Source organism: Streptomyces sp. NPDC005492 (genome assembly GCF_040605995.1).
Classification (GTDB): Bacteria; Actinomycetota; Actinomycetes; order Streptomycetales; family Streptomycetaceae; genus Streptomyces.
On record NZ_JBEXDX010000002.1, the window covers coordinates 279,637 to 337,307 of the forward strand.

49 protein-coding genes, 1 tRNA gene and 1 pseudogene (2 of these 51 only partly in view) are annotated in these 57,671 nt (G+C 68.8%); 34 read left to right on the top strand and 17 right to left on the bottom strand.

What is annotated here, in order from left to right:
- Positions 1-401, top strand: the 3' portion of a protein-coding gene (locus tag ABZT04_RS04100; RefSeq protein WP_356052677.1) for an SgcJ/EcaC family oxidoreductase. 100 nt of this gene lie to the left of the window's left edge; 401 of the gene's 501 nt are visible here — the last part of the coding sequence; its start codon lies off the left edge, out of view; it ends in the stop codon at positions 399-401.
- Here the strand turns inward: ABZT04_RS04100 and ABZT04_RS04105 are convergent.
- Positions 367-1,656, bottom strand: a complete 1,290-nt coding sequence (locus tag ABZT04_RS04105) for a HAMP domain-containing sensor histidine kinase (protein ID WP_356052679.1) — start codon at positions 1,654-1,656, stop codon at positions 367-369. The two genes, ABZT04_RS04100 and ABZT04_RS04105, sit on opposite strands and share 35 nt — an antisense overlap.
- Positions 1,653-2,345 (bottom strand): response regulator transcription factor, encoded by a 693-nt coding sequence (locus ABZT04_RS04110; protein ID WP_356052681.1) that lies wholly within the window; start codon positions 2,343-2,345, stop codon positions 1,653-1,655. Before ABZT04_RS04110 ends, ABZT04_RS04105 begins: the two co-directional genes overlap by 4 nt.
- A 186-nt stretch (positions 2,346-2,531) precedes the next feature.
- On the opposite strand from ABZT04_RS04110, the gene ABZT04_RS04115 reads away from it, so the two are divergent.
- The 4 genes from ABZT04_RS04115 to ABZT04_RS04130 all read left to right on the top strand — a co-directional run bounded on the left by ABZT04_RS04115 (position 2,532) and on the right by ABZT04_RS04130 (position 7,123).
- On the top strand, positions 2,532-3,803 hold the full coding sequence (locus ABZT04_RS04115) for an aspartate kinase (RefSeq protein WP_356052683.1): 1,272 nt from the start codon (positions 2,532-2,534) through the stop codon (positions 3,801-3,803).
- Positions 3,803-4,870, top strand: coding sequence for an aspartate-semialdehyde dehydrogenase (locus tag ABZT04_RS04120; protein ID WP_356052686.1), 1,068 nt, complete (start codon positions 3,803-3,805; stop codon positions 4,868-4,870). The genes ABZT04_RS04115 and ABZT04_RS04120 overlap by 1 nt, the downstream gene beginning before the upstream one ends.
- Before the next feature lie 400 nt (positions 4,871-5,270).
- The gene (locus ABZT04_RS04125; protein WP_356052688.1) at positions 5,271-5,924 is read left to right on the top strand and encodes a SigE family RNA polymerase sigma factor; all 654 of its coding nucleotides are present in this window, start codon (positions 5,271-5,273) and stop codon (positions 5,922-5,924) included.
- Positions 5,921-7,123 carry a DUF4232 domain-containing protein gene (locus tag ABZT04_RS04130; protein ID WP_356052690.1) on the top strand — a complete coding sequence of 401 codons (1,203 nt, stop codon included), beginning with the start codon at positions 5,921-5,923 and terminating at the stop codon, positions 7,121-7,123. Before ABZT04_RS04125 ends, ABZT04_RS04130 begins: the two co-directional genes overlap by 4 nt.
- A gap of 34 nt (positions 7,124-7,157) precedes the next feature.
- On the opposite strand, the gene ABZT04_RS04135 is transcribed toward ABZT04_RS04130, so the two are convergent.
- Positions 7,158-7,952 carry an SURF1 family protein gene (locus ABZT04_RS04135; protein WP_356052692.1) on the bottom strand — a complete coding sequence of 265 codons (795 nt, stop codon included), beginning with the start codon at positions 7,950-7,952 and terminating at the stop codon, positions 7,158-7,160.
- Positions 7,953-8,099: 147 nt separating this feature from the next.
- On the opposite strand from ABZT04_RS04135, the gene ABZT04_RS04140 reads away from it, so the two are divergent.
- On the top strand, positions 8,100-9,899 hold the full coding sequence (locus ABZT04_RS04140) for a prolyl oligopeptidase family serine peptidase (RefSeq protein WP_356052694.1): 1,800 nt from the start codon (positions 8,100-8,102) through the stop codon (positions 9,897-9,899).
- Positions 9,900-10,009: 110 nt separating this feature from the next.
- On the opposite strand, the gene ABZT04_RS04145 is transcribed toward ABZT04_RS04140, so the two are convergent.
- Positions 10,010-11,899 carry an NAD-binding protein gene (locus ABZT04_RS04145; protein ID WP_356053064.1) on the bottom strand — a complete coding sequence of 630 codons (1,890 nt, stop codon included), beginning with the start codon at positions 11,897-11,899 and terminating at the stop codon, positions 10,010-10,012.
- Positions 11,900-12,078: 179 nt separating this feature from the next.
- On the opposite strand from ABZT04_RS04145, the gene ABZT04_RS04150 reads away from it, so the two are divergent.
- From ABZT04_RS04150 to ABZT04_RS04175, 6 genes are all read left to right on the top strand, one after another.
- Positions 12,079-13,140, top strand: coding sequence for a permease (locus ABZT04_RS04150; RefSeq protein WP_356052696.1), 1,062 nt, complete (start codon positions 12,079-12,081; stop codon positions 13,138-13,140).
- Complete coding sequence (locus ABZT04_RS04155; protein WP_356052698.1) at positions 13,137-13,889, top strand: TIGR03943 family protein; 753 nt, start codon at positions 13,137-13,139, stop codon at positions 13,887-13,889. The genes ABZT04_RS04150 and ABZT04_RS04155 overlap by 4 nt, the downstream gene beginning before the upstream one ends.
- Before the next feature lie 209 nt (positions 13,890-14,098).
- A complete protein-coding gene (locus ABZT04_RS04160) occupies positions 14,099-14,842 on the top strand; it encodes a hypothetical protein (protein WP_356052701.1) in 744 nt (247 codons plus the stop codon).
- 133 nt (positions 14,843-14,975) lie between these two features.
- Positions 14,976-15,320 carry a MerR family transcriptional regulator gene (locus ABZT04_RS04165; RefSeq protein WP_356052703.1) on the top strand — a complete coding sequence of 115 codons (345 nt, stop codon included), beginning with the start codon at positions 14,976-14,978 and terminating at the stop codon, positions 15,318-15,320.
- Positions 15,321-15,522: 202 nt separating this feature from the next.
- Positions 15,523-15,726, top strand: coding sequence for a cold-shock protein (locus tag ABZT04_RS04170; RefSeq protein ID WP_019063123.1), 204 nt, complete (start codon positions 15,523-15,525; stop codon positions 15,724-15,726).
- Between the two features lie 169 nt (positions 15,727-15,895).
- A complete protein-coding gene (locus ABZT04_RS04175; RefSeq protein ID WP_356052705.1) occupies positions 15,896-16,225 on the top strand; it encodes an SCO5918 family protein in 330 nt (109 codons plus the stop codon).
- 93 nt (positions 16,226-16,318) lie between these two features.
- Here the strand turns inward: ABZT04_RS04175 and ABZT04_RS04180 are convergent, their stop codons facing one another.
- Positions 16,319-17,377: a helix-turn-helix domain-containing protein gene (locus ABZT04_RS04180; RefSeq protein ID WP_356052707.1), complete on the bottom strand. Its 1,059-nt coding sequence runs from the start codon at positions 17,375-17,377 to the stop codon at positions 16,319-16,321.
- A 242-nt stretch (positions 17,378-17,619) separates the two neighbouring features.
- Here ABZT04_RS04180 and ABZT04_RS04185 point away from each other — a divergent pair, with 242 nt between their 5' ends.
- From ABZT04_RS04185 to ABZT04_RS04195, 3 genes are all read left to right on the top strand, one after another.
- A complete protein-coding gene (locus ABZT04_RS04185) occupies positions 17,620-18,264 on the top strand; it encodes a hypothetical protein (protein ID WP_356052709.1) in 645 nt (214 codons plus the stop codon).
- Positions 18,265-18,387: 123 nt separating this feature from the next.
- Positions 18,388-20,535 carry a flotillin family protein gene (locus tag ABZT04_RS04190; protein ID WP_356052711.1) on the top strand — a complete coding sequence of 716 codons (2,148 nt, stop codon included), beginning with the start codon at positions 18,388-18,390 and terminating at the stop codon, positions 20,533-20,535.
- Between the two features lie 95 nt (positions 20,536-20,630).
- Complete coding sequence (locus tag ABZT04_RS04195; RefSeq protein WP_356052713.1) at positions 20,631-25,454, top strand: DNA repair ATPase; 4,824 nt, start codon at positions 20,631-20,633, stop codon at positions 25,452-25,454.
- Here the strand turns inward: ABZT04_RS04195 and ABZT04_RS04200 are convergent.
- The gene (locus ABZT04_RS04200) at positions 25,445-25,792 is read right to left on the bottom strand and encodes a hypothetical protein (RefSeq protein ID WP_356052715.1); all 348 of its coding nucleotides are present in this window, start codon (positions 25,790-25,792) and stop codon (positions 25,445-25,447) included. The two genes, ABZT04_RS04195 and ABZT04_RS04200, sit on opposite strands and share 10 nt — an antisense overlap.
- A gap of 126 nt (positions 25,793-25,918) precedes the next feature.
- Positions 25,919-27,247, bottom strand: coding sequence for a helix-turn-helix transcriptional regulator (locus ABZT04_RS04205; protein WP_356052717.1), 1,329 nt, complete (start codon positions 27,245-27,247; stop codon positions 25,919-25,921).
- A 201-nt stretch (positions 27,248-27,448) separates the two neighbouring features.
- Here ABZT04_RS04205 and ABZT04_RS04210 point away from each other — a divergent pair, with 201 nt between their 5' ends.
- On the top strand, positions 27,449-28,261 hold the full coding sequence (locus ABZT04_RS04210) for a DUF4232 domain-containing protein (protein ID WP_356052719.1): 813 nt from the start codon (positions 27,449-27,451) through the stop codon (positions 28,259-28,261).
- 675 nt (positions 28,262-28,936) lie between these two features.
- Here ABZT04_RS04210 and ABZT04_RS04215 read toward each other — a convergent pair.
- Both ABZT04_RS04215 and ABZT04_RS04220 read right to left on the bottom strand, forming a co-directional pair.
- Positions 28,937-29,275, bottom strand: a complete 339-nt coding sequence (locus tag ABZT04_RS04215) for a hypothetical protein (protein WP_356052721.1) — start codon at positions 29,273-29,275, stop codon at positions 28,937-28,939.
- Complete coding sequence (locus ABZT04_RS04220; RefSeq protein ID WP_356052723.1) at positions 29,268-30,872, bottom strand: choice-of-anchor P family protein; 1,605 nt, start codon at positions 30,870-30,872, stop codon at positions 29,268-29,270. Before ABZT04_RS04220 ends, ABZT04_RS04215 begins: the two co-directional genes overlap by 8 nt.
- Positions 30,873-31,321: 449 nt before the next feature.
- On the opposite strand from ABZT04_RS04220, the gene ABZT04_RS04225 reads away from it, so the two are divergent.
- Together ABZT04_RS04225 and ABZT04_RS04230 are read left to right on the top strand one after the other, a co-directional pair.
- Positions 31,322-33,421, top strand: coding sequence for a UvrD-helicase domain-containing protein (locus ABZT04_RS04225; RefSeq protein ID WP_356052726.1), 2,100 nt, complete (start codon positions 31,322-31,324; stop codon positions 33,419-33,421).
- Between the two features lie 352 nt (positions 33,422-33,773).
- Positions 33,774-37,079 carry a type ISP restriction/modification enzyme gene (locus ABZT04_RS04230; protein ID WP_356052728.1) on the top strand — a complete coding sequence of 1,102 codons (3,306 nt, stop codon included), beginning with the start codon at positions 33,774-33,776 and terminating at the stop codon, positions 37,077-37,079.
- A gap of 114 nt (positions 37,080-37,193) precedes the next feature.
- Here ABZT04_RS04230 and ABZT04_RS04235 read toward each other — a convergent pair whose 3' ends face one another.
- Positions 37,194-37,790, bottom strand: coding sequence for a hypothetical protein (locus tag ABZT04_RS04235; RefSeq protein WP_356052730.1), 597 nt, complete (start codon positions 37,788-37,790; stop codon positions 37,194-37,196).
- A 94-nt stretch (positions 37,791-37,884) separates the two neighbouring features.
- Here ABZT04_RS04235 and ABZT04_RS04240 point away from each other — a divergent pair, with 94 nt between their 5' ends.
- Positions 37,885-39,138 (top strand): IS701 family transposase, encoded by a 1,254-nt coding sequence (locus tag ABZT04_RS04240; protein ID WP_356052732.1) that lies wholly within the window; start codon positions 37,885-37,887, stop codon positions 39,136-39,138.
- Between the two features lie 476 nt (positions 39,139-39,614).
- Here the strand turns inward: ABZT04_RS04240 and ABZT04_RS04245 are convergent, their stop codons facing one another.
- Positions 39,615-39,743: a hypothetical protein gene (locus ABZT04_RS04245; protein ID WP_356052734.1), complete on the bottom strand. Its 129-nt coding sequence runs from the start codon at positions 39,741-39,743 to the stop codon at positions 39,615-39,617.
- A gap of 613 nt (positions 39,744-40,356) precedes the next feature.
- Between ABZT04_RS04245 and ABZT04_RS04250 the strand changes: the two genes are divergently transcribed.
- Positions 40,357-41,100 (top strand): hypothetical protein, encoded by a 744-nt coding sequence (locus tag ABZT04_RS04250; protein ID WP_356052736.1) that lies wholly within the window; start codon positions 40,357-40,359, stop codon positions 41,098-41,100.
- A 15-nt stretch (positions 41,101-41,115) separates the two neighbouring features.
- Here the strand turns inward: ABZT04_RS04250 and ABZT04_RS04255 are convergent, their stop codons facing one another.
- Together ABZT04_RS04255 and ABZT04_RS04260 are read right to left on the bottom strand one after the other, a co-directional pair.
- On the bottom strand, positions 41,116-42,363 hold the full coding sequence (locus ABZT04_RS04255) for an XRE family transcriptional regulator (RefSeq protein ID WP_356052738.1): 1,248 nt from the start codon (positions 42,361-42,363) through the stop codon (positions 41,116-41,118).
- Positions 42,364-42,521: 158 nt separating this feature from the next.
- Positions 42,522-42,857 (bottom strand): winged helix-turn-helix domain-containing protein, encoded by a 336-nt coding sequence (locus ABZT04_RS04260; protein WP_356052741.1) that lies wholly within the window; start codon positions 42,855-42,857, stop codon positions 42,522-42,524.
- 603 nt (positions 42,858-43,460) lie between these two features.
- Here ABZT04_RS04260 and ABZT04_RS04265 point away from each other — a divergent pair.
- The 13 genes and pseudogenes from ABZT04_RS04265 to ABZT04_RS04325 all read left to right on the top strand — a co-directional run bounded on the left by ABZT04_RS04265 (position 43,461) and on the right by ABZT04_RS04325 (position 54,192).
- Positions 43,461-43,754 carry a hypothetical protein gene (locus ABZT04_RS04265; protein WP_356052743.1) on the top strand — a complete coding sequence of 98 codons (294 nt, stop codon included), beginning with the start codon at positions 43,461-43,463 and terminating at the stop codon, positions 43,752-43,754.
- Positions 43,751-44,350: a hypothetical protein gene (locus ABZT04_RS04270; protein ID WP_356052747.1), complete on the top strand. Its 600-nt coding sequence runs from the start codon at positions 43,751-43,753 to the stop codon at positions 44,348-44,350. The genes ABZT04_RS04265 and ABZT04_RS04270 overlap by 4 nt, the downstream gene beginning before the upstream one ends.
- The gene (locus ABZT04_RS04275; RefSeq protein ID WP_356052749.1) at positions 44,347-45,000 is read left to right on the top strand and encodes a GGDEF domain-containing protein; all 654 of its coding nucleotides are present in this window, start codon (positions 44,347-44,349) and stop codon (positions 44,998-45,000) included. The genes ABZT04_RS04270 and ABZT04_RS04275 overlap by 4 nt, the downstream gene beginning before the upstream one ends.
- Positions 44,997-45,962, top strand: a complete 966-nt coding sequence (locus ABZT04_RS04280; protein ID WP_356052751.1) for a DUF2637 domain-containing protein — start codon at positions 44,997-44,999, stop codon at positions 45,960-45,962. Before ABZT04_RS04275 ends, ABZT04_RS04280 begins: the two co-directional genes overlap by 4 nt.
- Positions 45,962-46,342, top strand: coding sequence for an RRQRL motif-containing zinc-binding protein (locus tag ABZT04_RS04285; protein WP_356052753.1), 381 nt, complete (start codon positions 45,962-45,964; stop codon positions 46,340-46,342). Before ABZT04_RS04280 ends, ABZT04_RS04285 begins: the two co-directional genes overlap by 1 nt.
- Before the next feature lie 254 nt (positions 46,343-46,596).
- A pseudogene (locus tag ABZT04_RS04290) lies at positions 46,597-48,814 on the top strand (cell division protein FtsK).
- 140 nt (positions 48,815-48,954) lie between these two features.
- On the top strand, positions 48,955-49,230 hold the full coding sequence (locus ABZT04_RS04295; protein WP_356052755.1) for a hypothetical protein: 276 nt from the start codon (positions 48,955-48,957) through the stop codon (positions 49,228-49,230).
- Positions 49,227-49,421, top strand: a complete 195-nt coding sequence (locus ABZT04_RS04300; protein WP_356052757.1) for a hypothetical protein — start codon at positions 49,227-49,229, stop codon at positions 49,419-49,421. Before ABZT04_RS04295 ends, ABZT04_RS04300 begins: the two co-directional genes overlap by 4 nt.
- Positions 49,422-49,435: 14 nt before the next feature.
- The gene (locus ABZT04_RS04305; protein WP_356052759.1) at positions 49,436-49,915 is read left to right on the top strand and encodes a hypothetical protein; all 480 of its coding nucleotides are present in this window, start codon (positions 49,436-49,438) and stop codon (positions 49,913-49,915) included.
- A gap of 160 nt (positions 49,916-50,075) precedes the next feature.
- Positions 50,076-50,966, top strand: a complete 891-nt coding sequence (locus tag ABZT04_RS04310) for a bifunctional DNA primase/polymerase (protein WP_356052761.1) — start codon at positions 50,076-50,078, stop codon at positions 50,964-50,966.
- A gap of 346 nt (positions 50,967-51,312) precedes the next feature.
- On the top strand, positions 51,313-52,479 hold the full coding sequence (locus ABZT04_RS04315; RefSeq protein ID WP_329254932.1) for a DUF3631 domain-containing protein: 1,167 nt from the start codon (positions 51,313-51,315) through the stop codon (positions 52,477-52,479).
- Positions 52,480-52,703: 224 nt separating this feature from the next.
- Complete coding sequence (locus tag ABZT04_RS04320; protein WP_356052764.1) at positions 52,704-52,913, top strand: helix-turn-helix domain-containing protein; 210 nt, start codon at positions 52,704-52,706, stop codon at positions 52,911-52,913.
- Positions 52,914-52,986: 73 nt separating this feature from the next.
- A complete protein-coding gene (locus ABZT04_RS04325) occupies positions 52,987-54,192 on the top strand; it encodes a site-specific integrase (protein ID WP_356052767.1) in 1,206 nt (401 codons plus the stop codon).
- A gap of 84 nt (positions 54,193-54,276) precedes the next feature.
- Here the strand turns inward: ABZT04_RS04325 and ABZT04_RS04330 are convergent.
- The 3 genes from ABZT04_RS04330 to ABZT04_RS04340 form a co-directional block, all read right to left on the bottom strand.
- Positions 54,277-54,350: transfer RNA gene (locus ABZT04_RS04330), tRNA-Pro, on the bottom strand.
- 54 nt (positions 54,351-54,404) lie between these two features.
- Positions 54,405-55,184, bottom strand: a complete 780-nt coding sequence (locus tag ABZT04_RS04335; RefSeq protein ID WP_356052770.1) for a Pr6Pr family membrane protein — start codon at positions 55,182-55,184, stop codon at positions 54,405-54,407.
- A gap of 88 nt (positions 55,185-55,272) precedes the next feature.
- Positions 55,273-56,199, bottom strand: a complete 927-nt coding sequence (locus tag ABZT04_RS04340) for a metallophosphoesterase (RefSeq protein WP_356052772.1) — start codon at positions 56,197-56,199, stop codon at positions 55,273-55,275.
- A 94-nt stretch (positions 56,200-56,293) separates the two neighbouring features.
- Here ABZT04_RS04340 and ABZT04_RS04345 point away from each other — a divergent pair, with 94 nt between their 5' ends.
- Positions 56,294-56,761 (top strand): GatB/YqeY domain-containing protein, encoded by a 468-nt coding sequence (locus ABZT04_RS04345; protein WP_356052774.1) that lies wholly within the window; start codon positions 56,294-56,296, stop codon positions 56,759-56,761.
- A 110-nt stretch (positions 56,762-56,871) separates the two neighbouring features.
- Here the strand turns inward: ABZT04_RS04345 and ABZT04_RS04350 are convergent, their stop codons facing one another.
- Positions 56,872-57,671, bottom strand: partial view of a transglycosylase domain-containing protein gene (locus ABZT04_RS04350; protein WP_356052776.1) — the final stretch only. It continues 1,474 nt past the right edge of the window; 800 of the gene's 2,274 nt are visible here — the last part of the coding sequence; its start codon lies off the right edge, out of view — the gene reads right to left on this strand; it ends in the stop codon at positions 56,872-56,874.

Genomic DNA, 57,671 nt, shown 5'->3' on the forward strand with positions numbered 1-57,671 from the left:
GGGGCGACCACAAGCCGAGCAAGAAGCAGATCGCCGCTCTCTTCGACGGCTGGAACGCCGCGTTGAGGACCGGTGACCCGGACAAGGTCGCGAAGCGGTACGCGTCCGACGCCGTGCTGCTGCCCACCGTGTCCAACAGGATCCGGACCGACCACGCCGGGATCGTCGACTACTTCGAGCACTTCCTGGCCAACAAGCCGGTCGGCAAGAAGGTGGAGACGATCGTCAATGTGCTGGACAGCAACTCCGCGATAGACACCGGGATTTACGAGTTCACCCTCACCGACCCGGACACCGGCGCGAAGCGTGTCGTCGAGGCCCGGTACACGTACGAGTACGAGAAGCGCGGCGGCACGTGGCTGATCGTCAACCACCACTCCTCTGCGATGCCCGAAGGCTGATCGACACCGACAGACCGCCGCCGGGCGCGTCCCGCAGGGTCACCGTCCCGCCGTCGTCCGTCACCAACTGGCGTACGACGGCCAGGCCCAGGCCCGAACCGGTGCGCCCGGTGAGGCCCTGGCCGCGCCAGAAGCGGTCGAAGGCGCGGGACTTGTCCGCGTCGGACATGCCGGGGCCCTCGTCCACCACCGACAACTCCGTCTCGTCGCCCCGTGATCGAGCCCGGACCGTGATCGTCGCACCGTCCGGCGACACCTCCAGGGCGTTGGAGAGCACGTTGTCCAGGACCTGTTCGAGATGACCGGGACTGGCCAGCACCAGCGGCCGGCCGTCGGCGACTTCCCCGCTGAGCGCGATGTGGACTCCGCGCTCGTCGGCGGCCGGTCTCCACACCGAGAGGCGTTCGTCCACGATCTCCTTCAGCGGCAGCGGTTCCGCCGCCGTGACCTTCGCCTCGGCCCGCGCGAGCACCAGCAGGCCGTTGACGAGGCGGCTCATCCGGACCACTTCCGCGGTCGCCTGTTCCACGTCCTCCCGTACGAACTCGTCGTCCGTGCCGTCCGCGATGTTGTCCAGCGACAGCCGCAACGCCGTGAGCGGGGTGCGGAGTTGGTGCGAGGCGTCGGCCACGAAGATGCGCTGCGAGGCGATCAGGGTGTCCAGGCGTTCGCCCGCCTGGTTCAGGGTCCGCGCCAGTGTCTGTGTCTCGTGCGGGCCCGTCACCGGGGTCCGTGCCGTCAGGTCGCCGTCGCTGAACCTGCTCGCCATGTCGTTGAGTTGGCGCAGGGGGCGGGTCAGACGGCGGGCCACCAGCGCGCCCAGGACGGCCGCCACCGCCAGCACCGTGAGCGCGAGGATCGCCCGGAAACCCCAGATGCGCCACAGGCGTCGGGTCAGGTCCGAGGTCGGGTACGTGATGCGTACGGCGCCGACGGTCCGGCCGTCGCGCTTCGCCGGCTCCGTCACCTCCAGCGCCCCGTCGCCCCAGTGCGTCGCGGTCTTCGACCGCGCGGCGGGCAGCACCTCGGCGGTGCCGGGGGTCTCCTGCGCGTACGCCACCACCATGCGGTCCAGCGCGGCGCGCGAGGCGGCGTCACCGCTCAGCAGCAGGGCCATCGTCCTGGCCTCGCGCCGCACGGACTGCTCGGTGTCGCCCCGCAGTTGGGAGGTGAGGGTGAACGCGACCGGCACGGTGAACGCCGCCAGCGCCACTGCCACCAGCAGGACGTAGCTGACGATGAGCTGCCGGATCATGACGGCGACGATCCGGCCGAGGTCCCCGGTACCTCCAGGCGGAAGCCCACGCCCCGCACCGCCTCGATCGTGATCGCGCCCGCCAACTTCCGTCGTAGCGCGGCCACATGGACGTCGAGCGTCTTCGTCGGGCCGAACCAGTTCGCGTCCCAGACCGCCTCCATGATCTGCTCGCGCGACATCAGCGCGCCCGGCTCCTCGGTGAGGAACGACAGCAGGTCGTACTCCTTGGGGGCCAGGGGCACCTCCTCGCCGTCGAGGCGGACCCGGGCTGCCTTGCGGTCGATGGTGAGGCGGGGGCCGTAGCGGTCGGGGCCGGACTCGGACGACGTACGGGGCTGTGCGCGGCGCATCACCGCCCTTATCCGGGCGATGACCTCCCGCACCCCGAACGGTTTCGAGACGTAGTCGTCGGCGCCCAGCTCCAGGCCGACCACCCGGTCCGTCTCGTCGCTGCGCGCGCTGATCACGATGATCGGTACGTCGCCGCGGACGCGCAGCGCCTTGCACACGTCGAGGCCGTCGGTGTCGGGCAGGCCGAGGTCGAGGAGGACGACGTCGTAGGGGCCGGTGTGGCTCAGTGCCGCGCCACCCGTGGTGACCCACTCCACCTCGAAGCCGTAGCGCAGCAGTCCGCGTCGTAGCGACTCGGCCACCGGTTCATCGTCTTCCACCAGAAGTACGCGCACACGGCGACCTTAGTGCTTGAAACTTAATTCACAGGGGGCCCTTGTGACGCTCGGCACTTTTCCCGCACCCCCCGAGTGGGCATGCGCTGACCTGGGCGTCCGAATCTCACCATGCGATACCGCGGAAGCGAATTTCGGGCGCTCGTTAAACTGAGCCGACACACCAGGACTGAGCGAGGAGCGCACGTGGGCCTTGTCGTGCAGAAGTACGGAGGCTCCTCCGTAGCCGATGCCGAGGGCATCAAGCGCGTCGCCAAGCGAATCGTCGAAGCGAAGAAGAACGGCCACCAAGTGGTCGTCGTCGTTTCCGCGATGGGCGACACGACGGACGAGCTGATCGATCTCGCCGAGCAGGTATCTCCGATGCCCGCCGGGCGTGAGTTCGACATGCTGCTGACCGCCGGAGAGCGGATCTCCATGGCGCTGCTGGCCATGGCGATCAAAAACCTGGGCCACGAGGCCCAGTCGTTCACCGGCAGCCAGGCAGGCGTCATCACCGACTCGGTCCACAACAAAGCCCGGATCATCGATGTCACGCCGGGCCGGATCCGTGACTCGGTGGACGAGGGCAACATCGCCATCGTCGCCGGGTTCCAGGGCGTCAGTCAGGACAAGAAGGACATCACCACGCTGGGGCGCGGTGGCAGTGACACCACCGCCGTCGCGCTGGCCGCGGCCCTCGACGCCGAGGTGTGCGAGATCTACACCGACGTCGACGGGGTTTTCACCGCCGACCCGCGGGTGGTGAGCAAGGCGAAGAAGATCGACTGGATCGTCTTCGAGGACATGCTGGAGCTCGCCGCCTCCGGCTCCAAGGTGCTGCTCCACCGCTGTGTGGAGTACGCCCGCCGATACAACATCCCGATCCATGTGCGGTCCAGCTTCAGCGGACTTCAGGGCACATGGGTCAGCAGTGAGCCGATTGGGGACCAGAAGGTGGAGCAGGCCATCATCTCCGGTGTCGCGCACGACACCTCCGAGGCCAAGATCACGGTCGTCGGCGTGCCCGACAAGCCGGGCGAGGCCGCGGTGATCTTCCGGACGATCTCCGACGCCCAGGTCAACATCGACATGATCGTGCAGAACGTGTCGGCGGCAGCCACCGGCCTCACGGACATCTCCTTCACCCTCCCCAAGGCGGAGGGCCGCAAGGCGATCGACGCCCTGGAGAAGAACAAGGACGGCATCGGCTTCGAGTCGCTGCGCTACGACGACCAGATCGGCAAGATCTCCCTGGTCGGCGCGGGCATGAAGACGAACCCCGGCGTCACCGCCGACTTCTTCACCGCCCTGTCCGACGCGGGCGTGAACATCGAGCTGATCTCCACCTCCGAGATCCGTATCTCGGTCGTCACCCGCGCCGACGACGTCAACGAGGCCGTCCGCGCCGTGCACACGGCGTTCGGCCTCGACTCCGACAGCGACGAGGCCGTCGTCTACGGAGGCACCGGCCGCTGATGGCCACAACCGGAGCGACCGTGCGTCCGACGCTCGCCGTGGTGGGCGCGACCGGGGCCGTCGGCACGGTCATGCTCCAGATCCTGTCCCAGCACGCGGACATCTGGGGCGAGATCCGCCTGATCGCCTCTCCGCGCTCGGCCGGCCGCAAGCTGGCCGTGCGCGGGGAGCAGGTCGAGGTGGTGGCCCTGACCGAGGAGGCCTTCGACGGGGTCGACGTCGCGATGTTCGACGTACCCGACGAGGTCTCCGCGCAGTGGGCGCCGATCGCCGCCGCCAAGGGCGTGGTGGTCGTGGACAACTCGGGCGCCTTCCGGATGGACCCCGAGGTGCCCCTGGTGGTCCCCGAGGTCAACCCGCACCAGGTGCGCCGACGTCCGCGCGGGATCATCGCCAACCCGAACTGCACGACCCTGTCGATGATCGTCGCCGTGGGCGCGCTGCACGCCGAGTTCGGGCTGCGCGAGCTGGTGGTGTCGTCGTACCAGGCGGTGAGCGGGGCGGGCCGGGCCGGGGTGGACACCCTGCGCCGGCAACTGGCCCTCGTCGCCGGTACGGAGCTGGGCACCAAGCCCGGTGACGTACGGCGGGCCGTCGGCGACAACACCGGGCCGTTCCCGGAGCCGGTCGCGCTGAACGTCGTACCGTGGGCCGGTTCGCCGCGCGAAGACGGCTGGTCCTCGGAAGAGATGAAGGTGCGGGACGAGACCCGCAAGATCCTCGGGCAGCCCGCGCTGCCCATCGCGGTGACCTGCGTGCGCGTCCCGGTGGTCACCACGCACTCGCTGACCGTCCACGCCCGCTTCCAGGGCGAGGTCACCGTCGACAAGGCGCGTGAGATCCTCGCCACAGCCCCGGGGGTCGTCCTCTTCGACAATCCGGCCGCCGGGGAGTTCCCCACACCGGCCGACGTGGTGGGCACCGACCCGACCTGGGTGGGGCGGCTGCGCCGGGCGCTGGACGACCCGACCGCGCTCGAGCTCTTCGTCTGCGGGGACAACCTGCGCAAGGGAGCCGCGCTCAACACCGCGCAGATCGCCGAGCTGGTGGCGCGCGAACTGGGGTGAGTGCAGGCCGCACTTACCCTCCTCGGCCGTAAATCCGCTGGCCAGTGCCGTCCGGATTTGTAGGATCAGTGTGCGCGATGTGGCCGGATTAATGGTGGAGACCACTTGAATCCGGCCACCTCCGCGTCCGAAGATTTCACTCCCCGCTCTCCGCAACCGCGCGGCGAGCGGGGAGCGTCTTTGCGGACGCCCTTCAGGTGGGCGCGGGGATGTGGACAGGGCGTGGGGACGCCCTGGACATTCGTGACATAGGGGAAGAGCGGGTAGGCATGAGGGTGTTCGAAGCACTGTCGGTTGTGCTGCCTGACACCAGACGGGTAGGTGGACTGTCTGTTTCGTCTGACGTAAATGTGACGGCCGACGCGTACAACCCCCGAGGGGGGAAGCGTGTCCAACTGGCGTGGCTCAGGTACTCGACTTCTCTGCGGCACGCGGCACGGCCCTACGGCCTCCGCGTGGATCCCGTGCGCCCGGCGGCATGCCGGTGATCGCGCCGATGCCCGCAGCGCGGCCCACCCGCATCCCGAACCAGCGCGAAGGCGTCGACGACGCCGTCGCGGCCGGAACGACGGTCGACCACCTCACCGAGACCTATCGGGCGCACTACCGCTCGCTGCTCGGCCTGGCCGCACTCCTCCTCGACGACACCGCCTCCTGCGAGGACGTCGTCCAGGAGGCGTTCATCCGGGTCCACTCGGCGCGCAAACGCGTCCGTGACCCCGAGAAGACCCTGGCGTATCTGCGCCAGACCGTCGTCAACCTCTCCCGCTCGGCCCTGCGCCGCCGCATCCTCGGCCTCAAGCTCCTCTCGAAGCCGATGCCGGACATGGCCAGCGCCGAGGAGGGTGCCTACGACCTGTTGGAGCGCGACTCCCTCATCAAGGCGATGAAGGGGCTGCAGCGCCGCCAGCGCGAGGTCCTGGTCCTGCGGTACTTCGCGGACATGACCGAGGCGCAGGTCGCCGAGTCGCTCGGCATATCGCTGGGCTCGGTGAAGGCGTACGGCTCCCGCGGCATCGCCGCCCTCCGGATCGCGATGGAGGCATCGGCATGAGCGACAACGTCGACGAGTCGGAGACCCGGCGCGGACCGACTTGGGCGCGCAAGGAACAGCCGGAAGAATCACACGCTGGGAACGGAACTGTGAACCACGGCCCCGACGAACAGAGCCCCACCGGGCCGAGCCTCGACGGGCACATCCCTGACGGGGAGAACCCCGGGAACCCCGAGGACATCGAGAACCCCGAGAGCCCCCAGGGGTTCGACGCGGACGAGCTGGCGTTGCGGCGGCTGCTGCATCAGGCGGTCCAGGAGGTCGAGCCGCGCGACGGCGCGCTGGACCATCTGCGCAAGGCGGTGCCCGCCCGCCGGGCCCGCAAGCGCCAGGCCGTCGTCGGCATGGCGGCCGCCGCCCTCTTCTTCGGCACCGCCATCCCGGCCCTCGTGCACGTCTCGAACTCCACCGGCTCCAACCCGGACCCGTCCATCGCGGGCAACAGCTCGCAGGCGCAGGGCGGCACCAGCCAGGGCAAGAACCCGGACGGCGGTTCCAGCACCTCCGGCGGCTCCTCGGGGCAGGCCTCGCAGAACCCCGGCGGCCACAAGAACGGCGGCACGGGCAAGGCCCCGGGCGGCGGCACCGTGAGCGCCAACCCTTCGGCCAGCACCGGGACGACCGCCTCCGTCTGCACCGCCGAGCAGCTCGGCGCCAGCAGCTCGACCGTGGACGCCCCCGACACGGGCGGCACGGTCTACGGCACGTTCAGCGTCACCAACACCTCCGGCACGAGCTGCACCGTCGGCGGCGCCGGCACCGTGGGGTTCACCCCGCAGGGTGCCGCCGACAGCACCAAGATCAACGTGGCGGTGCACAGTTCCGGGGACGCGGCGTCCGGTCTGCCCGACCCGTCGACGGAGGTCTCCCAGCTAGTGCTGGCGCCGGGCGCCGCCTACCAGATCAAGTTCGCCTGGGTGCCTTCCGAGACCTGCCCCACGAGCGGCACCACCACGGGCGGCACCACCACCGGCGGTACGACGGCCAGCCCGTCGCCCAGCGAGGACACCAGCACCAGCAGCGGGTCCACGACCGGCGACACCGGTACGTCCACCCAACTGGTCCGCGAGGACGGCACACTCGACGGCAGCGTCCAGATCTCCCACACCGCGGAGGCCGGCTCGCCGACGGTCACGGCCGTCGTGTCCAACGCGTGCGCGGGCACGATCTACCGGACGGGCGTGCTGTCGGGATCGTAGGACGGTCCGGGGGACCCGGCGCCGCGGGCGACCGTCAGACGGACACCTGGGCGGCTTCCGCGCTCTCGTCCTCCGGCACCAGCCCGAGTTCCGCGTCCCGCGCGAACTCCACCTCGCGGCGCAGCAGCCGGAACCACATGAAGACGACGAAGCCCGCGAAGACGAACCACTCGCCGGTGTAGCCGAGGTTCTGGAACGCCTTCAGGTCGAGACCGGTGTTCGCGGGCGCGGTCGCCGGTACGGCCTTCATCCCCGAGTCGCCCTTGTCGAGCGTGATCCACGCGTCGTACATCTGATACGGCACGAGGTTCACCAGCGAGGCCGCGCTGATCGCCGAGGTCTGGCCGGACGGCAGCCCGCCCTGGGCGCTGACGCCGTTGTCGCCGGGGGTCTCGGACGCCTGGAGCGAGCCGGTGACGGTGATCTCGCCGGCCGGCGGCGCGGGTGCCTTCGCGGCGTCCGGTGTGCCGGGGAGCCAGCCGCGGACGACGGGCAGCGCCTTACCGCCGTCGGTGCGCAGCAGGGTCAGGACGTAGTAGCCGTTCTTTCCGTCCAACTGGCGGTCGGGGACGAGGAGTTGCTTGCCGTACCGGCCGGTCGCGGTGGCCTGCCGGCCCGAGGTGCTCTGGTCGACGGGCAGCAGTTCGGTGAGCGGGCGGGCGGCTTCCGTGCGGTCCGTCTCCACCTGCCGGGTGGCCTGGTGGCTGCTGTCCACGCGCGCCTGGAACCGGCTGAGCTGCCACGACCCCATGAAGATGCAGAAGGGGATGGCGAGCAGTACGAAGACGTTGATGCCCCACCAGCGCGATGTCAGCAGAAACCGGTACACGCTCCCACGGTACGGGGCTCCCACAAGGGCCTCGGCCCGGGGGTCCGACCGGGCCTCGGCAATGCCCGGACCGGGTCTTGGTCGAAGTTATCCACAGGCTGAGGATCCGACCAGTGCAATGTCTGTGAGGGCGGGCAGTATGGGGCCATGACTGAGAGCAACAGGTCCGAGACCACACCGGACTGGGAGAAGCGCTTCAGGGCGCCCCGAGTGTCCCTGCCCGACTGGGCGGAGGACGCACCCGACCGTTCCCTGTTCGTGTCGAACGCGACAGGGACGTACGAGCTGTATGCCTGGGACCGGGCGACGGGCGAGCAACGCCAGGTCACGGACCGGCCGAACGGCACGACGGACGGTGTGCTCTCCCCGGACGGGGAGTGGATCTGGTGGTTCGACGACAAGGACGGCGACGAGTTCGGCATCTGGCGCCGCCAGCCCTTCAAGGGCGGCCCCGACGAACCGGCCGTCCCCGGTCTCGAACCCTCCTACCCGGCCGGGCTCGCCCTCGCCCGGGACGGCCGCACGGCAGTCGTGGGCCGCTCCACGGACGAGGACGGTACGACGATCCACCTCGCCCGCACCGGCGAAGAGACCACGCTGCTCTACCGCCACCGCGAGTCGGCGGGCGTCGGCGACCTCTCGCACGACGGTTCGCTGATCGCGATCGAGCACACCGAGCACGGCGACGCCATGCACTCGGCGCTGCGCGTCCTGCGCCCGGACGGCACGGCGGTCGCCGACCTCGACGACACCAAGGGCGGCACCGAAGAACTGGGCCTCGAGGTGCTCGGCTTCGCCCCCGTCGACGGCGACACCCGCCTCCTCATCGGCCATCAGCGGCGCGGCCGTTGGGAGCCCCTGGTGTGGGACGTGGTCAAGGGCGGCGAGACGGACCTGGACCTGGACCTGCCCGGTGACGTGAGCGCCGAGTGGTATCCGGACGGCTCGGCCCTCCTCGTCGCGCACAGCTTCGAGGCCCGCAGCGAGGTGTTCCGCTACGACCTCGCCTCGGGCGCGCTGGTGAAGGTGCCGACACCGGTCGGTTCGCTGTCGGGCGTCACGGCCCGGCCGGACGGCAGCGTCGAGTACCTGTGGTCCTCGGCCGCCGAGCCGTCCACCGTGCGCTCGACGACGGGCGAGGTCGTCCTGGACCCGCCCGGCATGAAGTCGCCCGGCTCGGTGCCGGTCGAGGACGTGTGGGTGGAGGGACCGGGCGGCCGGATCCACGCGCTCGTCCAGAAGCCGGCGGGTGCCACGGGCCCCTTCCCCACCGTCTTCGACATCCACGGCGGCCCGACCTGGCACGACAGCGACTCCTTCGCGGCCGGCCCGGCGGCCTGGGTCGACCACGGATACGCGGTCGTCCGGGTCAACTACCGCGGCTCGACCGGATACGGGCGCGCCTGGACGGACGCCCTGAAGTACCGGGTCGGTCTGATCGAGCTGGAGGACATCGCGGCGGTCCGGGAGTGGGCGATCAGCTCCGGGCTCGCCGACCCCGGGAAGCTGATCCTCACCGGCGGCTCCTGGGGCGGCTATCTCACCCTCCTCGGCCTCGGCACCCAGCCCGACGCGTGGACGCTGGGCATCGCTGCGGTGCCGGTCGCCGACTACGTCACGGCGTACCACGACGAGATGGAAGTCCTGAAGGCCATGGACCGCACCCTCCTCGGCGGCACCCCCGAGGAGGTCCCGGACCGCTTCGCGGCGTCCTCCCCGCTGACCTACGTCGACGAGGTCACCTCCCCGGTCTACATCTCGGCCGGTGTCAACGACCCGCGCTGCCCGATCCGCCAGATCGACAACTACGTGAAGCGCCTGGAGAAGAGAGGCGCCGTGCACGAGGTGTACCGGTACGACGCGGGACACGGGTCACTGGTGGTGGACGAGCGGATCAAGCAGGTGAGACTCGAACTGGACTTCGCGGCACGGCACTTGGGCCTCTGAGCGCCGGTCACCTCCAGCCCGGCCGGCGTTTGAGGACGAGGCCCTTTCGGGCCGAAGCGGGGGTCTGGGGGCGCAGCCCCCAGCACCGCCCGCCTCGGCACAGGGTTCCATCAAGTCCCGGCACGATCCCGAGGCCTGCGCCCGAGCAACTCCGCCAACCCCCGCCGAGTCGCCGCGAGCACAACCCTGTCCGAGCCCCGCAGGACATATGTGTCGGGGAGGTCCCACACCAGCCCCGACCGCCGTACGTCCTCCGAGGCGTCCCGTGTCGCCGTGTCCAGCGCCAGCACCCGCCAGGACCCGGCGCGGAACGCCTCGGCGACCGTCTTCCCCTCCAGTTGGGGATGGCCGCCCACGGTCATCGCCGCGAACAGCAGCACCCGCCGCTCGACGGGGATGGCGCCCAGGATCTGCCGCCCCATCATCGCCCCGGCGAACGCGGGCGCGGCCAGATGGGAGACGCTCCGGCTCCGGGTCAGGGCGTGCGGATGGGCGGCGCGCAGGGTGCGGTACACGGCGGTCGCGAAGTCGTCGTCGTAGAGCCGTAGTACGACCCGCAGATCGGGCCGCACGGACCGCGCGTAGAGCACCGCTTCGAGGTTGGTGGTGTCGGAGCTGGTGACCGCGAGCAGGGCGTGGGAGCGGTGGATCTTGGCGGATTCCAGGACGCCCTCCTGGGTGACGTCGCCGAGGATCACCGGCACCCGCAGCCGGCGCGCGACCGCGAGCCCGCGGGCCTCGGGGTCGGCCTCGACGCACACCACGGGGATGTTGAGTTCCCGCAGCCGGGTCAGCACCCGGGTGCCGATCTTGCCGAGGCCGAGCAGCACGACATGCCCGCCGAGCCCCCGCGGCGGCTTGCGCAGCGCGGACGCCGTACGGAACGTGCCGAGCGCCTCAAGGACCGCGGCCAGCAGCACCGGCAGCATCAGCAACCCGACGAGACCGGAGAGGAGTTGGAGGATCTGCCGCCCCAAGGACGCCCCGATCGCGGGGTCGTCGATCGCGAAGAGATCGAGCAGCGTCAGATAGAAGGCCCGCAGGGGATGGATACCGGTCACCAGCCACAGCGAGACGGCGAGCGCGATCACGCACGCCACCATGCCGGCCAGCGACCAGCGCAGCCGCCGCGAGAAGAGGGAGGAGAACGGCGGTACGACACCGCCCCCGCCCCCGCGCCCGCCCGGCAGTTGGGGTCCGGCGTACGACACCTGTTCCAGGACGACGGTGCCGCGTCCGGTGGCCGAGGCGACGGCCGCCGCGTCCGGCAGCAGGCGCGGTCCCTGTTCGCCCATGCCCTCGGAGCCGTCCGCGCCGGCCGGGTCGCTGCTGGTCGCCGACAGCAGGGCGAGGGTGGCCAGTCCGGGGTCGGCGACCTGTCCGGGTCCCGGCGGCGGCCGTTCCACCGCGCGCAGCAGCAGCCCGTCGGTCTGGACGACCTTGCTGGTACCGGCGAGCGCGGTGGCGGCCAGCGCGGGCGCGGCCGTGTCGGCGTCGGAGAGCACGGTGGTGGACGCATCGAACACGGGCCCACCCTCCTCGCCGGTCGCCAACGCGGCCGCCTGGTCGAGGAGTTCCTCGATGTGCTGGCCCAGACGCCGGTTGTAGAGGCGGAGCACGAGCCGGATACGGGGATTGAGGCGGCGGGCGGTGAGGGCGGCGCGGATGTTCGTCTCGTCGTCATCGTGGACGAGGGCCAGCGCGGTCGCCCGCTCCACACCGGCCTCGACGAACACCGCCTCGGTCAGCTCGGCGGCCTCCAACACCCGCTCCCCGCGCGGGGGTTCGGGGGCGGCGGGGGTGCCGTTGCCGTTCGCCCGGGCCACCGCCGCGTTGACCCGGTCGAGCAGGGCCACCGAGGCGGCACGCGCGCGGCCGACCACCGGTGGGCGGGCGGTGGCCTCGGAGAGCGGTACGACGAGGGTGATCTGCTCGCCGTAGACACTGCGCAGTTCGGCGGCGAGCCGGTGGGCGAGCGCGTCGTCGCCGCACACCACCATGTGCGCGCGGGCGGTGCCCGGCGGGGTCTGATTCGGAACGCTGCTCGCCACGAGGGAAAAGACTGCCCCAAGGAGGCGGGTGGTTCCAGTTTTCCGCTGAACACCCGTGCCCCGGCTGCCGTATGCAGGGGGAGGGAGCAAAACTCGCGAAACCCGCGTCTGCCGGAGGTATCTCACCCGTGGCCATCACCACCGAACCAGCCGCGCCGACCACGGAGCCGCCGTCGACCGCGGAAACGCCACCGACTGTGGAAGCGCCCGCGACACCGCCCGCACCCGCCAAGGAGGGGGGCTGGCATTTCAACTCGCCGCTCGTGCTGACCATGGTGCTGCTCGTGGTCGTGCTGGCACAGGGGCCGATCCGGCAGGCGCTGTCCGCGCCGGTGATGCAGAGCTGGATGACGGTGTTCGTGGCCGTGGTCGTGCAGGCGCTGCCCTTCCTGGTGCTGGGCGTGCTGCTGTCGGCGGCCATCGCGGTGTTCGTACCACCGACGTTCTTCGCCCGCGCGCTGCCGAACAACCCGGTGCTGGCCGTGCCGGTGGCCGGGATGGCGGGCGCGATCCTGCCGGGCTGCGAGTGCGCGTCCGTGCCGGTGGCCGGTGCGCTGGTGCGGCGCGGTGTCACCCCGGCGGCGGCGATCGCGTTCCTGCTCTCCGCCCCGGCGATCAACCCGATCGTGCTGACCGCGACGGCCGTGGCGTTCCCGCGCAACCCCGAGATGGTCGTCGGCCGGTTCGTCGGCAGCCTGCTCGTGGCCTGTGTGATGGGCTGGCTGTGGCAGCGCCTCGGCCGCACCGACTGGCTGCGGCTGCCCGCCCACGAACCGCACGAGGGCGAGACCAAGGGTGCCGCGTTCTGGGGCTCGGTGCGGCACGACGTGATGCAGGCGGGCGGGTTCCTGGTGCTGGGCGCGATGTCCGCGGCGACCCTCAAGGCGGTCGCGCCGGCGAGTTGGCTGCGCACGGCGGCCGACAACCCGGTGGTGGCGATCCTCGCCCTCTCCGTGCTCGCCGTCCTGCTGTCGATCTGCTCGGAGGCGGACGCGTTCGTCGCCGCCTCGCTCACCCAGTTCTCGCTCACCGCGAAGCTCGCGTTCCTGGTGGTCGGCCCGATGATCGACCTGAAACTGTTCGCCATGCAGGCCGGCACCTTCGGCCGCGGCTTCGCGCTGCGCTTCGCACCCGCCACCTTCGCCCTCGCCATCGCGGGCGCGGTCGTCACCGGGGCGGTGCTCCTGTGAACCGGCAGGCACAGGCGGCGGTCATGTTCCTGGTCGGCGCGGCCCTCCTGCACGCGGGCCTCACCAACCTCTACCTGCGCTACGTCAAGGCCGGACTCCAGCCCCTGCTGCTGCTCTCCGGCGCGGTCCTGATCGTGGCGGCGCTGGCGACGGCCTGGTACGAGTGGCGCCGCTCACGGCTGGTCAAGGAGAAGGAGACGCAGGAGGCGCACGGAGAGGGCGAGGCTCAGGGGCATGTGCACCGCGAACCCCGTATCTCCTGGCTCCTGATCCTCCCCCTCTTCGCCCTCATCCTGGTCGCCCCACCGGCCCTCGGCTCCTACAGCGCGGTCCGCACGGGCACGGCCCTCCAGCAGCCCTACGGCCTCTCCAAGCTCCCCGACAGCAACCCGCTCACCATCGGCCTGGTCGACTACGCGAGCCGCGCGGTCTACGACCACGGGCACTCCCTCGGCGACCGCCGGCTCAAGGTCACCGGCTTCATAGCGCTGGACAAGTCGGGTGCCCCCTACCTGGTCCGCATGGCCCTCAACTGCTGTGCCGCCGACGCCCAGCCGGTCAAGATCGCGCTGACCGGCAAGATCCCACCGGTCCTCCAGCCCGACACCTGGCTGGAGGTCACCGGCACCTACAGCGCCAAGCAGACCAAGGACCCCGTCAACAACGGCCCGATCCCCTACTTCCAGGTCACCGAGGCCCGACCGGTCCCGACACCGAAGGACCCGTACGACGAGAGCTGGAACCAGTAGGGCTGAACCAGTAGGGCTGAACCAGTAGGGCTGGAACCAGTAAGGGGTGGCGGGCCCGTCGCCGCCCGCGCCTCACCGCCCGCCCCCGCCACCCGCGCGGGCGTACCGTGAAAGAACCGGGGATTTCTCGTGCGCCGGATCGCACCGGGGCCGTCCTCGGCGAATGACGACGCCGGGTGGGTGTGCGCGCCCGGGGCAGGGCTCAGCCCATGACCGTGAACGTGCCCGGTCGGCCGACGGCCGCGCGACTCGTCGAGCGCGGTGCGGCGGACCGGGAGCAGGCGTGGTCCCCGGCCGGCCGGGAGCGCGGACCCTCGCCCACGCAGGGCGACCGCGTCCGCCCGCTCAGCCGGCGCCAGATCGAGGACCGCTTCGAGGACCTGGGCGATCTGTACGAGGAGACCTGCGGCGGGGCCCGTACGGGGAACCCTTCGCGCGCTGCCTTCCTGCGGCGGCTGGCCGGTGACATCCGGCGCCCCGGCTTCGCCCTCCTGATCGCCGAGAACACCACCCTGACGGCCTGCGCCTACGGTTTCCCCGTGCGCGGCACCGACCCCTGGTGGCAGGGGTGCGACGCCGATCTCCCCCGGAGCCTGCGCGGCCTCGCGGTCACCGGCGGGCTCTTCGCGTTCTCCGGGATCGTCGTCCCGCCCCGCGTGCGCACCCACTACCAGGACCGGGACTGGAACCTCGCCCGGCGCCTCCAACGCAGGCTGCTCGCCGACCACGCGCCGGCCCTCGGCATCGCCCTGGTGCCCCGCACGGACACCGAGACACTGGCCGCCTACCGGGCCTGGGGCTGGCAGGACGTCGTACGGAAGGTCGCCACGGACCTCGAACGGTCCTCCGAACGGACCGCAGGAGAAGCCCCCGAACGGGGCTCCGTGCCAGACCCCGTAGACCTTGATCCGCAGCCGTTCGGGCCCTGCTACGTCCTGATCCTGGGACGCTGACCGCCCCAAGCCGCGTCAGGACATCTGTGCTCGCCGCGACAGAGATTCACCGGGTGCGACTAGAGTTCCCGTACGGGGAAACCCGGATCCGTGCGGTGGGCCGACCCTCAGGTGGCCCGCAGGAAAGGTGTACATGCCCGCAGAAAGCCAGCAGCCCGCGGCCGACCGGCTCGACGACGACCACTACCCGGCCTACACCATGGGCCGGGCCGCCGAGTTGATCGGTTCCACCCCCGGTTTCCTACGGTCACTGGGCGAGGCCGGGCTGATCAGACCGACGCGGTCGGACGGCGGACACCGCCGCTACTCGCGCCATCAGCTCCGTACGGCCTCCCGGGCCCGCGAACTGGTCGACCAGGGGACCCCCATCGAGGCCGCCTGCCGCATCATCAGCCTGGAGGACCGGCTGGACGAGGCGCTGCGTGTCAACGAGGAGTTGCGGTCCGGCGAGGAGCGCGAGGAGCAGCAGAAAATCTGATGCGCCCGAAACAGAAATTCACTGTTTTGTGCGGCGCTTTTCGCACACAATTTCACCGCCGCGAAAATGGGTTCCGTGCTAGGCTGACTTCAGTTGCAGTTGTGGTTGCCAATTTTGAACCGGGTTTCCGGACAGGTGATCATCACGGCGATGGAGGAGATTCGTAAAGTGCGGATCTCGTGCACTGCCTAGGAGTTAAGACATGGCCACCGGTACCGTGAAGTGGTTCAACGCGGAAAAGGGCTTCGGCTTCATCGAGCAGGACGGCGGCGGCGCTGACGTCTTCGCCCACTACTCGAACATCGCCACCCAGGGCTTCCGCGAGCTGCAGGAAGGTCAGAAGGTGACCTTCGACATCACGCAGGGCCAGAAGGGCCCGCAGGCGGAGAACATCGTTCCCGCCTAAGCACGCGAGACTGCGAAACAGGGGCCCGCACCTTGGGTGCGGGCCCCTTTTCGTATCTGCTCATTTAGTCGCCGTTCCTCGGCCACCCGCCGTTCTTCGGCCGTTCTTCCGCATTCCCCGCGGAGAAATCCTCCCCTCTCCGCCCGCTCGAACCCCTAGGTGAGGCACCATGCGCTGCGTGATCGCCCGTTACCCCTTCGATCTGACGAAGAGCGAGGTGGAGGAGATGCTCAAGGGCATCCGCCCGGAGCAGCCAGTCACCGGCCCGTGCGCCGTCATCAGCCGCAAGCTGTACCCGGTCAAGCAGGTCGGCGAGGTCATCACCAAGCAGGACCGCCGTGACTTCACCGCCTTCGAGGTGACCAGGGCCCTGACCCGGCTCGGCTTCACCTGCCACGAGACGCCGCCCGCGCCGGCCACCCCCGCGCCCTCGGCTCCCGAGCCCACCGCGGACGCCGGTCCGGAATCGACCTCGTACATCGGCACCACCCTGGGCTGACGCCTCCGCCCCCACCGCTCCAAACACCTCAAGCGACCACGCCGCCGACGATCCATCCGGGCGCGGGGTCGCTTTTTTCTGCCCGCCGGGCCCTCACAACTCGCTGTCGGGCCAGCCCAGCAGACGGGCCCCGATCACCGCCGTCTGCAACGTGTACCGCTGGCCGGGATTGGCCGGATCCGCACCGGTGAGCTGGTGGATACGCTCCAGGCGGTAGGTCAGCGCGCGCACGCTCAGCGAGAGCCGGCGGGCCGTCTCCGCGGCCACACAGCCGCAGTCGAAGTACATCGCGAGGGTGTCCAGCAGCGGTCGCGGACCGCCGCGCGCCCTGGTGAGCGGGCCCAGCGCGTCCAGCACCAGATCGGCCATGGCCTGTCGGTCGCGGGTCAGCACCGGGTAGACCAGCAGGTCGGCGGCGCGCAGAAGAGGCCCCTCCAGGTCGAGCCGCTCGGCCAGTTCGAGTGTGTTGAGGGCCTCCTCGTAGGACTGGACGATCCCGCCCGCGCCCGGCCGCGGCCGGCCGATCGCCGCGCGGGTGCCCTCCGCCGCCGCGTACGACTGCTTGGCGAAGTGGGCGAGGACCTCGTCCTGGTCGCCGGGCGCGACGCACAGCATCCGGCCGGCTTTCGTGGTGAGCAGGATGTTGCGGTCACCGAAACGGCTGATCATCGCGCGCTCCACCTGACGCGGCACGGGCGCGCTCTCGTCGTACGGCGTCGGGCCCTGCACCACGGCGACGGCGTGCGTGTGGGACAGGCGCAGGCCGAAGCGCTCGGCGCGTTCGGCGAGCCGACCCAGGTCGCTGCGGCCGTAGAGGAGGTCGTCGATGAACTCCCGCCGGGCCGCCTCCTCCTGGCGTACGGCGAGGCGCTGGGCGCGGTCGTAACCCTCGGCGAAGGCGTCGACGGCCTGCTGCACCGCGGCCAGGACGCAGTCGGCGGAGCCGGGGGTCTGCGGCCAGGCGGTGCGGGTGGCGGTCAGATGGGCGCTGACCAGGGCACGCAGTCCGTGGCCCGCCTCGGCCGCCTGCTCGCCCAGGGTGCGGCGGGCCTCCAACTCGGCCCGGGTCAGGCGGCGTCCGGTGCCGGCCACCTCCGCCAGGAGCTGCGCGTACCCCGCCAGATACTGCTCAGGCATCCCGCGCTCCGGCAACTCCGCCCCCTGTTTTCTTGACGCCCCGGTAACGCTTTCTTAGCGCGTCACCGGCATCAAGACCCTAATGAACACTGCCGGGTTCCGGCAATGCGCGGGCGCGCACCCCGCGCGCACCATGGCGCCAGGGGAGCACCGCGGAAGGATCCGGTGCCGGACACCGGCAGGTGTCCTGCACCGGAACCGCGATCCGCGCATCCCCGTGGGCTGTCAGGGCGAGCGAGGGAACGGGGGCGGGGACCATGGGGGCGTTCGTCGCGGCCGCCATCGGGTTTCCCGCCATCGTCTTCACCGCGGCGCTCGTCGTGGTCGTCCTGTACTGGCTGCTGGTCGCGCTCGGCGCGGCCGACGCCCACGGACACGGCCATGCCCACCTCCACTCCCGCGCGCACGGCGACGTCCGGTGGCTGGGCGGGGTCCCGGTGACGCTCGCCTTCTCGCTGTTCGTCGCCGTCGGCTGGCTGATCAGCTTCTGCGCGAGCGTGCTGCTCGTCCCGTCGGGCCCGATCGGCGTTCTGGTGGGGGTGGTTGTGCTGCTGGGCGCGGTGTTCGTCTCCTGGCGGACGACCAAGGTGCTCGTACGACCCCTGCACCGCCTCTTCCCCGACGAGGCAGGGCCGTCCCGGCTGGACTTCGTCGGACTGACCTGCACCATCCGCACGGGGCGGGTCGACGGGACGTTCGGGCAGGCCGAGGTCAGGGCCGTCGACGGGTCGGCCGCGGTGGTCCAGGTGCGCCAGAACGACGACGGCGCTCTCACCCATGGCAGCACCGGACTGCTCTATGCCTACGACGAGATCGGCGAGTTCTTCTGGGTCGCGCCCTACGACAGTGCGCTGGACCCGAGGACCGGTCCGGGCGGCAACCTGGGCGGCCACCCGGGGTAGGTCGTCAACGCCTGTTGGCCTACGACCGTTGGCCGACGCCAGTTGGCCCACGACCGTTGGCCCACGTCTGTTGGCCCACGTTCGTTTCACCACCCTTCTTCTCATCCCTTGAGGACCCATGTCATGAACGCCATCACCGTGGGCATCGGTGTGTTCGTCGCCGTTGTCCTGCTCATCGCGCTCACCCTGCTGCTGATGGTCGGCCGGCTGTTCCGGAAGGTGGAGCAGGGGCGGGCCCTGATCGTCTCCAAGACGAAGAAGGTCGATGTGACCTTCACCGGTGCGGTCGTCCTGCCGGTGCTGCACAAGGCCGAGTTCATGGACATCTCGGTGAAGACCATCGAGATCCGCCGCACCGGCCGCGAGGGCCTGATCTGCCAGGACAACATCCGGGCCGACATCCACATCAGCTTCTTCGTGCGGGTCAACAAGACCGTCGAGGACGTCATCAAGGTCGCGCAAGCCATCGGCACCCAGACCGCGAGCGACCCGGCGGCGATCCAGGACTTCTTCGCCGCGAAGTTCTCCGAGGCGCTCAAGACCGTGGGAAAACAGCTCGACTTCGTCGATCTCTACACCAAGCGCGAGGAGTTCCGGGACCGGATCATCCAGGTCATCGGCACCGACCTCAACGGCTACCACCTCGACGACGCGGCCATCGACTTCCTCGAACAGACGCCGATGACTCAACTCGACAACCAGAACATCCTGGACGCCCAGGGCATCCGCAAGATCACCGAGCTGACGACGATCGAGCACGTACGCACCAACGAGTTCCAGCGCACCGAGCAGAAGGAGATCACCCGGCAGAACGTCGACGCCCGGGAGACCATCCTGGAGTTGGAGCGCCGGCAGGCCGAGGCGGAGATCCGGCAGCGGCGCGAGGTGGAGACCCTGCGCGCCAAGGAGGAGGCCGCCACCGCGAAGGTGCAGGAGGAGGAACGGCTGGGCGCGCAGACCGCGTTCCTCCGCACCGAGGAGCAACTCGGCGTCCAGCGCGAGAACCAGGCCCGCGAGATCGCCGTCGCGCAGAAGAACCGCGAGCGGGTCATCGCCGTCGAGAACGAGCGCATCGAGAAGGACCGCCTCCTCGAAGTCATCGCCCGCGAACGGGAGACCTCGCTGTCCGGGATCGCCAAGGACAAGGAGGTCGAGGCCGAGCGCCGCGAGGTCGCGGACGTGGTGCGGGAGCGGATCGCCGTGGACCGTACGGTGGCCGAGCAGGAGGAGGCCATCAAGAAGCTGCGGGTGGTGGAGGAGGCGGAGCGCACCCGGCAGGCCGTGATCATCGCCGCCGAGGCCGAGGCGCAGGAGAAGCTGGTCAAGGACATCAAGGCGGCCGAGGCAGCGGAGGCCGCCGCCAAGCACCGCGCCGGTGAGCAACTCACCCTCGCCGAGGCCCGGTTGAAGTCCGCCGACCTCGATGCCCGAGCCAAGCTGCGGCTCGCCGAGGGCATCCAGGCGGAGGCCGCCGCGGCCGGACTCGCCGAGGTCCAGGTCCGCGACAAGGAGGCCGAGGTCACCGTGAAGGCCGGCCGCGCGGAGGCCGAGGCCACGGGGGCGCGGCTGCGGGCGGAGGCGGAGGGCACCGAGGCCCGCCTGCGGGCGGAGGCCGAGGGCACCCGGGCCAAGGCGCTCGCGGAGGCCGAGGGCGCGCAGGCCAAGGTGCTCGCGCAGGCCGAGGGCGTACGGGCGAACGCGCTCGCTGAGGCCACCGGCATCGGAGAGAAGCTGAAGGCCGAGGCGGAGGGGCTCACCGAGAAGGCCGCCGCGATGGCCGCCCTCGACGACGCCTCGCGCGGCCACGAGGAGTACCGGCTGCGGCTCCAGGCCGAGAAGGAGATCCGGCTGGCCGGGCTCGATGTGCAGCGGCAGGTCGCCGAGGCGCAGGCCACGGTGCTGGCGACCGGTCTGGAGAACGCCGACATCGACATCGTCGGCGGCGACTCGGTCTTCTTCGACCGGCTGATCTCGTCGATCTCCTTCGGCCGCGGCGTCGACGGCTTCGTCCAGAACTCCGAAACGGCACAGGCGTTGGCGCGTCCGTGGCTGGACGGCACGTCGAACATCGCCGACGACCTCGCCCGCGTCCTCGGCTCGGTCTCCACGGCCGACGTGCAGAACCTCACCGTGTCCGCGCTGCTCACGCGGCTGATGACGTCGGACACGGCGAACGCGGGGCAGCTACGGCAACTGCTGGACAAGGCTGGTGAGTTGGGCCTCGCGGACACTCCGCTGGCCGCGCTCAACGGCCACCCGGTGAAGGCCTGACCCCACCGACGGTCCGGAACTGCCGCACAGGGGACGGCAGTTCCGGACCACATCCCCGAGCGACTCTTCTGATCGTGCTTCCTTGAGAGGGACCCATGACCACCGGCCTGGACACCGGCACCTACGAGGTCCTGCGCGACCGCCTCGCCGCACAGGCCGCCGAACTCGCCCGACGTGCGGAGGCGCTCAACGCCCGCCGCACCGAGGAGTTCGGCTCCACCCGCCTCGAACTCACCGGCACCGAGCGCCTGAACACCGAGCACCCGGCCGTGCCGAGCGACATCGTCGCCGTAGGGGACGTACTGCTCTTCGGCCACCAGGTATCGGTCGGCATCACCCGCGAGACGACGGTGGCCGACGTCCTCGCCCCGCACGACCGCCACGACCTGCGCCGGCTGCCCGAGGACGCCGTACCCGGGCTGCTCGACGACCCCGACTTCGTGCGGGAGTTCACCGCCCTCCACCGCTACTACCGCCAGGCCCGACTGCTCCAACTCCGACGCGTCGACGGCAAGTTGCTCGCCGTCTTCCGGACCGGCGAGAAGGCCGACGACATCCGGGTCCTGCGCTGGGCGCTGACCGGAGACGGCCGGGCGGCGACCTTCCTGGACGCGCACGGCGAACGCGACCACGTCCTCCCGCCGCCGTACGACTTCGAGTGGACGGAGACGACCCGCGAGGACCATGTCCCCGGTCGGCACCCGCACGTCCGGATCCAGGACGGGCTGTACGTCGACACGGTCGGCGGCACCCTCACCGTCAAGGTGGAGGACAACACCGAGACGGGGGAGGGGATTTACTCCGAGCCGGTGGACGAGCCGTTGCAGTCGCCGGCCGACGCGGAGATCGCGTACGCGCGGGTGGGCGCGCTGGTGCTGCTGCGCGTCCGGCCGTACAAGGAGGAGGCACAGCGCTTCCTGGTCTTCAACACGCTGACCAAGGGGGTCGTACGACTCGACCGGATCGGTCTGTCGTGCAGGCGGCTGCCGGAGGAGCAGGGGATCGTCTTCCCGGGCGGGTACTGCCTGGCGACGGGGGCGTACAAGACCTTCGAAGTGGACGTCGCCGGACTGGAGTTGGCCCGTGTCGTCCACTCGCCCAACGGCGAGGACGTGCTGTTCGCGTACCGGGCGCGGGTGCCGGGCCGTAGCCTCCTGCTGCCGTACAACCTGATCCGCAAGGAGATCGCGACCCCGCTGTCCTGCCAGGGCTGGGCGCTCTTCGACGACGGCATGCTGATGGTGCTGAGCGAGGTCGGCGAGGGGGAAGCGGCCCGCGTCCATCCGGTGCGGATCTGGCGCACCCCGTACGTCTCCGACACCCACGCGGCCGCTCAACTCACCGGCCCCGGGCCGCTGTTCAGGGTGGGCAACGCCGATCTCGTGCGCGGGATCTCCGACTGTCTGTCCCTGACGGGCGCGGTCGCGGGGATGGAACCCACGACGGAGATGTACGAGGCGCTGGTCGCCGCGTGTGTCCGCGCGGCGGACTCGTACCACTGGCTCGGGGACGCCGAACTCGGCGATCTGGGCGGCCCGTTGGCCGACGTCCGGGTCACAGCGGAACAGGTCCTGAGCGAGTTCGAGACGGTCCGCACCCTGACCGCCCGGGCCGCCGACGCCCTCGCCGATGCCACGGACCGGCTCACCGCGCTCGTACGACGGCTGCGCGGCGAGGTGCCCCGGGACGCGGCGGGCTGGGTCGCCGGGCTCACCGAACTCCGGCGGGCGCAGGGGCACTTGCTGACGCTGAAGGAGATGCGGTACGCCGACACCGCGCGGATCGACGAGCTGGCGGCCGGGGTGCAGGCGGACCTCGGGGCCTTCGGGCAGCGGGCGGTGGCGTTCCTGGCGCGCGAGGACGCCTTCGCCGGGCACCACGAGCTGATCGACGCGCTGGTCGCGGAGGCGGGCGAGCTGGTCACGGTCGCCGGGGCGGCACCGGTGACCACCCGGCTCGACGAACTCACCGACGGGCTGCGGACGGTGACCGAGGTGATCGCCGGGCTCGACATCGGCGATGCCACGGTCCGTACGTCGATCCTGGAGCGGATCGCCGAGGTGCTGGGCGGGGTCAACCGGGCCCGAGCGACGCTGGACGCCCGCCGCAGAGAACTCCAGGACCGGGAGGGCAGGGCGGAGTTCGCGGCCGAGTTCGCGCTGCTCGGTCAGTCGGTGACCGGCGCCCTCGCGGACGCGACGACACCTGAGGCCTGCGACACCCAACTGGCTCGGTTGCTGGTCCAGTTGGAGAACCTGGAAGCACGCTTCACCGACTTCGACGACTTCCTCGACCGACTGACCGACCGACGCACCGAGATCTACGAGACCTTCTCGGGCCGCAAGCAGACCCTGGCCGACGAACGGGCGCGCAGGGCCGAGCAGTTGGCGGCCTCGGCGACCCGGGTCCTGGAGACCGTGGCGCGCCGGGCGGCCACACTCGCCGACACCGACGCGGTCAGCACGTACTTCGCCTCCGACCCGATGGTGACGAAGATCCGCCGCAGCGCCGACCGGCTCCGGGACCTGGGCGACCAGGTGCGCGCGGAGGAGCTGACCGGCCGGCTCGCGGCGGCCCGCGAGGAGGCGGCCCGCGCCCTGCGCGACCGCACCGACCTCTACACGGACGGCGGCCGGACCCTGCGCCTGGGCCGCCACCGCTTCGCCGTGAACACGGAGCCCCTCGACCTCACCCTGGTCCCCTCCGGCGAGGGCCTGGCCTTCGCCCTCACCGGCACGGACTACCGATCCCCGGTCACCGACCCGGAGTTCGCGGCCACCCGCGCCTTCTGGGACCGCCCGCTGCCCTCGGAGTCACCGGCGGTCTACCGCGCGGAACACCTCGCCGCCCGCCTCCTCGACGAACACGGCGCACCGGCCCTAGCCCAGGAACCCGACCTCGCGGCCCTGGTCCGCCGGGCCGCGCAGGAGTCGTACGACGAAGGCTACGAACGAGGTGTGCACGACCACGACGCGACCGAGATCCTCACAGCCCTGCTCCACCGCTACGAGGCCGCGGGCCTGCTGCGCCACGAACCGGCCGCCAGGGCAACGGCGTTGCTGTTCTGGACACACGGCACGAGCGCGGCGGAACGGGAGAGCTGGACCCTTCGGTCGAGATCGCTCGCACGGGCCCGCGACACGTTCGGACCGACCCCCGCCGTCGCGGGCTTCCTCGCGGAGCTGGCGGAACGCACGGGGGAGAGCGCGGCGGCCTACCTCTTCGACGAACTGACCACCGCCCCCGAGGGCTTCGTGATCAGCGCGGGCGCGCGCACGCTGCTCGACAAGTTCCGGCGCACGGTGGGTGGTTCGGCCTACGACGACGATGTGCGGGCGCTCGACGACCCGGGTGCGCGCCGCCAGTTGGTGGAGGCGTGGCTGACGGCGTACACGACGGCGTCCGGTACCGAGGTCGACCCGGGGGACCTGGCGGAGGCGGTCGCGGCCGAACTCTGTCCGGACGCTGCGCGGTACGAGTCGGACGCGCGGGTGACGGAGACGGTCGGGGGGCTGCTGGGCACGCACCCGCGGATCGAGGCTGGTTCTCTTTCTTTCCGGGTCGACGAACTCCTGGCACGGACACGGGAGTTCAGGGCGACAGAGGTTCCCGCCCACCGCGCGTACCAGCGCCGCCGTACCGCCCTGGTCGCGGCGGAACGCGCGCGCCTGCGGCTCGACGAGTACCGTCCGCGCGTGCTGTCGTCCTTCGTGCGGGGGCGGCTGGTCGACGAGGTGTACCTCCCGCTGGTCGGCGACAACCTGGCCCGGCAGATCGGTACGGCGGGGGAGGGGCGGCGCGGCGACTCGGGCGGTCTGCTGCTGCTCATCTCCCCGCCGGGATACGGCAAGACGACCCTCATGGAGTACGTCGCCGACCGGCTCGGCCTGCTGCTGGTCAAGGTGAACGGCCCGGCCCTCGGCCACGGCGTCACCTCCCTCGACCCGGCCGAGGCGCCGAACGCGACCGCCCGCCAAGAGGTGGAGAAGGTCAACTTCGCGCTGGCGGCGGGCAACAACGTGCTTCTCCACCTCGACGACATCCAGCACACCTCGCCCGAACTCCTCCAGAAATTCATCCCGTTGTGCGATGCCACGCGAAGGGTGGAGGGCGTGTGGGAGGGAGCGCCGCGCACCTACGACCTGCGGGGCAAGCGGTTCGCGGTCTGTATGACCGGCAACCCGTACACCGAGTCGGGCGGGCGGTTCCGCGTCCCCGACATGCTGGCGAACCGTGCCGACGTCTGGAACCTCGGTGATGTACTGACCGGCAAGGAAGCGGTGTTCGCCCTGAGTTTCATCGAGAACGCGCTGACCTCCAACCCCGTACTGGCCCCGCTGGCCGGACGCGACCGGGACGACCTGGACCTGCTGCTCCGACTGGCGCAGGGCGACGCGACGGCCCGCGCCGACCAGCTTTCCTACGCCTGTGCGCCCGCCGAACTGGCCCGGATCGTCGCGGTGTTGGGGCATCTGGTCACCGCCCGCGCCACGGTGCTGGCGGTCAACGCCGCGTACATGGCGTCGGCGGCGACGACGGACACGGACCGCACGGAACCGCCGTTCCGGCTCCAGGGGTCGTACCGCACCATGAACCGGATCGCCCGGCGCATCGAGCCGGTGATGAACTCCCGTGAGTTGTCGGCGGTGTTGGACGACCACTACGCGGCTGAGGCGCAGACGCTGGGGTCGGGGGCGGAGGCAAACCTGCTGAAGCTGGGGGAGTTGCGGGGCACGCTGAGCCGCGAACAGGCGGTGCGGTGGGGCGAGTTGAAGACGGCATACGGGCGGGAGCGGGGTGCGGCGGAGGGCGATCCGTTGAGCCGTGCGGTGGTGGCTCTCGGGGTGCTGGCGGAGCGGGTCGGGGCGGTGGAGGCGGCGATCACGCGATCACGCGGGAGTGCGGGCGGCTATAGCTGAAGCAGGCGTTGCGTGATCTCGCGGTACTGGCGCAGCGCGTGCCGGAGTTCCTCGGACTGGGACTCCGGGTCCTGGTCGGCCCAGCCGGCGCGGAGGAGTTCTCGTCGGGCCGCGAGGGCCTTCACGAGGTGGGCGGTGGCCTCGTCGTAGGCGCTCTCCGCTTCTTCCAGGGCGTCGCCCGGGGCGTCGGCGAAGGTGTTGAGGGCGTGCCGCAGGCGCTGGAGGACCTGGTCCCGTTCGCCGGCCGGGAGCAGCGGCTCCGGGCCCGGGGTGCGGCGCTCGGAGGAGCCCCGGTTCTGGCTCGCGGGCTGTTGGGCGCGTGTCTGGTCGTACATCATCGGGGGTCGCTTCCGTTCCGCCTGACGGCGTTGGGGGATCGTCCGGGTACCGGCCACTGCCCTGCGCCGTGCTGCCAGTCAACGTCCGGGGACGGTCCGTGTCAACGTGACGGCGTGGCGGCCCCCTCAGTCGCCCTGAAAGGGCACCCACGCGCTGTCGTCCAGCGAGTAGATGTACCGCGGGCGTCCGGCCATGCCGCTGGTGCGGAACGGTTTGCCCTGGTCGTCGATGCGCAGCACACCGTGGCGGGTGCCGCTGGTCCACGCCAGCTCCATGTACCAGCGCACATCGTGGGACGCGGCGGCGGCCGTGATGTACAGGACCTCGGGGTCGCTCTCGCTCACCTTGTACGGGAGTCCGGTCTGCCCGGACTTGGGCGTGGCCACCGGGCGGCTCGCGTCGAGCCCGACGTCGAAGGAGTGCGTGGGGACGCCACCGCCGCAGCCGACCCCGAGGTACCCCATGGTGTACGCGTTCCAGGCGACCGGCGCACCGCTGCCGACCACCCGTACGTTCAGGGAGTTGAGCACCACGGTGTCGTGGCCGGTGCCCTGCACGGTGAGTTCGAGGTACTGGCTGTCGGCGGAGACGGCCCCCAGCGCGCTCACCCAGCTCGGCGCGTCCTGCTCGGTCGGCGGAGGCGGCAGCTTCCCCTGCGAACGGTCGACCAGGTAGGTCTGGCTGCACGGACTTTCCCAGGCGTACGGCCGGGTCGTCACCGTCAGCGGAACCTCCGTCGCCACGTCCGCGTCCCCGCCGGACTTCGCGCTCTGGGAGGCGGAGACGTCGCCGCCGGTGGTGGCGGACCGGGACGGACTCGCGGTGTCGGAAGGGGACACGGAGGAAGAGGGCGAGGAGGTGGACGCCGCCGTCGGGGAGGCGGTCGGTGAATGGGCGCCCCGCTTGGTGGCGGTCACGGAGCCCGCCTCCTGCTTCTGGTCGTCGCCACCGCCGGACACCAGGCGGGGGACGAGGGCCGTGGCGGCGAGGACGACGGCTACGGCGGCGGCTGTGAGGAGGGTGATGCGGCGGCGGTTGTGGTTGCCGCGTACGGGGGGCTGTGGTTCTTGTACGGAGGGTCGGCTCGCCGAAGGGGTGGGGTCGGGGGTGGGCTCGGTGGTCGCCTCCGTGCCCGGTTCCGGTGGTGTATCTGCCGTGGTGGGCGTCTCGGTGGCCGCCTCCGTGGCAGCCCTCCGGTCCCGCTGGCGTGCCCCGTCGGCCAGGATCCACCGGCGGTGGGCCTCGACGAGTTCTTCCGGGGACGCCTTGCAGAGCCGGGCGAACCGCTCCACGGGGGCGTACTCCGTGGGTACGGCGTCGCCGTTGCAGTAGCGGTGCAGCGTCGACGTACTCATGTGCAGCCGCTTCGCGAGCACGCCGTAACTGAGCCCCGAACGGTCCTTGAGCTCCCGTATCAGCGCCGCGAACTCGGCTGTCTCCTCAGGCGTCGCCACCTTTCCCCCATTCCAGTCAGGTGTTCCAGGGAGTCATTGTTCCCCCAGGTGAGAGCCCGTGCGAACGTTCCAGGTTCCCGTATATCCCGGCTGTCCTAGCTGCTGGGACGGAAAGCGGCACAGGCTGCGGTCATCAAAGCACGCCGCCCGCCGAACAGATGGGCGGCCCGCCAGTCACCACTTTCCGAGGGGGATACAGCCATGTCCACGTTCACCGCCCGCACCCGTTCCCGTACCCGCACCCGTCTCTTCGCCTCCGCCGCGACCGTCGCGCTCGCCGCGCTCTCGCTCACGGCCTGCAACGACAAGTTGGGCGTACAGGACGAGGGCGCGGCCAACCAGGTCTCTCCCTCTTCGTCGTCGTCCTCCTCTTCCTCTTCGGTGGCGACTCCGGAACCGGCCGGGACGAAGACCGGTACGGCGGGACAGGCCGGCGGTTCCACGTCGGGTGGCTCGTCTACGGGCGGCTCGTCTACGGGTGGCTCTTCGACGGGCGGCTCGTCGACGGGGGGCTCTTCGACAGGCGGCAGCAAGGGGTCCGGGGGCAGCAAGTCGAGTGGGGGCTCCGGCACGGACACGTCCGCGGCGAGCGTCCCGTGCAGCGGCGCCAACACCAAGGTGACCGCGCAGACGGTCAAGAGGCCCATCAACCACATGCTGCTCACGGTCACCAACACCGGTTCCAAGATCTGCGACCTCTACTACTACCCGGCCGTGAACTTCGGCGACGCCCAGTCGGTACCGCCGGTGATGAAGGAGTCCCAGCCGCAGGCGGTCACGTCTCTCGCCCCGGGCGAGTCGGGCTACGCCGGCGTGGCCCTCTCGGGCGGCAACGACGGCAGCGGCACCAACGGCCACACCGCCAAGTCCCTCTCCGTCTACTTCTTCGACCGCGCCAACAACAGCATCAGCCCGGCGGCGACGCCGACCCTGCCGACGAAGGGCGTCTACGTCGACGACTCGCTGCGGGTGACGTACTGGCTGTCGGATGCGCAGGACGCGCTGTCGTACTGAGTGCGTTGATCACTCGGGGCGAATGCCAGAGGGCCGGTGCTGGATTCAGCGCCGGCCCTCAAAGTGCTGCTCAGCACAGCGGGGGGCCGACTCGCTCCCCGAGCCCCGACGCGAGGGTCGGGCCCGCCGCTGATCGTCACCCCGGTGCGGGGGCGCGGAAGGCCTGCGTGATCACGCTCTGGCGAGAAGGCCTGGGAACGCTTGCTTGAGGCAGGAGATCAGGAGATACGGATCTCGTCGCGCCTGGCCCTCCAGGCTTCCCTCTCCCCGGCTCTCGGCTGCGGCCCTGTCACTTCCAGTCGCCGAACAGGCCGGAACTCAGTTGTGCGTCGCAGATGTTGTAGCCGCCGGACGCGTGGCCCTTCTTCGTGTGACCGTTGACGGTCACCGAGCAGTTGATGTCCCCGGAGCCCTGGAGTTGCGCGGTGACGGTGTAGTAGAGCGCGTCGTCAACGGCATGGTGGTTTCGAACGGAAACCCGTCTATGTCGGCAACCGGCGCACCACGTCGTAGTCCGTCACCTCGTACACATCGATGCGTGCAGCCCTCGGTAAGAAGCCAGATGCGGAAGGCGAAGTACCTCGGCCAGTTCGGCTTCGGTGCCTTCCAGGTGCTGTCCCTGTCCGGTTCGAGATAGGGAATCGCGCATGGACCCGACATTCGTGAGTGCGCGGCTCAGAGGTCGACTGACGATGTGTCGTCGCCGAGCTGGGAGACCACGCGTGTCATCAGGCGCTCCTCCAGGACGGATGCGTAGATGGCGGCTCGGATGGTGGCGGGGTGGCTCGGTGGCCAGATCCCGCGACGGAAGACGCAACGGCGACCGCGGTAGATGATCACGGTCGTGGCGGCTACGACCATGTCGCCCGTGGTGCCGGGTACGATTTCGCAGGTGAGCGACTCCAGTTCGGCGCCCCGTCGTTCACAGAGATCGTGGGCGGCCCGGAGAGCGGACCGGAGGAATACGTCCGTGTATTCCTCCGGTCCGCCCCAGTCGGCGGGGACGTCAGTCACCGCAGTTGTGCATCGCGCTGTCCGTCGAGGCCAGGACGACCTCACCACCGTCGGCGGGCAGGACGAGGTGGACGCCGTTGACCTCGAGACCGGCGTCGGCCCCGGTCGAGGGCAGTTGTTCGTTCACGATGAGCCGGCCACCTCCGACGAGCCGGATCTCCGTGTTCGGATCCCCCGACACGGTAACCGGAACTCCCGCGATCTTCAGGGTGAGCCTGGTGCTGCCCGTGGCCTTGCCGCACTGGCTGCTGGAGGTCGCGGTGAGTCCGGATACCTCGATGACCGGCACACCAGGCAGCCCGATGCGTGCCTGCGCCACGGTCGAGGCCGCCGTGACCTTGCCGGGGGCGAGTGTCGTGGTGACCTTGGGGCACAGTTTCTGCACGGACAGCAGGACCGAGTCGTACTCAGCCGAGCACGGCGTGGCGGTCGTGGTCGCGTCCGCCGTGCGGACGGTTCCGGTGTCGGGCTGCGGATCGATCTCCAAAAGCGGTACGCCGATGAGGTCGATGTGCGCCGAGATGCCGTAGGCACGGCCCGTCGCGTACTGGAGCTTCAGCTGTACGGAGGTGTCGGAGGCCAGGTAGCCGGCGTTACCGGCGAAGGACGCGCGCAGCGGAACGGTGGCGGAGTCGGTCAGTGGCTGGTCGACCGAGGCGACGGTGCAGGTAGCGATCCCGGCGTCGCTCGTCGTGCCGGTGCATGTCTGTTGGTCGTCCCCGGTGCCGAGGGTGAAGTGCACGCTGTGGCCGGGAACCGCGTCTCCGTGGAAGTCGGGGAGTTTGGCGGCCAGTTGGGCCGGAGTGCCGTTGGCTAGGTGCGTCACGCCGGTGTAGTCGAGCTTCGTCGGCGAGGTGAGGCCCAGTTCGGCGACCGCGCTGGACGGGTTGTAGTCGTCATCGCCGCTGAAGGTGACGGCGACAGGCACGGCGTTCGATGTCCCTTGCGGTTGGTCGACGGAGTCGATGGTGCAGGTTGCCGTGCCCGATGCCGTGGTGGTGCCGGTGCACGTTTGCTGCGTGGCCCCTGTGCCCAGGGCGAACCGCACGGCACGGCCGTCGATCGGCGTCCCGAAGTTGTTGGTGAGTTTCGCCGACAGGACGGCCGGTGACCCGTTCACCGCGCGGTCGGCACCGGTGTAGGTGAGGGCTGTGTCCACCTTGTGGGGCTGCTCGGGCCCTGTGCAGTCAGCGGCCTGGAAGCAGGGCAGGAAGTAGTAGGCGGTGATGATCCCGAACGGCCTTCCGTCGCCCGAGCGTGGGTCGTTGTGGGTGACGTACACGACGACGAGGCTGGCGTCCGTGTTGGTGCAGATCACCCGGTTGTCCGGGGCGGGGATGCAGAAGCCCTCTGTGCCGATGGTCTTCTGGATGTCCTCGTGGTCGGGCACCACACCGTGTTCCAGGATGTGACGCCTGCCGAAGCCGTCCACGGGCGGGTTGCACTCGGGGCTCTTGCAGTCGGTCTGCCCTTCACGCAACGGGATGTCGTTGCCCGCCGTACCCCGGAAGGCGTCGACGACGGTCCAGTCGATCAAATGAGGGTTCGGGTCGCCGGGATCGACGCTTGCGATGCCGGGTGCGACGAAGACACCCAACAGGCCCAGGAGCAGGGCGAGTACGGTTGATGACAGATGTCGGCGAGCCCGGCTGTACGCCGGGGAACGTGTGGGCGTGTGCGGGTGACCCGTGAAGGACCGGCACGGAATCCCCTGCCTGTGACCGGACCACCCCCATGACGGCCCGGTGCCCTCGCGACGTCCTGACCGTCACGGGGATATCCACCCTGCCCTCAGGTTGGGGACATGACAAAACCTTGCCGTTTGACGGCGAGTCGGCCGACGCGCGGTCGGCTGCCCGTGTGCCCGAGACCGGTTACCGGGCCCTCCACTCACCGCAGATCCCTGATCCACCAGCTACAGCTATGTGCCCGGTGACCGCGCATGGCTGAAGTCGTTCGGTGGGGAAGCACTTGGTCACTTATGCGCCCTGCCCTGTCCCTCGCTGATCGTCTTAAGATCACTACTCTGCGTACAAGGGGGCAGGCATGGCGGCTGGTGGATCGGCATCGCGGCGGGCGCAAGAGGCGCGGCGGCAGGAGCGGTTGCTCAGGGAGCAGTGGCAGACGGCCCGGCGGCAGGCACTCCGTTGGGAAGCCGCCAGCGAGGGCGAACGCAGGGTCGCCGCCCAGCTATTGGTCCTGACAGCACGCGGGTGGCGGTTACTGGTCGACCGCAGGTGGCCGGGAACGCGGGCAGCCAACGTGGACATGCTGCTGGTTGGTCCCGGCGGTGTGTTCGTTCTCGATGTCAAGAACTGGCGCTCCGCACCAGAGGTTTCGGAGGGAAAGCTCCGCGCCGGCGGAGAGCCCCGCGATGAGCACGCGGCCAAGCTCCTGGCCGTGACGAAGGCGGCCGAGTCCGCGGTGGCGTCCTTGGGGATGTCCCCGGTCGCGGTTCAACCCTTCATGGTTTTCGCGGGGCAGCGCGTCGATGCCGGGCTGGGCAGGATCCGGCTACTGGGGGAGCAGGAGATCGGGCCTGCTCTGCTGTCGGAGCGCAGTCGACTTCGCGCCGAATCTGTACGCGCCATCGCCGACCATCTGGAGCGGATCTTCCCCGAACACGAGGGATCGTCTGTAACGCAGACGCTACCGTCCCCGCCTCACGAGCAGCCCCAAGGAGAGTTGTCCGACGGCCTGTTCGACCTTGACGGACTGCGCGAGGCGGCTCTGGAAGAAGCGTTGCGGGCCCCGATCGAGCAGTGGATGACCTTTCTGCACCCGGATCAGGTGGCTCTGGTGCGCCGCAACTGGGCAGGCCCGGCACGGATCAGCGGTCCTGCGGGCACGGGCAAGACCGTCGTCGGCCTCCACCGTGCGGCACACCTCGCCCAGCGCACCACCGGTCGGCTCCTGTACGTCACTTTCGCCAACAACCTCCCTCGGGTGCAGGCGACTTTCCTCAAGACCATGTCTCCCGCCGTGGCCGACAGGGTCGACTTCCGAAGCCTGCACTCCTGGGCCCAAGAGTTCCTGCGTGACAGCGGTATCCCCGTCCGGTTGCACGGAGACAAGGCCCAGACCGCTTTCAGCCTCGCCTGGAAGCACGTAGGCCGCGAGAGCTGCCTGACCGAGATAGACCCGGCCCCGGGATACTGGAAGGAGGAGATCGACCACGTCATCAAGGGGCGCGGCATCACGTCCTTCGAGGAGTACGCCACGGTGCCCCGCCGACGCCGTCGCGCGAGTCTGCGGCGTACTCATCGGCAGGCCGTCTGGGCCCTGTACGAGGCATACGAAGCGCTCCGCATCGAGCGCGGCGTCCACGACTTCAACGACATCCTCTCCCTCGCCCTGGCAGAAGCGCGGCGCAGCACAGAACAACACCGCTATGCGGCGGTGATCGTCGATGAGGTCCAAGACCTGACCCTGGTCGGAGTACGGCTCGTACATGCTCTCGTCGGCGACGCGCCCAACGGACTGCTGCTGGTGGGCGACGGCCAACAGGCTGTCTACCCTGGTGGTTTCCGCCTGTCCGACGCCGGCATCGACATCCGCGGCGACCGCGGGCAAGTGCTGCGCACCAACTACCGCAACAGCAAGGAGATCCTTGACGCGGCGCTCACGGTCGTCGCCGAGGACTCCTTCGAGGACATCGACGGGCTCCCCACGCCGGGCCGCCGAGACGTCGATCTCACCTATCACGACGGCAACGTGATCCGTCTATCGAAGCCGACGCCGGCCGAGCACGACCAGGCCCTCCTGGATGCCCTGCGCGACCTGCCGCCCGAGGCCCGCCCGGACACCGCGGTGCTGTGTCCGTCCATGCGCGCCATCGGCCACTACCAGCGGCTCCTTGAACGGGCGGGCATCTCCGTATGCCTGCTGGAGCACTACGACGGCCGCCCCGTCGACGCCGTCAAACTCGGCAGTTATCGCCGAGCGAAGGGACTGGAGTTCAAGCGCGTCTACCTCCCGGAGTACGACGCGGCCTTGGCGAACGGCACCCGCACACCCGACGCGCAAGCCTCGGAAACCGAGCGCGAGCGCAACGAACTGGCGCGCAGCCAACTCTTCGTGGCCATGACCCGGGCGCGTGACGTGCTGTGGTTGGGGAGTGTGAAGCGGCAGTCAGAGGGGCGATGACGGACTCGAGGTGGGGTCGAACTCGCGCATGCTGAACGCCGGTTGCGCGCTAGCGGGGGGCCCTGTCCATCAGGCTGCCGCGGTCAGTGGCTTGGAGCCAAAGACTTCTGCTGCCGATCGGGCGGTGGCCTGGGTCGGCTGTGGCTCGGGAACTCACGGTGGTATCCGTCCTATTCAGAGGGGCCACACAAGGGCCTAGTCGTCACCTGACGCGCTCTTCACAATCTGCTGCCTGCTCCTTACATTCAGTAAGAGCGTGATGTCGGGATGGGGCATAGCACATTCGAGAGCAGGGTGCGGCCGTGAGGTCTGCACAGGTGCCGTCGGCCGCTTTGACCGTCAGGGGGGCGGCGTGGCGGTACGAGCAAATCAACGCGGTAGCTACGAGGAAGCCGTGCGAGCGGCTGTTTCCGCCTTCGGCGCCGAGGTCACTCCGAAGCTAAAGGGCGGTGGGTGGCAGGAGGATCAACTCCGCGGCCCGCTGGAGACCTTGATCCGGACGGTCGGCGGACGCTTGGGATTCACGATCACGCTGACCGGTGAGGTCCCGCTCGTAGACCTGCGGGCCAGGCCCGACTACGCCGTGTCAGTCGACGGAGCGCTCGTCGGCTACATCGAGTTGAAGAAGCCGGGGCGCGGGGCGGACCCCTCACTCTTCACTGGGGACAGTGCTGGCCAGTGGGAGAAGTTGCGACTATTGCCCAACGTCCTTTATTGCGATGGGGACGAGTTTGCGCTGTACCGCAGCGGTCAACTCACTGGGGAACTTGCCCGGATGAAGGGTTCGGTCCTCAGATCGGGAGGCCGGCTCACTCCCGACGGCGGAGCCCTGGCCAGAGTGCTTCATGACTTCCTCACCTGGCAGCCGAAGCCGCCTCGTACCACCAAGCAGTTGGTTCGGTCCGTCGCCGGCTTGTGTCGTCTGCTTTGTGACGAGGTAGCCGAGTCGATGGTTCAGGAGAAGGCTGGCAGGCGCCGCCGCGTGTTCACGGAGATCGCCGAAGAATGGCGACGACTTCTCTTCCCTGAGACAACTGACGACGAGTTCGTTGAGCAGTTCGGCCAGACAGTGGTGTTCGCCCTGCTGCTCGCAAGGGTCGAAGGCATCGCCTTCGACGGTGAAACGGTCCATGCCATCGCCGCGAAACTGGGCAAGCGGCACTCCCTGATGGGAAAGGCCCTCGACGTCCTCACCGAAGAGTCGGCGACGGGAGATCTGTCCACCACGCTCGACACCCTGCTGCGAGTGGTGGGAGTCGTTGATTGGAGCCGACTCGACGATGGTTCCGGAGACTCCTACCTCCTCCTGTACGAGGACTTCTTGCAGATCTACGACCGTGAGCTGCGCGTGCGCACCGGCTCGTACTACACGCCGCACGGTGTGGTCGAGGCCATGGTTCGTTTAACCGAGGCGATTCTGAAGAGGTCGTTCGGGATCGAGACCGGCTTCGCGTCATCGGAAGTGGTCGTAGTCGACCCCGCCATGGGAACGGGCACGTTCTTGCTGTCTGTCCTCAAGCGGGCGGCCGCCATCATCACAGAGGAGGAGGGACTCGGTGCGCTCGGTCCCCGGCTCCGGCAGATGGCGGGGCAGCGGCTCATCGGCTTCGAACGGCAGATAGGCCCTTATGCCGTGGCGGACCTGCGGATGCATGCACTGCTGAAGGATTACGGCTCCGCTGCTCCCAGCCAAGGACTGCGCCTCCTGGTGGCCGACACTCTCGACAACCCGAGGGCCGAGTTCAACTGGATTCCCCACACCTACCGCCCTCTCGCGGAGTCCCGCCGACAGGCCAACAAGGTCAAGCGGGACGAGCGCGTCATGGTGGTCATCGGCAACCCACCACACGATGCTGTTACTCGGGGCGCGGGTAAATGGATCGAGGCAGGTGATCCGAATGTCGGTGAGGATCCACCCCTCGACGCCTTCCGACTGGCCGGCAACGGTACCTACGAGTCGAAGCTGTCCAACCTGCATGTTTTCTTCTGGCGTTGGGGCACCTGGAAAGTTTTCGACGCCCACGATGACGCACCGTTCGGTGTCGTTGCCTACATCACTCCGAAAGCCTGGCTGAAGAGTCGTGCATTCGCAGGCATGCGTCGCTACCTACGGAAATCAGCCGACGAAGGCTGGGTCATCGATCTTTCCCCCGAAGGCCAGCGATCTGCCGTGGCGAACCGCCTCTTCCCGGATGTCGCTCAAGAGCTGTGCATCGCGGTATTCGTACGCCGACGAGACGAACACTGCGAGGACGCTGCTCTCGTACACCATCTGAAAGTGCATGGGCACCGAGAGGACAAGACCCGGCGCCTGCTCAACCTGACCCTCGACGATCCCGAGTGGCGAGATTGCGCGACGGGCGGCACCGACCCCTTCCTTCCGGAAGGGGACGACTTATGGGCGAACGCGCCTCTACTCGGAGACCTGATGCCCTGGTCGTCGCGCGGGGTGACACCCGGCCGGGTCTGGGTGTACGCACCGGACGAGGCAACGCTCCGCAGGAGATGGCGCATTTTCCTGGGCGCCGATGCATCGGAGCGCAGGAAACTCTTCGGAGAAGCCAGAGACCGCACAATCGACAGCAGAGTGGAGCCTCTTGCCCAAACGAACGGCTACGACATGACTCCCCTACGACAGGAGCAGCGGCCTCAGCCCGACCCCGTACAAGTGGGATATCGCTCCTTCGACCGCCAGATGATCCTGCCGGATCACCGGCTCATGGTCGTCGCGCGTCCTGAGCTCTGGCGAGTGAGGGGGGATCGGCAGGTATTCACCGTGGAACAGAACGCCCACCCCGTCGTCAACGGACCGGCCCTCGTCTTCAGCGCGCTGATCCCTGACATGCATTACTTCAACGGACGCAGCGGTTGTGTCCGGCCGTTCTACCGTGATGCACGGGGCGAATCCCCCAACATCACTCCCGCTCTGCTCGACGTTCTCTCACGACGACTCTCCATGCCGGTCACGCATGAGGATTTCCTGGCCTACATCGCTGGCCTGGTCTCCCATCCCGCCTACACGGAGCGCTTCCGGGAAAACCTCGAAAATCCTGGTGTCCGGTTACCCCTCACTGGTGACGCTCGATTGTGGGGCCGCGTGGTGGGCATCGGTCGCCGTGTTCTGTGGTTGCACACCTACGGGGAACGCTTCGCTGACCGGGCGGAAGGACGCACACGTGAGGCGCTACGGCTTCCCTCAAATCGTCCTCGCTGCGCCGTAGAGATACCGGATACAGAGGAAGGGATGCCGCAGACCCTCCGATACGAACTGGAAGAGCAGCGTCTGTGGATTGGTTCGGGATGTATCGCGCCGGTGCCGCCATCCACCAGGGAGTATCAGGTCTCCGGGATGAACGTCCTTGACAAGTGGTTCGGCTATCGTCGGAAGAATCCAGCAGGCAAGAGACGTCTGGAACTCGACCATGTGGTGGCCCGTCGTTGGTCCCCTGACTGGACAACTGAGTTGCTCACGCTGCTCAACATCCTCGGCTTACTGGTGCAGGAGGAATCGGCTCAACGAGAGCTGCTGGAAGCGGTATGTTCTGGCCCTCTCATCTCCGTCCAGGATTTGACTGACGAAAGTGTCCTTCCCGTGCCACGACAGGCTCTCAAGCCCGCAAAGCCCGTTGCCGGGGGAGACGCTATGCCGGGCCTGTGACAGCGCGCCACAGGCTTGGGTGCAGATCGCCAAAAGGCGACTGTGATTTGTTGAACGACGGTACGAGCGTCGGCCTAGTACTCCAGCTGTAGATCGCTCTTGGGCCGCTGGCGCTTACGATTTCCGCGATTTGCGCCGCTTGCCCCAGCCGCCGTGTGGCCGATCCTGGTCCTGCATCGCCGCGTCGAACTGGGCTTTGCTGGTCACTGCTCGTGGTTCAGGGACGAGCGTGGTCGCAGCCGATCGCCACGGGACAGCCGAGGCCCAGCCGACCAGGGGCATGGTCTCGTCGTAGTGCGGAGCGAATTGCGCGACAGTGATCGCGGGCATCTGATAGTTCAGGCTGCGGACGTGTTCGAGGAACGTCTCGGGCAGTGAGATGTGGTGGGTTTCCAGGTAGTGCGGGAAGTCCTGACGCCACAACCAGGTACCGTCCGTCACCAGCGACGAGCATCCCGGAGAGTGCCGGTGGGCGCTGCCGGTGATGACGTCGTGCCCGGCTTCCATGACGTCGATCAGGACATGGCCGGCGTCCAGGTAGGCCACCAGGTCCGCCTCGTCCGGCTCGCCGACGGGCCGGGCAGCGTCACGGATCGATCCGTTCGGCTGGCCGGAGTGGTTGTCGAGTTCGTCGTAGAAGCCCAGCAATCCCAGCACTGCTTCCCCTTCGACGAGCCGTCCCGCCCCACTGGCACTGGCAAGTGCGGCCACCGTTGATCATCGGTGTGTGAAGACAAACGATCACGCGGTGGCCGCAGGTCACAGGGTAGACGCTGCCCGTTGGCAGGAAGCGTTCGAGGGCCTGATGGACCGCATCGCGGGCAGGTTCGCCCGGGTCGAACCCCGACGGCGAATACGGCACCTGGTACTGGGACTGCTCGCGGACCTGCCGCGGAAGAACTGCTGGACCGTCGCCGAATGGGCCGGGGAGGCGAGTCCCGACGCCATGCAGCACCTGCTGAGCCGGGCCAAGTGGGACGCCGACGCCGTCCGCAACGACCTGCGCGACTATGTGGTCGAGCACCTGCACGACGACCAGGCGGTGGTCGTGGTCGACGAGACCGGCGACGTGAAGAAGGGCATCCACACCGTCGGCGTCCAGCGTCAATACACCGGTACTGCGGGCAGGATCGAAAACCCCCAAGTCGCCGTCTATCTCGCCTACGCAGGCAGGCGCGGACACGCCGCACTGGATCGAGAGCTCTACATCCCGCGCTCGTGGACCGACCAACCCGACCGCTGCCAGGCCGCCGGACTCCACCCGGACACCGCGTTCGCCACCAAGCCCGAACTGGCCACCAAGCCCGAACTGGCCACCCGCATGATCACCCGCTTCCTGGACTCCGGCCACCACGCACCGTGGGTGGCTGGGGGCGAGGTATATGGCGGCAACCCCACATTGCGCGCAGCCCTGGAGGACCGCGCCACCGGGTACGTCCTCGCGGTAGCCCGCACCCACGAGGTCACCACCGGGGCCGGGAAGTTCCGCGCGGAATCCCTGGCAGAGAAGATCCCCAAACGGGCCTGGCAGAAGCTGTCCGCCGGAGCCGGAGCCAAAGGACATCGCTTCTACGACTGGGCTCACATCGAGGTGCCCAGCACCGCGCCCGGCCTACGCCACCTGCTGATTCGCCGCAACTGCACCACGGGCGAACTCGCCTACTACCGCTGCTTCTCATCCGAGCCGGTACCCCTGACAGCTCTGGTGCGGGTCGCGGGATCCCGGTGGAGGGTGGAAGAGACGTTCCAGTCCGGCAAGGGCCTGGCTGGCCTGGACGAGCACCAACTCCGCCGCTACACGTCGTGGTCCCGCTGGGTCACCCTCGCCATGCTCGCCCACGCCCTGGCCGTCGTCCGCGCCGACGAGCACCGCCTCCGCCCCGGCCCCGACGACCTGCTCCCGTTGACCTGCAACGAAATCCAGCGACTCTTCATCGTCCTCATCGTCCGACCCGCCCACGAGGCCGACCACTGGCTCAGCTGGTCCCACTGGAGACGTCGTCATCAAGCCCGTTCCCAAGCCAGCCACTACAGCCGTCAAACCGCGAACCAGGCATGATCGTTATCTACAGCTGGAGTATTAGGAGGCACTGAGGCGTGGGGCAGCCATGTCTCGCATGTTGTTCTTGACCAGCCGAGGGCCCAGATCCGCGGAACGTGCAGGTCCAAGAACGATTGGCCGCCTCACGGTGGGCAGCCACGGCGAGCGCTCCCTGGGGGAAGCCGACCAAGATCTCCTCCCAGATGTCTCCCAGCGATCTTCAGAAACCACTCAAGGGCCCGACCCGCTCTCGCGGATCAGGCCCCTGACCTGGTCTTACAGCTGTCGGGGTGGCGGGATTTGAACCCACGACCTCTTCGTCCCGAACGCGGTCAAGGGCCCTCGTGACGTTGCAACCAAGCTATCAGGGCTGCTCGTTCGCTCCGTGACTGTCCACGAGAGTCCGTGGCAGTGCTTGTGGGGCTGCAACGTTTGGCCCCCTGTTTGGCCCCCGGGCACCCCCCGACAGCGCTCAGGTGGCAGCTAGGCCGGTGTCAGTCGTGGCGACCTGTCCAGTAGTGCAGCGCCGCAACACTCATGATCGCAAATCCAAGAACTTGGAGATCTTGGGTGCTGCGGTTGTTGGCGATAGCCGCGAGCATCACGGTGAGGAACACGTACATCCACCCTTGCACCTTACTTGGATGATTCATCCGAATCTCTTCTTTCTTCGCCTAAGAGACATGCCGAACTTTTCGTTGCTCTCATTCGATCTGTCCGGCATCGCGAAGAACAGATCCTCGGACGGATCTAGGTAAAAGCCGGACACTTTCCCTGCCTGTGACCTAGTCTTCTGCGATACCCCCCGGACATCGCCGGACGCTCCCGGACAGTTTCGGACGGAAAGGGACGCTCGTGGACGGCACGCTCTTGACGGAACTTCAGGCTCTGAGGGTGAAGGCGGGAAATCCGTCGATTCGAGTTATTGGGAGGCTGGTAGAGAACCAGGGTCGTAAGAACCCTATGGCTCGGTCGACGATCCAGGATAAATTGAGCGGTAAGAGTCTGCCGGATCTGGCGCAGGTACTCTCAATCGTTGAGGCATTGTCAGAGTATGCGAGTTCCATCGGTGCGCCACTGACGCCACTGGACACCGGTATTCAAGCGTGGCGTGATCGGTTCGCTCGACAAAATGCTACGGGAGCCCAAGGTTCCCTATCGGATCGTACTGTCGCCTCTTTGCGGGACGTAAGCGAACAGCTCCCTTGGAATTTGGCTCCGCTCCGTACTGCTGGCATGCTTGACGTGATAGCAATTATCGACGGATCGCGAGGGAAGCCTGTATCGGATTGGCTTCCAGAGGTAGTTTGGCATCTCAGGCAAGCCGGAATGGATTATGGGGGCTTTCTAGCGGTCGCGGCACGGCAAGAACCCAAGGACCTCATGGAAACCGTGGCAGCTTTCAATGATCACTTCAAGGGCGAGGGGGATCCCTGGGGCGGAGCGTCATCCACAAATGATGAGACCCGCCATCTTTTGGCAATCGCCGCACGAATTAAAGAGCCAGAAAAGACGCCCATCTTCGTCGTTGGACTGCGGCGGGCCGGGATGGATGAATATGTCGAATCATTCTTGAGTGGCGTGGCCAGGAATAAACCTGTTAGGAGCCTTCGGGCTGCGGTGCAGGTGCTTAAGTCTGCTTCCTTGAGGGGTGATGCTACTAGGCTTTTGAAGATCATAGGTAGGGAGAGGGGGGTTAAGGATGCCGCCCACACTATTCGACATTTTTGGGGTAATGGGTCATCGGACGATGCTGTTGTTATTCTTCAGGGCGTAGGAGAGGGAGAGAGTGCAAGGCTTGTGCAGATATATCAGGAAGTTAGTTCTATGTCTCTCGGTGGAATGCGCACGCTAGATGAGATAGTTCGAGGAGTTCCAGAATTCTTGCGTGATAATAAGGCCTCGGAGCTTGAGGCGCTGGGGCATTCTGATATTGCAGAAAAGTTGCGAGCGATTGGGGACAGTAACCCGCCATTTTGAGCGACTCTAGAGTCGCTATTGCGGGAGGAATCCAGGCTTCTCTTGCCCGAGCGCGTGTAGCCGTGCGAGGTAGTCCTGTGCCGCGGGTTCGGTGGCATACCGATGCTTCATCTCAGCGGCGAGTTCGCGGCTGGTCATGATGAGCGACGGCACCGACTGCCGGTCCCCTTCGAGGGCGCGTTCACCCATGATGAGTGCCTGCTCCAAGTCGCCCTCACGTGCCGCCGTGACGCCCAGCGTGACGCGGGCTTCAGCGTTCCGCATCGGTGAGCGCTCGGTGCCATCGAAGTCCGTTCCTGCCCTCAGCACCTCTTCGGCGAGCGTACGGGCTAGCTGGTCCTCGCCGACCAGGCGGTAGCAGTCCATCGCATAGAAGTCGAACTTGGCCGGGTCCACCACGAAGTGGTTATCCAGGTTCTCCGGGTACGGCATCGCTTCGAGCATCCGTCGCCCCTTGTCCAGCGCGACCTCAACTTGCCGGCGGTCCCCAAGCCGCGCCCATGCCTTGGCTTCCTGGGCTGCGAGTTGCACGGCCACGCCGTGATGCGGCGCCGCGTCCGCTCCGGCCCGCGCCGCTGCGATGACGCCGCGGTAGTCGCCGGTCGTGAGGGCGAACCATGCGCGCATCTCGTGAGCCCACCCGGCGACCTCTGCGTGCTCAGCCTCGGTTGCGAGAGAGAGCGCGGCCTGTCGCGTCGACTCGGCAGCGTGACGAGCGCCCGTGTCGTACTCGACGCAGCCGACCAGGAGCGCGAGCCAACCGGACAGCGCGAGAACTTCGCGGTGCTGCGCGAGCGTGAGGCTCTTCTTGTGAAGGTCGACGACGCGCCGGAGCCACTGCCGCCCCTCAATCAGGAGCTGCTCGCTCGGCATGAACGGATACTCCGAGCTGAGCCGGTCCGCCGTGATCCGCAAAGCATCGAGCGTGGAGTTGTCGACATCGGACCGGTTGAGACGGCTCACGATCTCTAGCGTCTCCATGCCGGATGCCGCCAGGATCTCCCGGTCGCCGTCCCGCCGTGCCGGCGCTGGGAAGAGCGCGTGCGTCACGGTGCCGAAGAGGGCCGCGATGATCGGTTGGTAGAAGTCGTTCGGCATCTGGCCTGACTCCCAGCGCTTCCACTGGCGAATCATGCTCTCCTCTGCGGGCAGCTCCGTGGGAGCGTGCACCCGCAGTGCCCTGACTGCGTCGCGCTGCGACCAGTCGCGTGCCGCTCGCTCGGCAGCGATGCGCCGCGCCCATGCGGGCCTGTCGTCGGTCATGTGCCCTCCTCCGAGTGCCTGCTCCGAGTCTCACCCGCGGGCCAGGGGGACAGGGAAGGGGACACCGGGGTGTCACTGGACATGTCCCCACCTCCGACTCTCCGTCCCCTGGCTGTCACTTACGTCTCAACTCCCGTTCCTCGCATGCTGGTTGCAGATCACGCACCACCCGGGACGGAACGTTCTTCGAGCGCTGCGACCCGTTCAGTCAACGCCTGAATCTGGGAGCGCATTTCCGTGATGTCGTCGTGCATGTCGTTGCTGACGGAAGCCCCGTCACTGACGAAGTTACCGAGGTTCCCGGCCGACACAATGAGCCCTTCGGCCCTGAGTGCGGCCAAGCCGTTCTGGATCGTCTGGCTCGCGAACCCGAACCGGTCGATCAACTCGCGCTGTGACGGGAGCTTGTCGCCCGGCTTCATCCTCTTGATGTCCGCGCGAAGTGCGTCCGCGACCTGCGCCGCTTTCGGCTTCGGCCCTCCTGTGACAGTCATGCTCTGAAGCGTACCCACCACAGCGAACTACAGCGCATCACTCACGAGGGTTGTGCACCACAGCAGACTAGTGCAAGCTAGTCAACGAACGGCCCCGGAAAACCTCGGGGTGGCAAGTGCTTGACCTGCACGAATGCACAGGGCGGGGACGCTGCAATCCCGCTAAAGGCCAGGGGACAGGGCTTCGGCCTGACTGGCGAGGTGGCCCGGTGACCGCGAGCAACGGCCGGAGAGTGGGGACACGGTCCCCCTTGCAGTGTGTAACCCCTGTTCAGCGAGCCGAAGGAGCTTCAGTGAGTCGACGAAAGCGATAGGCGCGGCCGTGATCGACCGGCACGGCGGCGCCGCTCCATCCCCGGTCCGCAGGCACCACAGGTGCCGCGTCCAACCGGTCACCTTCCACCGAATCGCGGCGGCTAGCGCCGCGCCGGTTGCTTGCCCCGTCCGTCCGGGCGCTCTGCGGAGCGCTCCCGTACGGACGGGGTTGAGAGGAGCCGAACTCCGGTGCTTCACAACGGCTTTCGCCCTCCCGAAGCAGTCGCCGTCTCACCAAACGCCTGCGACTGCTCCGGCTTCTTGTCCCTCCAATTCAGGAGCTTCGCCATGCGCTCATACATCGGCGGTCATCAGGCCGTCACCACGAACGACTTCATCGAACTGGCCCTGGGTACTCCGCCTGAGCTGTGGCTCGGGGAAGAGGGCGAGAGCGAGGAAGAGCGTGCGGCCAGGCTGGACGCGGCGCGCGACATCCTCGCCGACAACCCCGGTCTCCCGGACGCCGTGGCCCGTATCGCCGTTGAGGTAATCGAGGCGCACGCCCCGGAACTGTTCAACGTCGTCCCCCTGACTCGGCCGGCCATCCGGCGCCGGGTCTCTCGGAAGGGAGCGGCGGCATGAAGACGACGACTCCCGCCCCTGAGGTGCTGGCTGATCACAACGGTGAGCCGCGCCCGTTCCTGAACATGCCGCTGACGTACGAGCAGGCCCGGTTGGGCATGGCCTTTCATGAGGCTGGGCACGCCGTGTTGTCCATGGCGTACGGGATGCACGTCATCACGTCCGAGGTCATCGCTTGGGAGCCGGAGCCTGGCCAGTGGGCGGTGACCGGTAACACCGCGCACCAGACGCAGGACACCCCGCCGTGGCACTACGCCGCGCAGTGCGCGGCCGGCGAACTCGCCCACGTCACCTACCTGATGGCCTACGGCCTGTGGACGCCTGAGCGCGCTGCCGCGTGCGCCGCCGCCCATGACCGTGAGCTGGCAATCGACGTCCTGCGCCAGTTCGGCTACCGGCTCGGTCGCACCCGCGTTCCGGAGGGTGGCAAGTCCTGGGGGATGGTGCAGGGCATGGCGCGGCGCAAGGTCGGTCACCTGTGGCGCGAGATCCGCACCGTGGCGCACGCCATGGATGAGCGGACCGTGCTGACCGGCGACGAGATCGTCGACTTGACCGGTCTGGTCAACCCTTCGTTCCAGGGCGGTGCGGCATGAGTGAGCTGCTGTTTGCCGCGGCGTCGGGTGTGCCGATGGCGGCAGGTTGGTCGCTGCATGCGCTGCGCCTGCGCCGCCGTATCGAGTCCGCGCGGCGTGACCCGCTGACGGGTCTGTTCACCCGTGACGCGTTCGCCGAGCGTGCCTCGAAGGTGCTGGCGGGCGGCCGGAGCGCGGTCTACGTCGTCGACCTCGACAGGTTCAAGGAGATCAACGACACCTACGGGCACGCTGCCGGGGACGCGGTCATCGCGGCCACCGGTGGGCGGCTCGCGGACTGGGCCGACGTCAACGGGGGCATCGTGGTGCGCCTGGGGGGCGATGAGTTCGCCGCTGTCGCTCGCGTGTTCAGCCTGGCTGATCTGTCGTGGACGCTGGGGGAGTTGACCCGCGCCATCGAGCAGCCGGTCACCGTCGGCGGTCGACCTCTCACGGTGGGCGCTTCTGTCGGTGCGGTCGCCTACGACCCGCGCACCGACGACGTGGACCTGTCCACGCTGCTTCGCCTGGCGGATGAGCAGATGTACGCGGCTAAGCGCTCGGGTGCCGACTGGCTCACCGCTCTGGACCTGACCTTGCAGAGCGGGACGGTCAACGGCCGTCGCGCTGGCCGTTCGGGTGCGCACGGCGGGACGGAGGCGACGGCATGAACACCACACTCCCCGCCTCCGAATCCCTGCCGTCCGGGGTGCCGCCGCTAACGAAGCCTGAGATGGGGCTTGCCGGTGTCGGCGCGCTCGCCGCGGCCGGTGTCGGTGCGCTCGGTCTGATCTCCTCTTTCGACGCGGTGTCGTCTGCTGCGGCGAGTTGGGGGTTCTCGGCTCCGTGGATGCTGCCGGTCGGTATCGACGTGTCTATCCCGGTGTTCACCGTCGCCAACCTTCTGTTGATCCGGATGGACATGGCGCTGGCGTGGGTGCGGTTCGTGCCCTGGGTGCTGACGCTGATCACGTGTGGGCTGAACATCGCGGCCGGACACTCGCTGTCGGCGAAGGTCGCGCACGGGACGATGCCGCTGCTGTGGGTGGTGTTCTCTGAGATCGGTGCGCACGTCTACGCCGTGCGGATCGGCGCGGCGACCGGCCGGCGTATGGAGAAGATCCGGTTCTCGCGCTGGCTGTTGGCGTTCCCGTCCACGTTCGCGCTGTGGCGCCGGATGACGCTGTGGGAGATCACCTCCTACAGCGAGGCGCTGGCGCGGGAGAAGGAACGGCAGTTGGCCCGCGCGGACCTGCGCGAGACCTACGGCCGCAAGTGGCGGACCAAGACCCCGCGGCGCGAGCGCGTGATGCTACGCATGGGCGACCTCGCCCCCGCCACCGAAGAAACCACCCTCGCCCCGCATCCGGTGAGCAGTCCGCCGGCGCACCCGCCCATAGCCGCGGCGCGCCCGCAGCGCCGCACCACGGCCAAGACCACCGGCAAGGCGCAGCGCACCTACGAGGACCTGCTCATCGAGGCTCGCGCGGCAACCGCTCAGTGGACCGAAGCCAGGCTGAACGCGGAAGCCATACGCACGGAGATTCACTGCTCCGCAGCCAACGCCCGCAGGCTTCGGGACGCGCTGAAAGCCGAGCGTGCCCAAGCCCCCGCGCTGCACGTGGTTCCGTGATGTCCGGGTCGTTCGGCAAGTGCTACGACCCCACCGGCGCCCAGTTCGGCATCCCCACCTACCCCTGGCGCTACGCCCCCGACGGGCTCGCCACGCGCCGCCAACTGCGCGCCCGTGGCTTACGTCCGGGCGGTCAGTCGATCGCGGCGCAGGTACTGCGCCCGCGCTACCGGCGCGGCCCGTTGGTCGCCTACCTCTACCGCGTCGACCGCGCCAAGCCGGTCCGGCCGATGACGCCCGGCAAACGGGCCGCCCTCGCCAAGGCCATGTGCGCCCGCCGCACCTGCCCCAACTGCCGTACGGACGCGGGATACGTCATCCCCAGCTCGCTCGGCATGTGCGTGCCCTGCGCCTACCCCGAGGAACAGCGCGCCGCGTGACCTACCAGAAGTCCAGGAACTCCCAGAGAGCTTCCGCGATTCGGTTCTTGCGCCGGTGCGCCTTGCTGCAATAACGCCGCTTGCGCCAGCGGCTTTCCGGCTGCTGCACCGGTTCGCCGCACCACTCGCACGGCCGCGTCCTGGACTCAGTTTTCCCCATGCCACCCCCGTAGCACTGCCGTGCGGGGTCCGTCCGCCCACCTCCTACAGCGACGGACCGACCCCGCCCTGCCTCCCATTGGAAGGAACCTTCAGTGAAGCACCCCGACGACGAGAACGAACTCTTCAACCGACTCGAAGCAGAACTGAACACCGACCCCGCCGCCGACTCCGGGGGCGATGTAGTCGACCTCGACAAGGCACGGTCGGCCCGTACCGAGTCGCCCGACCCGACCGCCCGACCCGGAGCCCGGTCGGTCGGGTGCCGAGTCGGGCGACCCGACCGCCCGCGTGATGGTCGACGTTCCGACCACGAAGGCGACGGGTCCGGGCTACCTGGGTCGGCTGCTCGCCGCGCAGCGCCGTCCGGTCGTTCCGCCGTGGCTTCAGTCCGTGGCGGAACTGAAGACCGACACGGCGTGGGTGGCCCGGCACTACGCGCACTCGGTCGGCTATCACGCGCTGCGCTCCCCGGTCTACGCCGCGCGGCTGACGCTCCAAGCACCGTCCGGTGCTGCGAAGTTCGTGGGCGGCACGCTGCGGTGGATGGCCGACCGCGAGGGCGAGCCGGTCCGACTCGCCGCGGTCCGCCGCGAGGACGCTGCCGAGTACCTGAAGCTGTCTCGGCAGCGCGACGGACGGGTCCGACTGCGCACCCTCGTCACCGTGCTCGCGATGTTCATCGGGCTCGGCTCCGCACTCGCCCTCTACGTCCTCGCCCCGGACTGGCTTCAGGCCGTCTCGGTCGGCGCGGTCGTGATGGCGCTCGGGTTCGCCGGCCGCAAGGCGGATGCCCCGGTCATCCACCGCGCGGTGGAACTGCCCAAGGCGGTCAAACTCACCAGCGACATCGTGCTGCGTGCGCTCGGCTCGCTCGGCATCCCCGCCATCAACCAGGCCCAGGGCAAGGGCCGCGACGGCTTCGAGTTCACCGCCCCCATCACGCGTGACGGTCCGGGCTGGCGTGCGGAGGGCAACCTCCCCTACGGCGTCACGGTCACGGACGTCATCGAGCGCCGCGACCGGCTCGCGTCCGGTCTGCGCCGCCCGCTCGGGTGCGTGTGGCCCGAAGCGGTGGCCGATGAGCACACAGGGCACCTGGTGCTGTGGGTCGGCGATCAGGACATGTCCAAGGCGAAGAAGCCTGTATGGCCGCTGGCGAAGTCGGGCACGACGGATCTGTTCAAGCCGGTCGCGTTCGGTACTGACCAGCGCGGACGCTGGGTCGAGATCACGCTCATGTACATCGCGGCCGTCATCGGCGCGATCCCGCGCATGGGCAAGACCTTCCTGCTGCGCCTGCTGCTGCTGATCGCGGCGTTGGACCCGCGTGCGGAGCTGCACACCTATGACCTCAAGGGCACGGGGGACCTTGACCCGGTCGGCAACGCGGTCTCCTACCGCCACCGTGCAGGCGATGAGGAAGAGGACATCGAGTACGCGGTGCGGGACCTGCGCGCGCTGCGCGAGGAACTGCGCCGCCGCGCCAAGATGATCCGCTCCCTGCCGCGGGACATCTGCCCCGAGTCCAAGGTGACGTCCCAGCTCGCGGACATGAAGCACCTGGGACTGCACCCGATCGTGGTCGGGGTGGATGAGTGCCAGGTCTGGTTCGAGCACGACAAGTACGGCAAGGAACTCGAAGAGATCTGCACCGACCTGGTCAAGCGCGGTCCCGCCACCGGGATCGTGCTGCTGCTGGCGACCCAGCGGCCGGACGCGAAGGCCCTGCCCACCGGCATCAGCGCGAACGCGTCGGCGCGGTTCTGCCTGAAGGTCATGGGCCAACTGGAGAACGACATGGTCCTCGGCACGTCCGCGTACAAGCGGGGTGTGCGCGCGACCATGTTCAGCTGGGGTGACAAGGGCATTCACTACTTCGTCGGTGAAGGCTCGGACGCCCGGATCGTCGGCTCGGTCTACGTGGACGCCCCGGCCGCCGATGCCATCGGTGCCCGCGCCCGCAAGGCGCGCGAACTCGCCGGCACCCTTTCCGGCTACGCGCTCGGGGAAGAGCCGGAGGTGGACGCGGGCAGCGCGTACGACCTGCTGCGCGACATCCTCGCCGTCGTTGCGGCCGATGAGCCCAAGGTGTGGTCCGAGACTGTCGTGGTCCGCCTCGCCGACCTGCGCGAGGACGTCTACGACGGCTGGGACCCCGAAGGGCTCGCCGCGGCGCTGAAGCCGCACGGCGTCGCCACCATCCAGGTGGGCCGACGCGTCAAGGGCAAGGTGGTCAACCGGCGCGGTATCGACCGCTCTCACATCGTCACCGCGATTGCGGAGCGTGACGAAAACCGGGACGCGGGCTGACGCTCCGGGGCCGCTAGCGATAGCGGCACACCCCGCTAACGTTAGCGGCCCCGCTAGCGCCCCAAACCCGATCTGATCAGGCCGCTAGCGGATAGCGGCCCACCTGCGGAAACCCCTGAAAACCGCCTGGGAGGGCTCTGATGACCCCCACCCTGCTCGCTATCGCCATGCTCATCGCCGTAACACTGTGTTACATCGCGGTGTGTGCTGCCTCGCCGTTCGGCAACTGCCGCAAGTGCAACGGCTGGGGCTTCCAGATGAAGACCGACCGTAAGGGCCGTCAGAAGCGCGGCAAGGACTGCCGCCGCTGCCACGCGACCGGCAAGCGCATACGCGTCGGCCGCTGGCTCTACAACCGCTGGGCCCGCATCTACCGCGCCGGCACCGACACCCCGCGCCCGGAAGGCTCCCAATGATCCTCAACATCTCCGCCGTGCTGCTGTTCGGCGCCGCGTCCGCCCTCGCAGTCAAGACCAAGTCTGCCGGCGGTGGCGCGGCCATCGCGCTGTTCCTGTTCGGGTTCTTCGTCGCCGGGACCGGCGCGTACGAGCCTATCCACAACCTCGTGCAGGCATCCGCCGACGCCCTGTCCACCCTCGGCAACTGAACGGGAGAGCTGCCATGAACGAACCACTCACGCCCTACGACCACCACCGCCCCGCCGGTCACAACGCGGCGGTCGTTGACGTACACCACCCCACGCCGCTCGCCCCGGTACCGCACGCCGCGCCGCTCATGCACGTGCAGCCCGGCAGTATCCCCGCGGTGGCGAGCATCGTCCTGCCCGACGGCCGCGTCGTCACCGGCTACGCCATGGAGCCCGCCAAGCCCGAACCCGTCGTGACCAAACCGGCCGTCTCGCGTACGGCGGTGAACATCGCGCTCGGAGGCATCGGGTTTGGCGCCGTGTGCGGTGGCCTGGTCCTGCTCACCACGTTCATCGTCGCCCTGGCCGCGCTGATCCATCAGCTCATCGTCCTCGCCGCCGTCATCTTCGGAGGCTGGGTTGCCGTGCAGGTGTTCAGCGCGAGCGGCCATGGCGGCGGGACAACGGTCAACATCCGCAAGGCCGTCTTCAAGCGCAACCACTTCCACAGCTAGCTACGCCCGAGGCGGGCGCCGTCTCACCACAAGCCTGCGCCCGCCCCGGTTCTCCAGTCCCTCCAAGAGAGCAGGAGACCTACAGCATGACCCAACGTCGTGCATTCGGCGAGGGCCGTCCGGCCCATGCCACCGCATCGAGGATGTCGGGGGTGAGCGGATGAACCGCCACCTCCTGTACGCCGCACTGGACGCTGCGGAACGAGGGTGGGCCGTCCTCCCACTGCGCCCCGGCGACAAGCGTCCGGCCCTGCACGGTGAAGACGTCTGCCCCGGCATCGGGGACTGCGCTGGCGGTCACCGTAAGTGGGAAGAGCGCGCCACCATCGACCCGGACCGTATCCGCCGCGCGTGGGGCGACCTGCCGTTCAACGTCGGCATTGCGACCGGCCCGTCCGGCCTGGTCGTCGTCGACCTCGACATGCCCAAGCGAAAGTGCAGTGCGGACACGCCTTCCGGCGTGACGACCTTTGCGGCGCTCTGCGAGCGCGCCGGGCAGGCCATCCCCACCACCCGTACGACCCGGACCGCGAGCGGCGGATTCCACCTGTACTTCACCGCCCCACCCGGTGTGCGGCTCGGCAACACGGCCGGACGGCTCGGCAAGCGCATCGACACCCGTGCCTGGGGTGGCTACGTCGTCGCCCCCGGCAGTCTCACCCCCACCGGTGCCTACGCGATCATCGACGACACCCTGCCCGCCCCGCTGCCGGAGTGGCTGTACGCTCTTCTGACGGTCCGTCAAGCTTCGCGGGCACTGACGGCTGCACCGTCATCGGTTCGAGCGTCCAGCTACGCCACATCGGGCTTGAACGCCGAAACCGCGAGCGTGCGCACGGCCCCGGAGGGCGAGCGCAACGCCACCTTGCTCCGGGCAGCGCGAGCCTTGGGGCGCTTCATCGCGTGGGGCGACCTCCCCAGGGAGCAGGTTGAGGAGGCTCTTCAGTGGGCGGGGGAGCAGGCCGGTCTTGCTCCGCGGTCCTGTGAGGCGACCATTCGCAGCGGTCTGAACTGGTCGATTGCCCGCAACAGTCAGCGGAGGGCGGCATGAGCACCCTTCGCCGCCCCTCTCTGAAGAGCCTTCCCGCCACCCCCACCGGTCCGCGCGCCGCTGCACAACCGGCGCCCGTTCCGACCGTGGGCGAGCCGAAAGGCGTCGCCGTAGGCGTCCGCACTGCTCTTCGCTCTGACCCGAGCAAGGGTGACGGCCGGTACCCGGTCGCGTGGCTGTGCATCAGCGCACCGCGTGGCGCCGTGCCTACCGCCACCTCGAAGTGCCTGTGCGGCAGGGACCGTAGCGCCGTTGGCCACACGAAGGTGCTGGCCCTGATCGCCGACCACACCGCCCACCGCGACGAATGCCCGCTCCGCACCACCCAGGAAGGGAGGGCCGCGGCATGACCACCAATCCGCCGGCGCACCCCACGGACGGTTCCGCCCTGCTCGATGAGGTCGAAGCCTTCCACCGTCGCTTCAACGTCTTCCCCCTCGAAGCCGCCTACGTCGCGGTCACGCTGTGGAACGCGCACGCGCACCTGCTCGACTGCTTCGACGCCACGCCCCGTATCGCGTTCCTGTCGCCGGAGCCGGGCTCCGGGAAGTCGCGAGCACTGGAGATCATCGAGACCCTGGTGCCCAAGCCGCTAGTTGCGGCCAACGCGTCCGCCTCGGTGCTCTTCCGCGCTGTGTCCACCCTGGAGACCCGCCCCACGATCCTCTTCGACGAGGTCGACACGGTGTTCGGGCCCAAGGCAGGGGACAACGAACCGCTGCGCGGGTTCCTCAACGCTGGCCACCGCCGCGGGGTCGGCATGTGGCGCTGCGTCGGAGACGGAGCCAACCAGCAAGTACAGGAGTTCCCGTCGTACTGCGCGGTCGCGATGGCAGGGCTCGGCTCGTTGCCGGACACGATCCTGACCCGCTCGGTCATCATCAGGATGCGCCGCCGCGCGAGGAACGAGTACGTGGAGCCCTACCGCCAGCGCATTCACGAGAAGGAAGGCAACGCGCTGCGCGACCGGCTCACCAACTGGGCACAGTCCGTGGCTCACTTGGTCGACGGAGTGTTCCCTGAACTGCCCCCGGAGGTCACGGACCGACCCGCGGACGTCTGGGAACCGCTTCTCGCGGTTGCCGACGCTGCCGGGGGCGAATGGCCGGAGCGAGCCCGCACAGCATGTGTGGAACTGGTTAACGCGGCCAAGGTCGGAGACAAGGGCAGCACCGGTATCCGGCTGCTCACGGACCTGCGCGACCACGTGTTCAACGGCATCGACCGCCTGCCCACCGTCGCCGTTCTTGACCGCCTGCACAGCCTTGACGAGGCGCCGTGGGCGGACATGAGCGGCAAGCCGCTGGACGCGCGGGGGCTGGCGCGGATGCTGCGCGAGTACATGACCGCGGACAACACCCCGGTAGCGGCTCGGAACATCAAAGCGGGCGGCAGCGTGATGAAGGGCTATTACGCCGCGGACCTCCATGACGCGTGGGAACGCTACTGCCCCCCACCCCCTGAGAGTCCGCTACTTCCGCTACCGCCGCTACCGCGCAGGTCGGAGGCCTGAAAAAGGTAGCGGCAAGGGCGGATTCGTCCGCTACCCGCACCGCTTCATCCGCTACCGGTCCCGCACCACCCCCAGGGCCGGTAGCGGATTCATCCGCTACCGCTACCCCTATCCGCTACCTCGATCATGCCCTTGACCAGGGAGGTAGCGGAGGTAGCGGAAGTAGCGGACCTGACAGGAAGGGGGTCACCGCCCCCGACTCCCTGCCGAGGAGGCACCGCCGCGTGAGCACCGCTGTTTCACCCGCTGAACAACTCCTCTACAGGCCCGAAGAGGCCGCCATAGCGCTCAGGATCGGCCGCTCGATGCTCTACGAGGAGATACGGCTCGGGCGTCTCCAGACAGTTCGCATCGGCCGTCGTCGACTCGTACCGCCTGAGTACATCTCGCAGTACGTCGAACTCCTCAAGCGCGAGGCAGAAGCCACCGCCTGAACTCCCAATCACCCACCGCGACAGGGCCGCGTCCTTCAGGGCGCGGCCCTGTCCTTTGGAGGCACAGCACAGCATGACCGAGACCCCGAAGCGCGCCCAAAGGGCAGGCCACGGTGCGGACACGATCTATTGGGACCCCGTCAAAAAGAGCTACGTGGGGGCCGTTTCCCTTGGGCACGCCCCGAACGGCAAGCGCCGTCGACCGAAGGTGTACGGCAAGACGAAGACCGAAGTCCGCCAGAAGATCCGGGACTTGAAGAAGGAGGTGCAGACGGGCGTCAAGGCGCCGGCCAACTACACCGTGGCAGACGCGGTGAACGACTGGTTGGAGCGCGGGCTGAAGGGGCGCGACGAGAAGGGCACCATCGGTAAGAACCGCTCGATGGCGAACAAGCACCTGATCCCGTTCATCGGTAAGGCCAAGCTGAAGGAACTCAGCGCGGACGACATTGATGACTGGTTGGACGACAGGGCCGAATTCCTCGCGACGCGAAGCCTGCGCGACCTGCTCGCCGTCCTGCGCCGTTCCGTCGCACACGCGCAGCGCCGGGATAAGGCAGCGCGCAACGTGGCACTACTCGTCACGGCACCGGAGGGGCGCCCCGGCCGTCCGAGCAAGGCGCTGAACTTGGAGGAGGCGAAAGCCGTGCTCATCGCTGCACGTCCGTCACGGCTGTATGCGTACCTCGTGCTCTCGCTGCTCAGCGGCGTGCGTACGGAAGAGGCGCGACCGCTCACCTGGGATCACGTCTTTCTGGAGACGAAGGACGACACTCCGCCGCACGTCGCGGTGTGGCGCTCGGTGCGGAAGCACGGCGAGACCAAGACCAGGAAGAGCCGCCGGACCATCGCTCTCCCGAAGCAGGTGGTCGATGTGCTCGAAGAGCACTTGAAGTGGCAGCAACGGGAGCGCGCTACGAAGGGAAAGGAGTGGAGCCCGGCCGGCCGTGTCTTCACGACCCGGACCGGTGAACCGCTGGACGCGGCCAACGTTCGACGCGACTTCAAGGCCATCGTGAAGAAGGCGGGACTGAAGCCTGAGTGGACCCCGCGGGAGCTCCGGCACAGCTTCGTGTCCCTGCTCTCGGATCACGGAATCCCGTTGGAGCGGATCGCGCTGTTGGTCGGTCACAGTAGCCAGACGACGACAGAGGCGGTCTACCGCAAGCAGCTTCGCCCGGTGATCACGCAGGGCGCTGAAGCGATGGACGAGATCTTCGCTGAAGATCAGGAAGGGGCCCACACGGAGGACCGGGGCGAGGGCGACGCGGTGGCCTGACTCAATCCCTTTGGCCCCCTGTTTGGCCCCCCGGGCATGAAAGAGGCCCATTCGCGATCAAGCGAATGGGCCTCTGACCAGCTGTCGGGGTGGCGGGATTTGAACCCACGACCTCTTCGTCCCGAACGAAGCGCGCTGCCAAGCTGCGCTACACCCCGATGTCGCCGCTCATCTTGCCGGTGCTGCTGCTCATCGCGGCGACGTCGTTTACTTTAGCCCACCGGTGGCTGGAGACGAAATCCGGTTTTGGCGCGGTGGCGGACCGGGTTGGGGCGGGCGTGGTCGAGGGCGACGAGGAGGACGGCGAGGGCGTAGAAGGCGAGGCCGAGGAGGAGGGCGTTGCCGAGGACGCTCTTGTAGCCGTGGTGTTCGACGTCCAGGAACGTGTAGAGGTAGCGGCCCGGTGTGCCGGGGAGGATCAGTTCGCCGCGGCCCAAGGAGACCGCCAGATACACCAGCGGGTAGAGGAGCCACGTCGCCGCCATCCGCAGATGCAGCCGGCCGGGGGCGGTCAGGAGCAGCCAGTCGATCACGGCCGCGATCGGGGTCACCGTGTGCAGGACCTGGTTCGTCACCGCCTGCCAGCCCGTCACGGTCCCGCCCGTCATCGCGAACGGGCTCGACGCGTGCGCCAGGATCAGGTGGTACACCAGGCCCGTGATCGTGATGTAGAGGAGGGACCCGCCGGTCACCAGCGGGGAGAGGGGGCGGCGGGCCGTCCAGGCTCGGCGGGCCGTGGTGATCATGACCAGGGCCAGCAGGATGTTGCTCTGGATCGTGAAGTAGGTCAGCACCCGGATCGGGCTGCCGAGGAGCAGGTCGACGGTCACCGCCGCCCCTGCCACGAGCGCGACCAGCAGTCGGTACACGGCCGCCACCGGGCGGCGGTACGGGGCCACCACCGCGGTGGCGGGAACGGGTGAGGCGAACAGCGCGGGCATGCCGGGTACCGCGGGGAGGTCCGGGATGTCCCTGGGTATCGGGGCGGTCATGCCCTCACGCTAGGCAGCGGGGACGAATCGGGCGATACGGGTGGACCGTATGAGGTACCCCCAGCCCCCAGCCTGCTCCTCCCCCCTCCTACTCCCGCCCCACCAACGTCAGCAACGTCGCCTCCGGCGGACACGCGAACCGCACCGGCGTGTACTTGTTCGTCCCGCACCCCGCCGACACGTGCAGATACGACGTCCGGCCCTCCGCCGAGTGCCGAGACAGGCCCTTCACGCGGTCCGTGTCGAGGTCGCAGTTGGTGACCAGGGCGCCGTAGAACGGGATGCAGAGCTGACCGCCGTGGGTGTGGCCGCCGAGGATCAGGGGATAGCCGTCCGCCGCGAACGCGTCCAGGACCCGTAGATACGGCGCGTGCACCACGGCCATCGAGAAGTCGGCGTCGTCCGAGGGGCCGCCGGCCACGCGTGCGTAGCGGTCGCGCTTGATGTGCGGGTCGTCGAGGCCGGTCAGTTCCACCGACGCGCCCTCGAACTTCAGCGTGCCGCGCGTGTTCGTCAGGTTGAGCCAGCCCGCCGCGTCGAAGCCGTCCCGCAGGTCCTCCCACGGGTTGTGGATGGCTCCTACGACAGGAGGGTTGCCGTTCAGCCCGTGGCGGCCGGCGCTCTTCTCCAGCAAGTACCGGGCGGGGTTGCGGGGTTTGGGGCCGTAGTAGTCGTTGGAGCCGAAGACATAGGCCCCCGGGAATTCCATCAGCGGGCCGAGCGCGTCCAGGACCTCGGGGACGCCCTCCGGGTCGGAGAGGTTGTCGCCGGTGTTGATCACGAAGTCGGGGCGCAGGCCCGCGAGCGAGCGCAGCCAGCGCTGCTTCTTGCGCTGCCCGCCGACCATGTGGATGTCGGAGACCTGGAGGACCCGGAGCGGGCGCATGCCGGCGGGCAGGACCGGGACCGTCACCCGGCGCAGTCTGAAGGAGCGGACCTCGAAGCCCGCCGCGTAGACCAGACCGGCGGCGCCTGCCGCCGCAATTCCCAGAGGTACTCCGTATCGCGCGCGCATATCTCCATCGTGTCAGACCCCACTGACACCCCGTCGGCCGCAGCCCCTTAAATCGGTGGGCGGCCGCCCTCACGCACCTGCGAGAATCGGACCCATGACCACCACGCTCAAGTCGAAGCTGCAGGAAGACCTCAACACCGCGATCAAGGCGCACGACAAGCTGCGTTCCTCCACGCTCCGGCTGACGCTCGCCGCGATCACCAAGGAGGAGGTCGCGGGCAAGGAGAAGCGCGAGCTCTCCGACGACGAGGTCCTCAAGGTGATCACCAAGGAGGCGAAGAAGCGCCGCGAGGCCGCGGACGCCTTCGCGCAGGGCGGTCGTGCCGAGCAGGCCGCGCAGGAGCAGGCGGAGGGCGAGGTCCTCGCCGAGTACCTGCCCAAGCAGCTCGGTGACGAGGAGCTGACCGCGATCGTCGCCCAGGCCGTCGAGGAGGCGAAGGCGGCCGGTGCCGAGGGGCCGCGCGCCATGGGCGCCGTCATGAAGATCGTGAACCCGAAGGTCGCCGGACTGGCCGAGGGCGGTCGCGTGGCCGCCGTGGTGAAGAAGCTGCTCGCCGGCTGACCCACACCCGTGGACCGATACGCGTCTACGACGACGGGGGCGCCCCTTCCACAAGGGGCGCCCCCGTCGTCGTAGACGAAAAGGCCGAAAGGCCGCTGACCGCAGGGGAGTTATCCCCTGTTGCCGCCGTTCCCGTTCCCGTTGTTCCCGCCGTTCGACGTGCCCTGGAAGAAGCCGTCGGGGAAGGAGATCGTCGGGGTGGGGGTGGTGCCGCCGTCGGTCGTGCCGGTGGTGCCGCCGTCGGTGGTCAGGCCGCCGTTGGCGTTGCCTCCGTTGTCACCGTTCTTGCCGTTGTCGGTGCCCTTGCTCTTGGCGGGGTCGGGGATGTCGACCAGGGTGAAGGTCTTGACCTGCTTGCCCTCCAGGGCGCCGGTCATGGCGTCCTTCCAGATCGGGCCGGGGGTGTCGGCGCCGTAGACCTGGTCGTGCCAGACGCCGCCGATGCGGATGCTGGTCATCTCGACGTTCTGCTTGGCGCTGCCGACCCAGACCGCGCCCGCGAGCTGGGGCGTGTAGCCGACGAACCAGGCGTTCTTGCGGGAGTCCGTCGTACCCGTCTTACCGGCGCTCTCGCGGTCGGTGAGGCCGGCCTCCTGGCCGGTGCCGGAGTCGACCACGCCGCGCAGCACGGTGTTGATGGTGTCGGCGGTCTTCTTGCTCATCGCCTGCGAGCAGGTGGACTTGGGGACGGCGAGCGACTTCTGCTGGTTGCCCACCTTCTGCGTGATGGACTCGATGGCGATCGGCGTGCAGTACGTGCCCTCGTTGGCGAAGGCCGCGTACGCGGAGGCCATCGTCAGCGGCGAGAGGCCCTTGGAGCCGAGCGCGATCGCCGGGACCTCGGGGATCTTGTCGCCGTTGCCCTGCACGACCCCGAGCTTGTTGGTCATGTTCACCACGGGGCACAGAC

Coding starts and splice junctions, on each gene's coding strand:
- ABZT04_RS04255 (WP_356052738.1), bottom strand. CDS start 42,363: ATGACCGACGACAGGCCCGCATGGGCGCGGCGCATCGCTGCCGAGCGA.
- ABZT04_RS04260 (WP_356052741.1), bottom strand. CDS start 42,857: ATGACTGTCACAGGAGGGCCGAAGCCGAAAGCGGCGCAGGTCGCGGAC.
- ABZT04_RS04315 (WP_329254932.1), top strand. CDS start 51,313: ATGACCACCAATCCGCCGGCGCACCCCACGGACGGTTCCGCCCTGCTC.
- ABZT04_RS04210 (WP_356052719.1), top strand. CDS start 27,449: ATGTCCACGTTCACCGCCCGCACCCGTTCCCGTACCCGCACCCGTCTC.
- ABZT04_RS04200 (WP_356052715.1), bottom strand. CDS start 25,792: ATGATGTACGACCAGACACGCGCCCAACAGCCCGCGAGCCAGAACCGG.
- ABZT04_RS04295 (WP_356052755.1), top strand. CDS start 48,955: ATGACCCCCACCCTGCTCGCTATCGCCATGCTCATCGCCGTAACACTG.
- ABZT04_RS04335 (WP_356052770.1), bottom strand. CDS start 55,184: ATGACCGCCCCGATACCCAGGGACATCCCGGACCTCCCCGCGGTACCC.
- ABZT04_RS04240 (WP_356052732.1), top strand. CDS start 37,885: ATGGACCGCATCGCGGGCAGGTTCGCCCGGGTCGAACCCCGACGGCGA.
- ABZT04_RS04170 (WP_019063123.1), top strand. CDS start 15,523: ATGGCCACCGGTACCGTGAAGTGGTTCAACGCGGAAAAGGGCTTCGGC.
- ABZT04_RS04185 (WP_356052709.1), top strand. CDS start 17,620: ATGGGGGCGTTCGTCGCGGCCGCCATCGGGTTTCCCGCCATCGTCTTC.
- ABZT04_RS04250 (WP_356052736.1), top strand. CDS start 40,357: ATGCTTGACGTGATAGCAATTATCGACGGATCGCGAGGGAAGCCTGTA.
- ABZT04_RS04245 (WP_356052734.1), bottom strand. CDS start 39,743: ATGTACGTGTTCCTCACCGTGATGCTCGCGGCTATCGCCAACAACCGC.
- ABZT04_RS04195 (WP_356052713.1), top strand. CDS start 20,631: ATGACCACCGGCCTGGACACCGGCACCTACGAGGTCCTGCGCGACCGC.
- ABZT04_RS04285 (WP_356052753.1), top strand. CDS start 45,962: ATGTCCGGGTCGTTCGGCAAGTGCTACGACCCCACCGGCGCCCAGTTC.
- ABZT04_RS04270 (WP_356052747.1), top strand. CDS start 43,751: ATGAAGACGACGACTCCCGCCCCTGAGGTGCTGGCTGATCACAACGGT.
- ABZT04_RS04305 (WP_356052759.1), top strand. CDS start 49,436: ATGAACGAACCACTCACGCCCTACGACCACCACCGCCCCGCCGGTCAC.
- ABZT04_RS04280 (WP_356052751.1), top strand. CDS start 44,997: ATGAACACCACACTCCCCGCCTCCGAATCCCTGCCGTCCGGGGTGCCG.
- ABZT04_RS04120 (WP_356052686.1), top strand. CDS start 3,803: ATGGCCACAACCGGAGCGACCGTGCGTCCGACGCTCGCCGTGGTGGGC.
- ABZT04_RS04275 (WP_356052749.1), top strand. CDS start 44,347: ATGAGTGAGCTGCTGTTTGCCGCGGCGTCGGGTGTGCCGATGGCGGCA.
- ABZT04_RS04345 (WP_356052774.1), top strand. CDS start 56,294: ATGACCACCACGCTCAAGTCGAAGCTGCAGGAAGACCTCAACACCGCG.
- ABZT04_RS04225 (WP_356052726.1), top strand. CDS start 31,322: ATGGCGGCTGGTGGATCGGCATCGCGGCGGGCGCAAGAGGCGCGGCGG.
- ABZT04_RS04190 (WP_356052711.1), top strand. CDS start 18,388: ATGAACGCCATCACCGTGGGCATCGGTGTGTTCGTCGCCGTTGTCCTG.
- ABZT04_RS04175 (WP_356052705.1), top strand. CDS start 15,896: ATGCGCTGCGTGATCGCCCGTTACCCCTTCGATCTGACGAAGAGCGAG.
- ABZT04_RS04325 (WP_356052767.1), top strand. CDS start 52,987: ATGACCGAGACCCCGAAGCGCGCCCAAAGGGCAGGCCACGGTGCGGAC.
- ABZT04_RS04310 (WP_356052761.1), top strand. CDS start 50,076: ATGAACCGCCACCTCCTGTACGCCGCACTGGACGCTGCGGAACGAGGG.
- ABZT04_RS04265 (WP_356052743.1), top strand. CDS start 43,461: ATGCGCTCATACATCGGCGGTCATCAGGCCGTCACCACGAACGACTTC.
- ABZT04_RS04140 (WP_356052694.1), top strand. CDS start 8,100: ATGACTGAGAGCAACAGGTCCGAGACCACACCGGACTGGGAGAAGCGC.
- ABZT04_RS04165 (WP_356052703.1), top strand. CDS start 14,976: ATGCCCGCAGAAAGCCAGCAGCCCGCGGCCGACCGGCTCGACGACGAC.
- ABZT04_RS04145 (WP_356053064.1), bottom strand. CDS start 11,899: ATGGTGGTGTGCGGCGACGACGCGCTCGCCCACCGGCTCGCCGCCGAA.
- ABZT04_RS04340 (WP_356052772.1), bottom strand. CDS start 56,199: ATGCGCGCGCGATACGGAGTACCTCTGGGAATTGCGGCGGCAGGCGCC.
- ABZT04_RS04300 (WP_356052757.1), top strand. CDS start 49,227: ATGATCCTCAACATCTCCGCCGTGCTGCTGTTCGGCGCCGCGTCCGCC.
- ABZT04_RS04130 (WP_356052690.1), top strand. CDS start 5,921: ATGAGCGACAACGTCGACGAGTCGGAGACCCGGCGCGGACCGACTTGG.
- ABZT04_RS04160 (WP_356052701.1), top strand. CDS start 14,099: ATGACCGTGAACGTGCCCGGTCGGCCGACGGCCGCGCGACTCGTCGAG.
- ABZT04_RS04105 (WP_356052679.1), bottom strand. CDS start 1,656: ATGATCCGGCAGCTCATCGTCAGCTACGTCCTGCTGGTGGCAGTGGCG.